The organism is Photobacterium aquae (assembly GCF_001029445.1).
GTDB lineage: Bacteria > Pseudomonadota > Gammaproteobacteria > Enterobacterales > Vibrionaceae > Photobacterium > Photobacterium aquae.
The window spans coordinates 1-57671 of the sequence record NZ_LDOT01000032.1; the positions used below are offsets into that span (position 1 = coordinate 1).

Below are 57671 nucleotides of genomic sequence, written 5' to 3' on the forward strand. Positions count from 1 at the left end.
GAGGTGGTTGCCGGGGCCGAAGCGGTACAGTCTGGGAACGCGGTAGACGAGGTGGCCAATGAAATAGCATTTACTTCTGAACGAGTAAAATCAGTTTATATGTATCTATTGAGTAAATATCCAGTTAATGCTCAACAAGCAATAGTTATTAACTATCGAGATACAGGATTACTAAGTGATTTGGCTTCTGAGTTAGAAATGAACACTTTTGAGTTAAGTAAAATTCTAATGAGTGAAAAGAAATTATTTACAGGGAATGAAAATGAGTGATCCAAAGAAATATGAATACCCATATAGAACAAACCATGAATGCCATTTGGTTTTTATATGGTTCTTTCTAGGTTTGACATCGCTATATATACAATTTATTGATGATAAGTTACCCCAGAGGCCATATCAAATATTTTCATTATTCTGCTTTGGCATTGGAGTTTGGTTTTCATTTAAAGCAATAGAATTGTTTATTAGCAAAAAAAGGTTAAAAGGATATCCTTTATGCTTTCTTGAACCAAATTGCAAAGAAATTCTTAAAGCGAAAAAAAACAACATAAAGAATAAAGAAATTTGGCTAGGCTGGGGTAACGAGTGGACTCAAAAAGAAACCCAATTGATTTATGAGTTATCCAAAAGAAGTATGGTTGATATTCTTGGTGAATCTGACCTTGAGACAGAAAAGGGGCAAGGATTCATTCATGGCGTTTTAGAAAGAGAAAAAGAGATTAAGTTTCCAATTAGTTTGATGAATGGGCATACATTGATAACAGGTGCTTCTGGTAGTGGAAAAACGCGTATATTTGACCTAATAATTAGTCAATTAATTGAGCGTGGTGAAACGTGTATATTGTATGATCCTAAAAATGACCATGATATTAAAGAACTATGTAAAAAAACATTGGAATCATTAGGCCGAAGTGAAGATTTTTTGTTTTTAAATCCATCGTACCCAAGAGAATCAATTAGAATCAATCCGCTTAAAACATTCGGAAAGTCTTCTGAAATATCTAATCGTGTGGTTGCCAATATTGATTCAGGGGGAGATAGATATTATGTCGATTTATGTTTTACAGTTGTGCAAAGTATTGTTGATGCAATGCATATTATCGGAGAGCAAGTATCTCTCGTTCGTATAAAATATTATTTTAGTAATTATGAAACATTGATTGAGAAAACAATCTGCGAATGGATGACACTTAAGAGAGTTGATTGGCGTAAAGATTTTATTTCAACTTTAGAAAAGTTAAAAGATCCAGCATTACGTGCGGCTTGCTGTATTAGCTATTATGAGAAAAAGGTAGAAAAAAAACATCCATCATCTGAAATACAACTACTAATAGATTTTCTAACTACAAAAAGAAAAGCATTTGAAAACAGTACGGGGTCATTAACTGCTGCTCTAACTAAATTAACAATTGGTGAAATGGCAGAGTTATTATCACCAAGTGATCTTAATGATCATAGACCGATGTATGATATTGAGACAATTATTACTAATAAAAAGGTATTGTTTGTTGGTAGTGCAAGTTTGGCAGATAGAATTACATCGAGTGCAATAACAAAAATGTTCTTAGCAGAATTAGCTTGTATTGCATCTAATCGATATGACTACAAAATTATGAAAGAGGAACTTGGGTATATAAATATTTTTGTCGATGAAGCGAGTGAGGTTGTATGTGAATCGTTGTTGCAACTAGTCAATAAATCTCGCGGGGCAAAATTTCGAATTTTTATTGCAACACAAGGTATATCAGACTTTATAGCTGAAATGGGTGATGAGGCAATGTCTAATCAATTTCTTTCATCGTTGAATAATGTTATATCGACACGTAGTTTTGATAAACCTTCTCAAGAAAAAATTGTAGCCGGGCAACCTACAACAAGAGTTAAATATATTGCACCTGCCCAAGTGAATACATCATCAGCAGCTGATCCGACAGCAATGGGGGGAAATGTTAGTGAAAGGATGGTTGAAGAAGAAGTTGAATTATTTTCAATTAAACTTATGGCAAAGCTACCTGATTGTGAATATGTTGCTCAATTTGCCGATGGAAAATTGATTAAGGGGAGAGTCCCAATACAAGCTAAAAAGAGAGAAGCATGATGTTAAAAAATCAAAAAAATGTAATTTTAATTATGATCATTTTGGCTTTTCAGGTTATAACATTGCTAACGTTTGTTGATGAAGAACTCATGGCGAAGATCATCGCTGATGAAGTTTCTTATATGGATGAGTATTACACGGAAGATTTAACAAATAAAATCCTAAACGATGGGAATGATCTATACACACGATTGATTGTAGAAACAGGTGTTGAGTTTGAAATATATAATGCTCTAATTCCAGATGAATATTTGAGAACGGGCCAAATTCAAGATGACCAATTAGCAACGAATATTTTTGGATACTCATATGATCGAATTTCATCTTTTTTTGAATCTATACGGTTTTCAATGATCCGAATGTATTCAATAGCTTCATGGGGAAAATTAATGATAATGATGATAATCGGATTTGTTTTAACTGGTTATAAACTTAGGCAGATAAAAAAGACGAATTTCGACTATACATCACCTCTAAGACAAGAATATGCCCAACGGTTAACAGTGTTCATGCCTGTGATAGTTTGGTTGGTGATTTGGTGTCCATTAGCGATATCGCCATTTTTTTATCCATTAATGGGATTTATTCTTGCGTTATCTTTAAGTTTGTTTATCTCTAATACTGCTAAAAAAGTCTAATATTAATTTTTAAAGTTTATATATTAAATATCAAGTGGTATATTAAGACATCCATATAGGCTTCTAGGTTTGCGCTTATCAATTAATGATAAGTGCAATTCCTTTTTTATTAATTATATCCGAGATTACTTATGAATGAAGATATTGATATACCAGATATGATTGAAGAACCAAGCCATATACTGTTTTGGCAGTGGGATGTGATTTTGCCAATAGGTGTGTTTGTTATGATCGGTATTTTATTTAATTTCGCTTTTACCGGGTTAATCATGGGAGTGTTGATGTCACGACAATACTGTAAGATTAGAGATAATAAGCCGAAGGGGTATTTTTCACATTGGATATATTCATTAGGTTTTATGACTGAATCTGAGAAAATGAAATCGGTTGTAAATCCTAACATTAATAGGTTTGACTAATAATTTTAATGGATGAAAAATGAACATAAACATGTTTAATTTTGACCTCAAAAAACTGAGGTTAACTACAATAATTCAACTTTCGATAATTTCTGTTCTTTGTATTAGTAATATAATGTTGGTTTCGTCAGTGGTAAGTAAGAGGGAAACGATCCTTCAATCACCTCTTTCATTATGTAAAGGTGCAAAATTTACAGATTTTAGTATGGATGAAGGATCTCATAAATTATTTGGTTATACATTGGCTACAGTTTTGGGAAATGTTAATCCATCAAATGTTGATTACGTCAGAAACTCTATACTTTCATATGCAAATTCAAGTGTTTATAATAAAGTCAATGAAATCATATCATTACAGCTTGATAAGATAAAAACTGATGAAGTTGTTATGACATATCATCCAGATAATATTATTTTTGAGGATGGAAAAGTGTTTATAACGGGCCTTCAAACGATAGAGGGTTTAACAGGTAAAAAACGTCGAGAGTTACGAACCTATGAATTTATTTTCAAGGTTAATAATTATCAAACATCTTTTGTGTATATCAATACCTATCAAGGGAAAGCACATACTATTAAATGGAATGAAGCATATGAACAAAAAAATAAGTAAATTAACAGTGGCAGCTTTTGCTATATTATTGATTGCTCCCGCATCAGGTACTAAATTGGCTAGTGCCAGTTTTGATTCTTCATCGAATGAAAAAGCTGTCTATTCAAAACAAATAAAACAAGTAGTGAGAGGGGAAACCGTTCGTGCTTATATATCAGATCGACACATAAATAGAATTATTACGCCTTTTAAATCACCTAGTGTTAAAGGTGATAGCATCAAGGGAGTAACAATAAATAAAATAGATAATGTCTTATATGTAAGCACAAATCAAAAACAACCAATAGGCATGTTTATTACAGAGAATGGTGATGAATTATCAGCTGTAAAACTGCTTTTAGTTCCAGAAGAAATGTCGTCCCAAGAAATAAATCTTAATGGCTTACCACAAATTTACTCATCAGTAGCAGCAAAACAGTTCGAAAAATCTCATCCACATATTGATCTTATTAAGTTAGTTAATAAATCACTAGCATTAGGTGAGGTGCCAAAAGGGTATGTGCAATCGTCACCAAATGCCTATTATTTCCCTACATGTTATCAGGAAGGACTGTCATTTGATTTTTCAAGAGGCCAGTTTTTTGAAGGGGGGGATATGGTTGTTTCCATTGGGGTTATTAGTAACAAATCTCCAATCAATATTGAGTTTAAGGAGAACTCTTGTAGCTATAACAATAATGGAACAATAAATAAAAATATTGTATCTGTTAGTGCGTTCCCGAATGTTTATTTGCGACCTAGCCAAAAGACAGAAGTTTTTGTTATGCAATTAAAACATGAATTTAGGGAAAAATCCCGGCAGCGAGAGAAATTGGTGAATTAAATGTTTAAAATCAAAGAGCAATTATATTCTAGATTATCACCCAAACAAATATCATGGCTAACTTGTGGGGGATTTGTATTTGGTCTTTTTATTATAATTCTGATCACTACACCAGAAGATAAAGCCAAAGAAGATAATCATTCAAAGTATGGTGAAATTGAAAATATCCTCATCAATGAAAACACCAGAAAATATTCACTTCAAGCCATGCAAGATAACTATCGCTCTATGCAAAGGAGTCAATTAGAGTTAGAGAAAGAGAATGAAAAACTAAGAAATGAATATAATGGGATGAAGGAGAAAATAATATCCTCAGCTGTTCTTACAGATGAGGTCAAAAGATTGAAAAAGGAACTTAGTGAACTTACGGCCAGTGTTAATAAAAGTGATAATGAGGAAGCACTGCGCATAGCAAAAAGTGTAGGCCATATTTTAAATGAGGCTAATATAGCAAGCGAGCTTGATATCTCATCAATTTTACCTGTTGAAAGCCATGTTGAGCGTGAGGTTTCAGAATTAAAGAAAACACCTCCTGCACCCAAAGTAAGTAATCAAAATGAAAATAAAACTTTCATTTACACAAGGCCAACAAAAATTGCCAACAACACCGATGATACCTTAATAAAGCCATCGGAAAATGATCCTGTGTATGAGATCAAAAGTAATTCAGAATTACCATCTATCAGTCGTTCATATAGAGGGACTATTACTGATGCACGGACAGAGCAGATGATGATAGTAATTGAGGACGAGAAGGTAAAATCACCGCCATATTCGTTAACACTGCCAACAGGAACAATAATGAGTGGCGTGTTATTAACGGGGGTGAATGTGCCGACTTCGCAATCTGCGTTTGATAATCCGATGCCCGTTTTATTCAGAATAAAAAATGAGGCAATTATGCCTAATTTTAATTCTGAAACTCGTATTGAAGAATGTTTTGGTACTCTTGGTGGTTATGGTGATCTGTCGTCAAGACGTGCGTATTTTAGGGGGAATACGTTGTCTTGTATTACCGAGGACAAAATTGCTATCGATCTACCATTAGAAGGATATGTGGTTGGTGAAGATGGAAAAGCGGGGTTGCATGGTCGTCTAGTTTCCAAAAGCCAAGAGGTCTTAATTAACTCGATGCTATCTGGGGCAGGAAGCGGTTTAGCCAGTGCGTTTAACGTTTCTCCTGTGCCAGTAATTTCAACGGACTCCACAGGCAAACAACAATACGATTCAGTGTTTAGCCCTGATGCGTTACAAGGTGGAGCAGCTAAGGGCGCTAGTCAAGCATTTGAGAAATTGGCTGATTATTGGATGAAACTCGCAGATGCACAACATCCTGTCATTGAAATTGGTGCAATGCGTGAAATCGATTTTGTCTTAACTCGTGGGATTTCAACAAATGATGCTAAATAAGTATTTTATACATTCAGTTCTATTATTATCTTTAAGTGGTTGTAGTTCTTTTGGTGAGAGTAACTTTACGTGTGGTGACTCATCAGAATCAGGAGCTTGTGGTTCAACAAGAGATATTTATTATGCGACACAAGGAAGTATCGAAAGTAAGGGGAAAGTTACAGTTTTTAAAAATGGTGAACCATATATTTATGATGTTAAAACGGGACATTTGACTGATGGCGAATTAAACCCTATTCATGAGAATAATGACGATGGCTTAATTCTTGAAAAGAAAGAAAATAATCTGGAGATTAAGTATCCTACATTATATACTTATTCTGCTGATGGTATTCCTATTCGCACCCCTACTGTTGTTCAAAGAATTTGGTACGCGCCTTGGCGCGATAAAGACGATGATTTACATATGAGTGGTTTAATTTATACGGAGATTGTTTCTAGTAAGTGGGAACTAACGAATGTTAATGAACACAAAAGAAAAAACATTACCTTAATCAAACCATTAAAATCACCATCTAAGATCAAAAAGAAACAGTAATAAATATTATTTGGAGATAAACAATGACATTTTTAGTTTGTAAAATTCCTCAGTTTAAATTTACTGAGAAACAAATAGACATTCTATATAAAACTTTTTTCTTTATTTCGTTGTGCCTAGTTTTTGTATTACTTAATGATGCTTGGGCAACAGGGGGAGCTGGCGGTGGTTCTGGTGCAGGGACAGAAGGTGCAGGAATCCTGAACCATGTTAAAGGTTGGATGCAGGGTAACTATGGTAAGGCAATAGCTCTTGCGTTCGTGGTTGTTGGCCTTCTAGCGTCTATTAAAAGTTTTACTCTTTGGGCGTTTGTTATTGGATTGGGGGCTGCATTAGGTATTGTTTATACACCTGATATGATTGACGAAGTATTTACAGCCACTTTGCCTTTATTGTGATGTTATAAGGACACCTAATGTTAAAATTTGCATTTGGTGTCCTTGCTCTTTGTTTTACATGGAGCAATGACGCCTTAGCCAGCGAAGATGCTGGCATTTTTTTTAATCAAATAAAAAATACCAAAAATACATTTTCTTTACCTGATTCAAAGGTGCTAGTTTCAACAGTTAAAAATGAGCAAGTTGTAATACTGGATAACCAAAGATATGTTGTTAAAGGGAAGCTATATGATTTATGGAGTAAGTCAGAAGTAAATTCAAAGGATGACATAGATAAAAACAAAGACTTTTTCCCTTTTTCACAATTAAAACTAAACGCAGCAAAATTACTAGATAATAAAGTCAAAAATGCTGATTATGCGGTATTTATTGACCCCTTAAATAATCCTAATGAAACATATAAAAAGGTTAAAAATAAATTATTGGGCCAAAAAAAAATTCAACTAATTTACACTGTTGATGTAAAATCTCTTAATGATGAAAAGTTGAAACGTTTTTTTGGTTTTTCTTGTTTAATTGATAAGTTGGATTTCACTCTTGAAAATCCATTTCCAGATAATGTAATTCCCCACGATAGTCCGTGTGATGATCGTATCTATAACACGACTGGAATATCGATGTTATTGAATATAACTCCACCACTGATTATAGATCTATCGAAGGACAAAATTATTAATTTATAAGGATGAGATTATTATGATTTATAAATTCAAAAAAAATCATTCTAGTTCGGCAATGCTCTTTCGTCCAATAGCTTATGATGAAAATCACCATTTGTTTATCTGTGATGATAACACCGCAGCAATGTCATTTATTTGTACACCACTCTGTGGGCGGAATGTTGATGTTGTTGAGAGTCTTGGGATGATGATGAACGATTATTACCCTGAAAATACAATGCTCTCATTTTCATTAGTTCCTAGTACCGATATAAAACAAGCACTTACTGCTTACGATAATATTAGACGTTTCCAAGAAGATTCTCTATCAAAACGCGTACATGACTCTGTGCTAGGATTTTATTGGGATGGGACTAATAAATATATTGAAGACGATCAATTTACTAGAGTTAAGGATTATGTGGTAGTTGTCACTGCAAAAATTCCAGTGTCAAACATGGAACTAAGTTCTGATGAAATAGAAACATTTAAAAAAATACAGCGAACTATTTTATCAAGGTTGAATAGAGCAACGCTAAATCCAGTTAAAATGACTAGCAAGATGCTAGTTAATTTGATGAATATGTTGTTACAAAAAAAATTCGATGCAGAATGGCGAACTCTACCTCAAATCGAACCTGATGATAGTCGTGAACTTAATACGCAATTTCTACAGTACAATGTTCCAGTTATACCAAAAGATGACGGCCTTCTTCTTGGTGAGCCAGATGATAATCCAATACATGTTAAAATGTTGACAGCGAGAAATCTTCCTAAAAAATCACATGTCGGTAAATCTTGGCTATGGTATGGCGATCCATTTGAAGGGCATGGACATATAACGACTCCATTCTTAATAACTTTAAATATTCAATTTCCCAATAATCAAAAGAAAAAAGATGAGGCTGATACAAAATACAAATACTACACTCAACTAGTTCAAAAGAGAGTCCATAATTTCGCACCTAAAGTAGAAACAATCAAAAAAGATCTCGATGCATACATACGAGAGCTGGTTAAATATCGGGCCATAAAAATTTCTCTATCTGCTGCTATATTTGGTAGTACAGAAGATGAAGCAGAATCTGCAATAGGCCATTTAGATTCATACATGAAAGTACAGGGTGTGATTATGAGTCGTGAAACTCGATATTCGATCCCAAGCTTTGTTAACATGTTACCGATGGGGGCTGATTCTGGTGCTGTAATATTTTCACAACGTTATTTCACAATGGCATCTAGGCAAGTATTGCCTTTGCTTCCAATTTTTGCAGACTGGAAGGGAACAGGAACGCCAGCTCTGTTTTTTGTGTCTCGAACAGGGCAACTGATGACGTTCAGTTTGTTTGATAATCCAACAAACTATAATACGGTGATATATGCTGAATCAGGAGCGGGTAAATCAGTTCTCGGTAATGAGTTAATACGTTCATATTTAACGATGGGGGCTAAAATATGGGCCGTTGATGCTGGTGAGAGTTATAAAAAGCAATCCTTAGCATTTAACGGGAATTTTGTATCCTTTGATAGTGATACCGATTTTTCTCTTAATCCTTTTACAATGATCGATCCTGATGATCCCAACGCATTTGATGAGTCAGTTGAGACACTAACTAAGTTATTAACGATCATGGCATTCAAAAATGGAAATATCACTGATTATCAGGAGGAAAGTTTAACTAAGATTCTATATGAACTTTGGACAGAAAAATCTACGTCCATGACTATTGATGATGTGGCAGAACTATGTAAAGAGAATGATGACAAACAAATTAGAGAGCTAGGGCATCAGTTATTTAGATTCACATCAGGCGGGCCATTTGGTAAGTATTTTAATAAGCCGCATAACGTTTCATTTAAAGGTAATTTCAACGTTCTTGAACTTGATGGGTTATCTAAGAATGAATCATTACAGTCAGTAGTTCTTTATCTTCTCGTTGTACAAATTCAGCAAGAAATGTATGTAGAATACAAAAAAAATCGTGATATACCACGAATAGTTTTGATTGATGAAGCATGGCAATTACTCGGTAGTAGTGAAACTGTTACTAAATTCATGGAGCTAACAGCTCGTAGGGCGAGAAAATACAATGGTGCTTTGGTTATCATTACGCAATCAATTAACGATTTACAAAAGACAGAGTCTGGCCGGGCTATTGCTGAAAACGCAGCTAATAGTCTCATATTAAAACAAAAGATATCCACTTTGCAGGAGGCTGAGGAAAAGAATACAATGTCATTACCTGAATCTGGTTATCAATTATTACGTAAAGTAGTAACTGTTACTGGAAAATATTCTGAAGTATTCTTTAATACAGGTGCAGGTATGGGGATAGGAAGATTGATTCTCGATCCTGCTAGGCTTTTGATGTATTCAACTCATTCGAAAGATAACTCAGCAATAGATAAATATTTACGAAAAAATTATGATATCCCAACGTCATTGATTAAGGTAATGGAAGAAAGAGGTATTAATGAACAATACACTCGGCCTTCATTTATGGATTTTTTACCTAACAAAACTCGTTCTGATTTCAATTTTAATTTGTGTTTTGATAAAGGTAACTTTGATGATAATGCAGATGATATCGATTCGCTGATCTTCGATGGTGTTCGTGAAGAATATCAATCACATAATTCTATTTAATCAGTATAGGCTGTTCTATTTGTTTAGCTGCTAAATAATTTTAATGTGGCCTCATTGGAGGCCATTTTTGTGGTTAAAAGGTATTTATGAAACATCAGCATCCATTATTATTTCCAATCAAACTTATATGGGTTGGTATATTTATTTTTGCATTGTTGCATTATATTTTAGAATCGGTTTCTTTTGTCTTCGATTTTCAAGAAGATAAATGCATACCTGAATATTCAGTTTATCTTGTTTTAAAAAAACAACGTAATGTAAAAAAAGGTGGAATATATTCATTTTATTTTTCAGGTAATAAATTCTATGGAAAGAATACAATATTTGGCAAGTATGTCATTGGTGTTGAAGGGGATAAGGTTTCCATTAGAAAAAACGGATTATTTATAAATGATGAACTTTATTCTAAATCTGAAAAGTATAAAGAAATTCATTTCGACAACCCTAGTGATATGTATAAAGATTTCATAATTAAAAAAGGGAGTTACTTTTTTGGGGCGAAATCTCAAAACTCATATGATTCAAGGTATTACGGAACAGTTGATAAAACACAAATTATAGGAAGGATGATCCCATTATGGTGAGAATAATAATATTTAGTATTTTGTTTGTTTTTAATACACAAGCTTTTGCTGACGATGATTTGTTTAAATCTTTATCAAAAGAATCAGACAATTATGTTTTGGATCATGATTTGTTACAGCAACTAAAAAAACCCATGCAGCACGGACAATTTGAAGAAGCTAAGTCATTTGGTCGTTCATTGGCATTTAGTCAGCAACAAAATTTTTCACCAATAAAGGATGAGTTAGAAATAAACAGTGATATTCATTATGAAGTGTTAATTTCTGATGAAATGGGACTGGAAAATATACGGGCAATATTGAGCCAGATAGCATCGTCAGGGTATCCAGTTACTTTTTATATCAAAGGTATGTTACCGACAGAAAAAACGCTTAATGATGTATTCAAGCGTTCTTTTTCCTATGTCCAAGGCATTGAACCTATACCTTCATTACAATTAGACCCTAATCGATTTGAAAACGTTTCATCTGTTCCTTTTACTCGGATGATAAAGGGAGATAATTTGCTCTTATCCGTGCATGGCGTGATTAATCCTCGCTGGTTGAATGAGCAGTATGATTCTGGGAAACGTGGTTATCAAGAGAAGCAAGGTGAAACCTTCCCTGTTACTGAAATTTCACCAACTGTTGTTGCAATGGAACGAGCGAAGTCACTTGATGCTGAGTCGATAATAGCCCGCGCGAAGGACAATTACTGGCGGAAAATTGAATTTGAGTATGTACCAAATGCTTATAAGACACAGCAACGCACATTTATACCTGAAATTATTATACCTAGTAGTATTACCACACCTGACGGCAAAGTTGTTGCCGCTGCTGGAAAAACACTAAATTTGTTAGAAACTATTCCGTTTACTCGACAATTGATAGTGTTTGATGCAACAGACCCTCGGCAAATTGAATTTGTGAAAAACATCGAAGATCACCGTTCTGCCAATACTGTATTGATTAGTACCAAATTCAATCGTGAGCGGAAATGGGAGGCTATTAATGATGTTGAAGCTGAACTGCAAAACTCTGTTTATCAACTGAATAACGATCTTATTAAAGGTTTTGATATACAGGTCGTCCCATGCATCATAACGGCAGATAATGACAATAAATTCTTTTCGATTCAAGAGTTTGATGTGAGGGACTTAAATGAACATCATAAATAAAATAGCTGTAATAGCATGTTCGATCATGTTGATTTTAGCATTTTCGACAGTCAGAGCTAATGAGGGGGTTGAAAATGGAGGGGGAAGCGAAACATCACCAATTGGTTCTTGCCAAACGGGCAATCTACTGTCAGCTAACCTAATAAACGATGTTCCTTGGTCTGCAATGTATCCGATTAAGTTAGCTGGAATTCAAATTAGTCCAAATGGAGATAAACCGGACTATGCCAGTAATAAACGAGCATGTGCTTGCCAAGATGACTTAGGCATTTATGTGCCCGGGCTTGTTCAGAGTATGTGGGAGCCTGCGAGACTTGTCGAACTAGTTAGGCAGCCGAACTGTTTTATTTCAATGAATGGGGCTGAAATAGAGCTAACGAGTGGGCGTAAAAGAGGAAAGGTTGGGCATTCTTCACATGGCCGCGAAGATAAGCGAAATCAAACGGGTTTTTGGCATTACCACTATTATTCATATCCGCTATTGCTCATGCTGGAAATGATAGTTCCTAATCGATGTTCTGACGGGCAAATGGGTATGGATCTTCTATATTTATCAGAATTAGATGCAACGTGGAACGATCCCGAGTTATCATTTTTTACTACACCAGAAGCTGCCATTTTTTCAAATCCTATCGCTCTGGCGGCTTGCATTACCGATGCTGCATCCTCGACAGCAGGAAATCCGATGGAGTCATTGTATTGGTGTGCTGGAGCGTGGGGATCTCTATATCCATTCACAGGATATACGACTAATAATGGTTCTATAGCAACTAAAACATCTTTGTTAGCAACTCGTGCTGTTGCGGCCCTACACCGAAGAATGCTGGCATTTAAAACAGCAGGCAATGAGGCTCTATGTGATAGCGAACTGTATCCGACTATTCCAAAGCAACAATACAAAATGAATATGATGTATCCGGTTGCTGAATCACAAGGAACACACAATATTGGAGAATCCACGTTTACTTGGGGGGAATGGCGTAACATTCCATCTCGTGAAGATTCTGTCTATATGTTGTGGCGATGGAATGATTGTTGTATGACTTATTATTGATGATAGGGATGTTTTAGATGAAAATTTTCACACAACGTTTGATTAGTTATCTATTGATCATTACCACTCAATCAATGTATTCAACTTATGCTTTTAGTTTTCAGGCGAGTGTTTCAGAGGATGAGTCAGAAGTATTCGATCATTATGTGAATGAAGCTAGTAAATATGCTAAGGAATTGCGTTCGAAAGTATCCATACCTATTGTAGATAATGAAGGTAATATTTCAGTAAATGGTGAACAGTTAATGACTGTTGATGAAATTACTGGCGTGAAAGATAGTGACTCAATGCCTGTTGATATAGATGGAACATATGGAAATGATGCGGCAATAATAAAGGCTGGGGAAGATGCCAATCGCTATTATCAGCATGGTATTGATGGAGATGGCAATAAAATTAATAATCCATCATATGATGCGTATAATTTTTTGCATGATTCATTTGGGAAACAAAAACCTAATTTAGATAACGATCCTATCTGGGATGTGACGGATAATGTATTTAATAATTTGGAAGAAATATCAGAGAGTTTTTCAAAATGTAAAATTAGCACTGAATTTCTACCAAATGGAGACAAGCCGATCCATGTGCCCAAACTGGAATATTGTGAAAGAGTATTAGCGATTGAAGACAGTTTTACTGTTTCACATGACTATGATGTTGGAGTGTTAAGGCATCATAGTGGGCCTGTTAATATGTTATCGTGTGGAGAGGGGTGTGTTAAAGCGTGGATAGGAACAGTTGGTGATGACTATTTTGGTGGAAGGTGCAAGATTTATGAAGAAGAAATGTCTATTGAAGTTTTACGGCCAGATGCAATAAGTAAAGTTACACTAGAATACTCAAAATTCGATGATTATCATCAAGTATGGATAAATGATAGCCGGGTCTATAATGGCCCTAATGAAAATTTTCCACCTGAAACCGATGGGCCATGTGAGTTGGGAACATCATGGCAAAAAAGACCCAATATTGATCTAACTAGATTTTTTAGAGATTCCAAACCTAACAGTCAAATTCCTATAAAAACCAGAACATCTGTTACTGGGGGGGGAGAAGGGTATTCTCGCTTACAAATAAATTTTGATCCAAAATCTATTGTTGCCAATGATGTATGGTTGCCAAAAAGTGATATGGATAAAGCACTAGATATTATACAGCAATCAGATGATGGAATATGTAAAGCATCGATTCAATGTTTAGATATGCCTGCATTGGATGTGAATGGTTGTACAACGATTAATGGACATCAAGTATGTGAATCAAACTTTAAGCCATCCCCATTTCCAAATATCAGTCCGATGTGTCGAAAGATGTCTGTGACATCTAGTTGTAAATCACCTGATACTGAAATTTGTTGGGAGAACCTATCTGGTGAAACTGTATGTTATGACAATGACAATGTTGCCGAACAGAATACTTGCCAGCCATATGAATCGAATGTGTTTCCGAATAAGCCTGACAAAAAATGTTCATTTGTAAAGAGTGAATGTATGGATGGTGGAATGTCAAATTCTGGTACATGTTACATATACGAAGATACTTATGACTGTGGTTTTACTGTTGGAGATACAGGTGGTGATAATGTTGAAATTATTGACTGTGATGGTGAATTACGCTGCGTTGGTGAGGATTGTATAACCGCTGAAAAAGACGGAGCTAATAAAGATTTTGGGCAAGTTGTCGGTTATCTAGAAATGCTCAAATATGCTAAGGCAGATATGCAGTGTGAAAATGTACCTGAATCTCCATATCAACCTGAGTCACCGCCTGATGAATATTATCCTATTCCTGTATGTAAAGATGGTTTTCTTTATGATGTATTGACAGATAAGTGTTTACAAAAAAAATCATGTGAATTTGATAATAGTAACTTTTATTCTGTTGACTTACGTTCTGGTATCGAAGTGAAAGCAAGAGGCAATGTTATAGCTGATAGTGATGATGTAAGAGAATGTTCGCCCATAGAAAATGGTGATGTGATTTATACTTGTGGTACAGAAAAAAAACGAGAATCAACAAAAATAGATCATGAAATATGTACGAATATCTATGATCACAAAACAGAAATAGGCTGTCCAGATAAGGGTCATGCTGTTCATCCGGCTAACGGATTATGTAATGTACTACCTGTGTATCAATGTGAGTCTGGTTCGGCATTGGTAGATAAAGGTGGGAACAAATTTGATGACAGTAATTATACGTGTGAAAAAATAACAGAGAAACCCGCAAATGGATTTTGCCCGAATGGAACACAGCTCGTGGGAGACAGTTGTATTGGATTTGTCGAACCTTTGAAAGTATGCAAAGAAGGTGTGATAAATAATGATGGTGTTTGTGAGGTTTCTAAAAATCAATGTAAATTTGATAGAGATTCTTCCTATTTTTCAACAACCACAGACTCTGTTTTTACCAATGGTGATGTGTGGAAGATCAATAATAAATGCCTAGAGGTTGCAGGTGAAAGCCCAGAGCATGAAATTTATATGGGCTACTTTTGTGGGAATAATGGTGTAGATCTCAGACCTCAATATGGTGTTGTTGGGAAAGGTAAATTACGACGTCACAAAAAAACAGATAGATGCAACAATATTATATTTGATAAGTATTATGAGAATGGAAAAGAGAGTAATGTTTTTTCAGGATTAAAAAGTGAAGTTATCCCAAAAATTTGTCTTGGAGGGGAGGACACTAAGTTCTATGAGATATGCACAAAAGAACTTTCTTATATACCTGCAATTAGTGAATGCCCTGATGGCTCTGTTTTAGAAGGCGATAAGTGTAAAATAATTTCAGAACCTAATTTTGGTTGTGATAATGGAACATATAATCCAGAGAATCAGACTTGTGAGGAAAAAGCATATTCAGATCCAATAAAGAAATGCCCGGCTACTTATCCTAAATGGGATAAAGTGACAAATACCTGTAAAAAGGCTGATTTGTCGCTAGATGAATATTTCCCCAAACCGAGTAACTTTTTATCTCTACCTAAACGTATGAGGATGTTTGATCAGTCATGGGCCAAAGATGGATTAGATGATAATGCTTCTAATAAAGAGAAAGAGGATTTAACTGCTAAAGAAAAAATTTATGCTCATGCATTATTAAAGATTGATGGTTTAAATAGTTTATCTGGTGAGCTGTCTGAAAATGAAAAAATGGAATTTAATAATATAAAGCGGCACATGGTAAATGATTTCTTAGTCAATTCGAATCCTAATGTATATAAGCATTCCGTTTCTGATAAGTCTGGAGGGACTGGAGACGTAAATTGCCAGATATTTGGGGCAGAAGCTGCGTATTGTAAAAAAGCAATGGGTGGCGTACAGGATTGCTGTACTAGCCCATCATCAATATCGTTGGGTGATTATATTAAAATGACTAATACAATGATTCAACTGGATGGTATGACGGCAGAGCTTGAGTTAATAGGTGACTATACGGGGGTATGGAAACCTGCTCAAGAGTACGCTGGTGAGGTGATGGATAATGTGCTATCGACGATTAATGAGACATTGTTTAGCTCATCTAAAGATGTTGCTGTTGGAACGGCCACTGACACTATTTCAATGGAGGTTTTCAAAGAGAAAGCAATGCAAGCAACGTTTGATTTTATGACTGATATGTTTGGTGAGCAGGTTGCAGGCTTATTTTTTAATAATGCAGGTGGAAGCCTTGAGTTATCGAGCGGTATGCAATCAGCGGCTACCGTTATGATGTATGTATATTATGCTTATCTGGTGTACGTCATTGTTAATCTCCTTATCGATATAATATGGGAGTGTTCGGAAGATGAATTTAGTTTAGCAATGAAGCGAGATCTTCTATCAACGCATAGTATTGGCTCTTATTGTGCTAATGAAGCATTAGGGCTATGTATTGAAAAACGTGAGGTTCATTGTGTATTTAATTCACCAGTATCTCGAATCATGATGGAGCAAATTTACCGTCAACCTCAAATGCAAGCAAGAGGTTATTCATGGGGCACACCTGAAAATCCAGTATGTAGAGGGATATGGACGGAAGATTTACAGTATGTTGATTTTGATAAAATAAACATGGATGAGTGGGTGGCAATACTGAAAGAAACAGATAACTTTCCAGACAAAAGTAACATTAATACTGAATCACTTACGGGGATTGATAACTTCTTAAATGTAAATAAAGATGATCCACGATTAAATATCGAAGAAAGAACGCGTGAAAAAATGACAAAAGAAGACGGTAGTATGATGGACGGAGATAAATTATTACGGGATTCATATGAGCATAAATGGCAAAGTTTACAATAATTGACAACTCAACCCCCGTTATACGGGGGTTTTTTTTACATTTAATTCAAATCCACAAATAGGACACAAGAAAACACTACGGCCCTGTTTGATATTTTTTTTAGAAAGGCTTGCTCCACATGGACATATTTTTTTATCACTTAAAGTGAATGACGTATTTATACTTTCCAATTTAAAAATCCTAGTTATATTCTAACAATATATCTTGAATATTAATAATAAACGATTAATATAGCAATAACCACATTTGTTCCTCCAAAATCATATAGCAGGTAATGAAATGAAAAGGCACGGGCTAATTTTGTCTGTTTTATGCGTATCTATTATCAGTGGGTGTGCAAACAATAATAGTCAGAGTAAAGATTTAACAGAAAAACCAAAGGTTGAAGTAAAATCACTTGAAAATATTCATTCGGTTATTTTATCTGTTAAAAAGAATGAGCGTTTTTTGGATGGTTTGTATAACAGCTTATCTAAGCGGGGTATTGATCAAATTGCTTGGATGCTGCCAGAAAAAGACATGATTCGATTTCGTTCTCATGCAATAAATAATGTAGATTTCAGTGGTCTATCTCTTAATGATGCCTTTAGCAAAATGGCTGATAATCTTGGTGTTAGAGCCAATCTCCATTATCACTTGAGCGATAACGTAGCAGCAGTTGTATCATGGGATGGTGAAACAGAGATCTCCATAGTTGAGGGTGAACATTTAAAAGAAGCATTAAAGAATATATCGAAAGATTATAGCTGGAATTGGATCGAGGATGGAAAGCAGGGCCAGAGTTATTTAGCGACAAGTAATTATAATTTTCCATATAAATATCCTCTAGCGACAAAGAAAGGTGATTTTGGTCAAGCTATATCTTCAATTATATCTGCATATCCCGTTAGAGCTGAGTTAAATGAAAACAATAGAACTGTAACAATATTGGATGCGAAATAATGAATACTAAGATTAAAACGTTAATTATTGTACTAGCTGTGCTCTCAAATGGTTGTGTCTCTGATAGATACAGAACAGCAGTAGTTGATAATAATCAACTGAAGAAAGAAATTGATAGCTATACCGTTCAACAAGACAGCCCAAAAGTTAGTTTTGTTACAACATCCTATATTGATGCATCACCATATAAACAAGTAGTTCCGTCTCCTAAATGGCTTGAAACGCCAGTATCAATCGATGTGACAAATCAGCCAGTATCTTCTTTGCTTACTTATATTCTAAAAGATACTGATGTTGAGGTTGTCTATGATGAGGGTGTTAAGCTAAATAAGCCCATAACAGTAACATCATCGGGATCGCGAGAAACAGTTTTGAATGCTATTGCAAAACAAGCTGATTATGGGGTTAATTTTACTGATAGTCGATTGACTATGACTGCATTTGTCAGCGATACATTCAACATAAATTTACCATCAGGTGTTTATTCTGGGCAGCTTGGGACATCTGAAAGTGAAAATAAAAGCGATGGCGATACTGGTGGGGAGCCTAAAATTGATGGGCAATTCCTAAGTGTTGCTTATCGTGCAGTTGATGTATTTAATGAGATTCAAAAAGGTATTGAATCGATCATTTCAACTAATAAAGAAAGTTCTGTTCAATCGGTTCCTTCATTATCCTTAATCAATGTAAGGACTACACCAAGCCGAATGGCAGAAGTTCGAAACTTTGTGAACATCTATCAGGAAAAACTTGGCAAACAAGCTGTATTTGATGTGAGGGTTATTGAGTTCAGCAGTAACTTAGGTCAAGAGCAAGGAATTGATTGGAATATTGTTCGTGAAATTGGTGATGGGACATTACAGTTCTTTATTCCATCCACATCAACCATATCAGATGGTGCTGGATATGGATTATCTTTTATGGGGAAAGGTAAGTGGGATGGTACTACAGCCTTTATTAAAGCTCTTGAGTCTCAAGGAAGCGTTACTACATCAACGCCTATTACCGGACTAGTGCTTAACCATCAGCCTGCCAAAATATCTCAAACTAATACGACACCATTTACTTCTGAAATAAATACAGATGTATCAGAAGGTGTTGTTTCTACTGAAATAAAACGAGATAAAGTTAGTGTAGGAGTTGATTTGATGTTAACTCCTAACATTATGGATGATTATGTATGGCTACGTATTTCAGGTAAGCTATCAAAGATCACGAAAGATAAAACAGAAACCTATGGCGATAACAGTATTAGGTTTATTGATACGCAAGAGAGTGAAATAAACTTCACTAATAAACTACGTTACGGACAAACTTATGTTATAGCATCTGTTAAACAAAAACGAATTTTAAATGATAAATTGGCATCCTTCGGTTTCGATTTCCTTGGTGGGCATAGTTCATTAAATGAAGTAACCGAAACACTGGTTCTATTGACGCCAAGGAGAGCTGATTAATGCAAAATTTTAAGTTGGCTGAATATGCTATATTTGAATCAGAAAAAGATCTTAAAATTCACAGGCGTTTAAACCGCTTTGATTATGAATATGTCTTTCAGTGTAATGAAAAATTCATTAGATATTTTGGGGATACTGATCTTTTCTGTGTTTCAAAATATGTCATTGATTCGATTGATTCATTAGAGAAAACATATGTTTATTTAGAGTCGGTTGATGATAATAATCTATATGGCCTCTATGTTGAAAATGGTATCGTAGCAAACGAAATTATAGATACTAAAGAAGTAGTGTTAGATCTATTTTCTTATTTTCTATTAAATTCACGACTATATACAAGTGAGAATGAGTACAAGGATAAATCTAATTCATTTATTTTAACTGATAAAATTGATGTCTTAAATATCCCAAGAAAGTACAAACTCGTATCATTATATGTAAGTCTAAGTAGTTCTGATAGGTTTAAAAAAACCATCTTGGGTGTTCTTTTTGCTGCTTGTTTAGTATTTGTCGGTAATAGTGTATTTAATCTCTTAAATCCGCCACCGCCACCACCAAAAAAGCCGTTACCGCCAGAAGTTGTATGGAAGAACAGCCTAAAAAATAAAGTATCAATTGTATCAGTCATTAATATGACGACAGCAATTAATGCGTATGCTTCATTGTTACCAACTGATTGGAGAGTTGGAAATATACTCTATAGTGACGGATCTTTAACAATGAAGATTGAAGCATTAAATACACAATCATTTGATTATACATTGCGACAATGGCTAAATGAAAATGATGAATTAAAAAATTATTATGATCACGAAACTAAATCGCTAATAATACCAGTGAAAGCTAACTATGAGAGGGCCATTTATAAATTAAATGATTTTGAGAAAAACTTATCTGATTTATTAAAGTATTATGGCGCAATATCAGTTGACTATTTTTCTATTGCTCCAATTGGTAACGTTGAACAGTTTCAGTATACTGCTAAGTTTAAAAATGTAGATGTGGCAGTTCTTTTTATACTTTCAGATTTTTTTAAAAACAAACCTGTGTCAATTGATTATCTAAATATGTCATTTGTTGATGGTATTAGTTTAATAGATTTAGACATTACCATGACTTTAGAAGGATTAAGAAATGAGTGATAAAGTCTTATTGAAAAATAATAAAGCACCGCTGGCATTATTATTTTTGTTTTCTACCTTAACAATCACATCTGGAATTGTTGGATGCTATCTATATGATGAAACACAGTCTATTGATAATAAGGTTGATAAATTGTTTCGTTCCCAGTCACAATATGCGACAGTAGATCAGATTTCCGAAATTATAAAAATGGAAATTAGTAAATCGGTGAATCAAAATATTGAAGTTGATTCTGATTCTATCGAGAAAAAATCCGTTGAATATATTCCTTTATCTGCTGATGCAAAGCTTGTTTTACAAAAAAGCAAAGATATTTACTTGAATAAGCTAAGAAATATTGAGCTACAAGCTCTTGTTGAAAACAGTAAATTATCATTTAAATCAGATGATAAAGTAGTAAGCAACATACTATTGCCGCCTGATTATAATAATGGTGTCGTTCAACCAGAAAACCTATCGCTATCTGAGTTTTCAATTTCAGATCAAATGAGTGTCCAATCTCTGATCACAGTCAATGGGGAAACAGAAGCAATAGTCAAATTTGGGAATGAACATGTACCATTAAAAAAGGGAATGAATTTTAATGGTGTTAAAGTTGTGGATATTTCCTCTCAGAATGTAACACTTTTTGAAAATGGTAAACAAATTATCCGTTCATTAGAACATCAGCAAGAAGTTGAACAGATTGAAAAAGTGGAATCTTAACTTATGAATGTTGTAATTGATGAATATTTAAAAACGATATACTTGGAAGATTCTTCAAGTCTTTTCTTTGATAATGGCCATATATGGACAGTTAATTTACAAGCTCCTCGTTTACAGAACATAATTGATCATGTAAAAGAATCACGAGATCTTTTAGATGGAAAATATTTTGGAAAAAGTCCATTTGTTAGAAAAGTAAAAAACTCAGTTCTTGATGCTTATCGCACTGACCTGAAAAAGAAACAGGAAGTTAGGGACGAAATTGATTTTGATATATCGAATACCTCGGATGTTAAAGATCGTCTGTGGTTCATTATGCAGGAATCAATTAAAAGGGGAGCATCTGATGTTCATATTGAAGTTTTAAAATCATCAACGCGGCTTTTGTGTCGAGTGGATGGTGTGCGAGTTCAAATTGGTGATGAGATCCCTGATCCTAATTATGGGCGTTCAATTTTTTCTGTAATATTCCTTGATGTTGCTATTGATAAGCTATCCGATTTCTCGGAGGCTGCGACAAATGCAGGTAGAATTGAAGTGCCATTATTAGTTAAGGGAAAGCTACGCAATACTATCTGGCGGGCATCGTACATGCCAGCTAAAGATCATGGTGGTAAGGTTTCATTGCGTTGGTTAAATAAGAATGATTCTATTCCTGAATTAGAGGATTTAGGTTATACAGATGGTCAGCTAGCTCAATTTTACAAATTTATTAGACGTTCAAAAGGTGTTTTCCTTTTATCTGGTGTAACTAACTCTGGGAAAACAACATTAATATCTTCTTTAATAAAAAAGAGTAAGGAGCAATACTCAGGTCGTTCACATCATACGCTAGAAGATCCACCTGAGTTCGATTTAGGCGTAGTACAAACTCATGTCCAACCACATCAAAAAGTAGCTGAAGATCTAGACGAGTATAAAGATTATGGATATTACACAAAGGTTCTATTGAGGCAAGATCCCGACTTTATATCAATTGGTGAGATTCGAGATCATAATGTTGCTATGGAGACTTGTCGCCTCGGCGATACCGGGCAATTGGTTGTGGCAACACTGCATACGTCTTCTGCAATAGGTATTGGTGAAACATTAATATCTCAGTACAAGGTTGAACCAGCAATTTTGGCAACGCCTGATCTGATGGTTATTTGGGCGACTCAGACACTTGTTAGTACGTTATGCCCACATTGTAAAGTCAGCCATAATGAGGTTAAAGAATACTATCAATCTCTTAATTTGGAATCTGAATACAACCGTGGGATGGAAATTTTTTCATTGAATAAGGTTGATGAAGATTTAAAGGATGTATATTGGAAGAATCCAAAAGGTTGTTCAGAATGCAATAATGGCCAAAAAGGTCTTACATCGCTTCTTGAAATGATTGTTTTTGATAATGATGACTTGAAATATCTTTCAAATCAGGATTATTTAGGATGGCATAAATCTTTAATATCTAAAGGATATAAAGAGTTAAAAGATCACGCTATTCTTAAAATTAAATATGGAATGCTAGATGTTAATACAGCTGCGGATCGTGTTCCGACACTTATTCCACAGGAGTCACATTCTGTATATTTAAAGATGTTGAATTAATGAGGATATCATGAAAGGAATGAGGCCGCGTAAAATAAGAAGGTTATCTCAAAAAAAACAAATTTTATTGCTAAAAAACCTTCGTACACTTGTTAGTTCAAATTTAACACAAAAGGAAATAGCTCAAAGACTTGTAGAGTTTGGCACTAAAGAAGAACAGTCTTTAGGTCATGCTGTACTAGCTAGCTTAAATGTCGGCGGTACTTTTGCTATGGCTGCTAAACCGTGGTTTTCACCTATGGCTTGGGAAGCCTTAATTGCTGGCGAAAAAACGGGGGTTTTAGAAAAGGGGATCAAAAATGCTTTAAAGATTCTGGAAATCGGTAACGTTACTGGCATGGGTTTCTTTTGGGGACTATTAAAACCAATTGGTACTGTTATTGTAATGTTCGCTGCTTTGATCGGAGCAAGAGAAGCCTTCTTTCCTAAGATAATGGATCTGTATTCGATTAGCCGGTGGGGGGATGTTTCAATAGCGGCCTATAATTTTGGTGGTTTTCTATCTGATTGGTGGAAACTTATCTTATGTATCATACTGTCACTAATTGCGATTGTTATTTTTACAATTAAATATTCCGTTGGTATGTTCAGGAACAAGTTGGATAAGTTTCCAGTCTATCGTCATTATAGGCTAATTCTTTCAGCAAACTTTTTGAGATCTATAGGCAATTTAATATTAGCTGGTTTTTCATTAAAGGAATCATTATCCAGTACAAAAGAACAATCAAATTTATATTTGTCATACCATATTGATATAGTTATGAAAAATATTGGACGTGGGTATTTAAATATAGGTGAGATATTGGATACAGGTTTATTAGATCGTTCTGAGCAAAGCGCTCTAAAAGTTTTAGGTGGTAGAGGTGGGAATTTATCTCAAACATTATTGAATTGTTCTGAAATCACACAAGATAAAGTTGTAAATGAATTAAGTAATTTACAAAAGATATTATATAACATACTAATGCCAATTGGCGGTTTATTAAGTTTTTTGTTAATGGGTGGGGTTGGAATGTTGATGTTTGACTTATCGACAAATATTGGGTGATAGTTTAAATTGAATTTTAAAAACATTATGAAAGTTGTTTTAATTTTAATTTAATCTGATATATTAATATCAAATTTCGAATTAGTTTAATTTGAAATCTTCTTTTTAAAAAAATTAATTTACCAGAAACAAATGGAGATTTTTCTATGCTTACTCAAGAGCGTGATATGAATAAGTTTTTCAAGAATAAACAACGCGGCGCAATGTTAATGGATAATATGATTGCTGTTGGTTTTATTTCTATGTTGCTTATCGGTATCGTTGCAGCAATCCCAACAATCACACATAAATTGAATGTCTCCAATTTCCAAAAACAAGCAACAGACATTTCAACTGCTGCTGTTCAATGGAAAAAGGCCCGGCCTAACTTTACAGGGCTTTCAATGGACGAGTTATGTAAATATGAGTTGATTTCTAAATCACACTGTTCAGGAGCATCAGCCGTATCAGGTTCAAATCCATTTGGCGGTGATTGGACACTTACTCCAACTCAAGGTACTTTCACCCTAACTGCAACCTTGCCAAACCTAACAGGTGAAACTGGTCGCCAATTAGATCTTGCCGACACTATGGCTCCGATGACTAAAGGCCAATGTGCATCATCAACAGGCTGTTCAACTATCGATGCGTCTTCTGCTGACTCCCTTATTATGAAGTTTTAACTGTTAATTCAGCACATCAAAAGTTCAGCACATCATAAGGGCGCACTCAATGCGCCCTTTTTTATTACGGTGATGATATGAAATACCAGAAAGGTATCATGGTCGCAGAATTGGCGATTTATTATTCTGTTAGTGTTACATTAGTCGTAATGTTTATATCTAGCATTATCAATTTTGGATCGAATTATGTCAAAGCAACAGAAATAAAGGAAACATCTATTGCCATTAAAGACGGTATTGAGCTGTTTTATAATACGTACCCAAAAATTGCCGAAAATAAGCCTTGCTATTCAATAGATAAAATCCCTGTAAAGAATGTTAATCAGTTAGTCAGTGAGGGGTATATTACATCCAAAAAAAATTATTTGGGTTATGATTTAACAGTTAAAACATATGAAATGAATGGAATTAAATATGCTGCTGGGGCGATGATAAATGTAAATTTAGACAGCTTAAAAGAAGCAAGGAATATGAGTGATTTAATTCCAAATTCAAAAGTAAAAGATGATAAGTCAATTAGCATTTATTATCCATTTACGTTGCCAGATATCGATCAGAGACATTTTGATTTCAACACAGGATGCTATATACAATGAAAAATCAAAAAGGATTCTTTTTGTTGGGCCTAATCATAGCTTTTGGTTTTGCTACTGCTGCCTTTACGATGATGGCTGACCGTATTTATTTATCGCAAGTAAAATCTCAACAGGTTGTTCCATTTTTAAATAGATTGTCTTCTTTACAGGAGTCCATAAAGCGTTATCAATTAATAAAAATCAAATCTGGCTTAAAAGATTCAGATGTTGGTATTTTTCCACCCAAAGCTAGTTTAGAGAATGAACTTGTTAAAAAAGGTCTATGGGAAAGCTGTACTAACGCGGATAAAAATAATGGGCTATGTACTGATTTGCTTAATACACCTTACAATTCAAAGATTGATTATAATTTAAGTCCGACATCTGGTACACCCCCTGTGGCCGTACCTATTGCAACGTTTGAAATACCGCTGCCCAACATAAATTCAGAAAAGAGGTTGTACAATTTGTATCTTTCAGAGCTATCGAAACTTGCTAATTCAAATTTAAGTTCAGATCGTACTAAATTGATATTGCGTTTATATCCAGTCACTAATTATCCATCGTTAGATACTGAAAAATTTATAACTTCTGACGGAAATACTATACTCAAAGATACTTGGGATGTTGGTAATAAGGCTGTTCTTAATGCTAGCCAAATTAGTGTTAAAACTTCCAATGGTTCTCAATTGGATATATCGAGAGGTACTATTTCAGAAATGGTTGTTCCATCAGGCACAACTATTTATAAAACAGCTTGGTCTTGTCCTGTTGGTTTAGAGCCAAAGTTGAATGTTAACGTGCATTCGGTGTTGAATCAAAATACATATATTCAATATATAGGGATTAATGGTTTTACACCGATAGTAGAAGATCATGGAAATAGGTATATAGTAAAGTTACGTTACAATGCAAAAAGGAAAAGTGATAGTAAATGGCATCAACATGAGAATGGATATTTAAATGTGCGTTTAGGTTGTTATTAATATTAAAGGGTAAGTTATGAATAAAAAAATACTAATAGTATCATTATCAATGATGATAAGTTTTAGTGTATTAGCAAAAGTAACCGTTAATGATGTCAATCGTTACTCGGTTCATTTAAATGCTAGTGTTCAAGATACACCAAGCAATACAATCGCTAACCAATGGTGGAATATGAACAGAGCGCCTAATGAAAATTCTAGTAGCAGTTCACTATATCTTTATGGTGGAAGCTATCGACATTATAATGGCCGATGTGTGGAGAATAATTTTTTTACTGGTGCATGTTCTTGCCCTAGTGGTTACACGGGGGCTAGCCAAGAGACTTGGGGAGGGAATACTTTATATTTTTGCGAAAAATGGGGATGATACTATTTTAAATACGTGAAATTTACAATAATTTAATGATTGCGTTGCTTTATTTGCCACTTTAGTCACAAAAATATTAGTTGGTAAATGGCAACGCTTTTTTTTTCTGAAAAATTGTTTTTTTTATCTTATGTCTATCTGTAAGTCAGGTTATGATCTATATAAGATTTCAACAAATTAACTTGCAGGGATATAAAATGAAAAAATTGATATTGAATGTTGCATTGACAGCGGCTTTAGCTTCTTCTTCTGTATGGGCTGTGGAGGGTGGGGACGCTCTAAGCTGGTCAGATTATCCATACTTAGTAGAATCAAATTGTACTGGTACAATTCTAGCAGGTCGTTTTGTTTTGCTCGCTGGTCATTGTGGTGCATGGGAAAGTAACCCGTTTCCTCGTGCAATTAAGCTATCTAATGGTAAGTCAATCATGCCAAGTAAGCGTCACGCCGAGCTATATTACGAGGGGACAGATGATGTTGCGTTGTGGGAGCTTAATGATACTATTCCTACGAATAAAGTCATTTACTTAAATGCTTCGGATGCCCCTGTCATTAGTGATTCTGTTTATCTAATGGGATTTGGTCGCGATAATGGTATAGCAGATTTACATGGTGGTTTTAATACAGTATCTAATGTTGTTGAAACAAATGTTATGTATGTCGATAGCATTGTGCATAGTGTTGAAGGTGATAGTGGTGCTCCTGTATTAAATGCTAATGGTGAGATTATTGCGGTAAATGCTGGGTCGAATACGGTTGAGGGGTCAGGTGAATATGCTCAATCAGGATCTATGATTTCAGCACCAGTTGTGAAAAATTGGATTCTTGATACTATCAATGGTTGGCACAGTGAGACTAATTTTGAATTGGTAGGTCAGCGTACAGTAGAACTTCAATCACTGCATTCACAACCAACTGATCTGAATGAGTTAATTAATTCTGGTACATTCACATCAGGTGATGTACAGGTGTTGGGCGGGTCGTGTGTCACTGATGGGGTGGTAGATGCGTTCCAACGCTGTACGTTAGATTTGAGCAGTAATGGTCAAGAGGGTTTTGTCGATTTGGGTAATTACAAAATTACTGTTAACCCTCATGTTGAACCAGAGCCAGAGCCAGAACCTGATGGTGGAAATAATAACGGTGGTGAATCAGGCGGTGGTTCAATGGGATTATTTGGTATGATTCTTCTTGGTTTCTTAGCGGCTTTCCGTAAAAAGATCTAACTACTTTCATCTTTAAATAAAGCATCATCTATCATTAATGGATGATGCTTTTTTGGTGTTTACCATGATTGAAATATATTTTCAGTTTTTTTTGTTTGTTATATTAACATTCGCATTTCCTTTTTTATGTTTAAAAATAAAATTTCTAAATCCATTTAAAACATCACTTGTTACGTTTTCGAATACAAAGAGAGAGTTTAGGAAAGAAACGATAGTATTTGTATTAAAAAAATCAATTAAGATGGTGGCAATTCTAATTTCTTCACTTTTTCCGTATTTCTTTATTCTGAGTGAATTATCGGCATTAGATCTTATTGTTATTTTCGCAATTACTTTTTTATTTTCTTGTTCGATAGTAAAACCTGTGATTAGAGATTCTAAAGCAAAAGGGATTACAATAGAACTAAACACCGCTTGCTCACAATCGGCCACTATTCATCTTAGTAAGATTGATGAACAATTTTCTAGAAGAATATATAAAGATCTTGAAGTCGCAATAAGTGAGAGCAAGAGGGTAGGTATAACTAAAATGGTTATGATTTCACCTATTTTTTCAATAAAAAAAGAGCTTAGAAATTTTAAAGTATTTGAGCGAATGGTAACGAGGAATGGTTTTATTTTGGTTAGCCGAAGAATGAAATGGTACGAAGGAATACCTACTCGTGTAATGTTTAGTGTATTGCGCGGCGTTCGAGATTCACACGCTTTGGATTCTTTAGGTGGGATGTGGGTAAGAGTTGAACTCAGAGCCATTACTGACACCAATTAGATTGCTTTAGGCCAGCTATAATGCTGGCCTTTTTATTTGATTATGTTTGAAGATTTAACTGTAGTGTTATTATATGTATATATTATTATGGAGGTTATCATGAAAAAAATGTTATTTTTTGTTTGTTTATCTTCACTTATGATTGGATGTTCGGCTAATCATAACGGTGGGATTGATAGAACTGAAAAACTAAATCCAGCTTATAGTGAAGCATATAACATAGCTAACCAGACATTTTTAACACGTAAAACATTTGCTAATGGTTCGTCTCCATTAAGAGATATAAAAAAAACTGACATTGAAATTGATAAAATTGCCGAAATGACGAAATCGGGAATGGGCAGTGCATCATTTTTTAGTGCTGGTATATCATTATTGGCAGGGGATTTCACATCAGCAATAATTGATTCTTTCGGAGGAATTATTACCAATATTTCTGCATCTAATCACCCTAGTTCTGTTCCTCAATGGATCATTGTTGACAATAATAATTTAACGGATAAAGAATTATTCGATAAAATTAATTTGTCAATTATGAGGTCATTGATAAAAATGAACCCTGCTATTAAATATGACGTTAGATCTTTTGCAGATAGATATGGTGAAGTACAAAGTTTTATTATTGGCGGCGGCTGCAAAGAACCTAACTTTATAAATGATGATTTTTACTGGATGGGGTTGATGATTGATGGGGCTGTCGGTAAGAATACTTGTATGACTCATATTAGATATAGACGTGACAAAATATCAAAAGCTATAGTAGCTAAGACTAATTTAAGTGATAAGATCACATCAAATCATGGCTTTGATGAACGTTCTATATTTGGTATGGTATCATACTCATCAGTTTCTCATGCGTTACAGCAACCTTTATCTCCTGAATTATATGATAGTTTCCTAAAAACAGTCACTGCGGAATTAGGTGGTAGTTTTTATTATTATACTCCAAACTTCCCAAGGGAATATGATTCTTACTCTGATAAGAATGTAAAGTTTGCCACGTTTATTTTACCAAAAATCTATCATAATGGATTTATGTTAGATTTCTTTGACCCACTGAAAAATGATTAATTTTATCAAGTTAACAATGATTATTTTTGCGTTAGTTTTATCTAAACCTATTTTTGCAAAAAATACATATTATAATTGCTTTAATAATGCAGGGGAAAAGTATAATATAAACATTGATATTTTAATGGCAGTTGCATATACAGAAAGTTCATTTGACCCTCATGCAATCAATTGTTCTAATCGTGACGAAAGCTGTGATTATGGACTTATGCAGATAAATAGTTGGTGGTTAAACGAATTAAAGCAATATGACTTAGACATAGATGACCTATTAAAACCATGCCTTAATATACATATCGGAGCTTGGATCTTGGCCAGTAATTTTCAGTCATTCGGCTACAGTTGGGACACGATTGGGAAATATAATGTTGGCAATAAAAGTTCAAAAGCTGCAATAGATGCAAAGATGAAATATATTAAGAAGGTAAAGGAAAACTATGTTTATTTTATAAATAAGGAAGACGTTTAATGTGAAGAAAATTTTTTTTATAATTCTGACATTAAGTATCGTAGGATGTTCGGCCAAACAAGATCCAAAGCCTTGTAATGCTGGAACATTTATACACCGTATTTTGGAGAGTCAAAACTATCATACGGTGGTTACGGCACAAAACAATCCCAAATCAATTGGTGGTGCATCGTATATTTCATCACACCAATCTCATGTTTTAAAAGTAGAAAAAAAACAACCAATTAAGGATGACACATTATGGCTGAAAATAAATCACAATCTGTTAGAAAAATGAAATACTCAAAACCATACTTATTGCATGATTTAACTGTTTATACCGATGGTGCAATTCGTCTAACCAATTTTTATGTTCCAAAAGTTCTTAACTCTCTTTTCCAATTAGATGTCGTTCTGTACTACATTGCAAATGAAGAAATGGCAAAAAAGGCAAATGAAAAGGCAAATGAATTACTTGATCGCGAAACAGATCGTGTGATGAAATTGCTTGACGGTGCTAATGATATGGTTAAGAAAAAATCGCTAACTGACAATATTGAATATTCAATGTCTTTTGCGAAAAAATACAAGCTGCAAACGCCCCTTGCCGGAAAGTTTATCAAGCTAATACAATCAGTTGACCAATTCAATCGGGCATTAGATGTGATGTGGCTTAATGGTGAGTTAGATTCTCAGAGTCGTGTCAAACGTCTTAAGCGGCTAAATGCTAGTCTGCTAAATCTTTCCGGTACACTCTATAATATAGGTATTAATGCGTTAAAAGTAGCTCAAGAACAAGGCCACGGAGAAGATATTGAATCAACGTTGAAAGAAAACAATGTTGTTGTTGATAAAAAGCAGATGACAGAAGAAGATTTAGAGGCTGACTCGGCAGTTGATTTACAGCCTAACTCGGAATCGGAGGTGGCAGCAATTCAGCCTAAATCATCAGAAACTGAAGCTCTTGTAATTGAGACTGAGGGTGTATCGTTTACTGCTGGTTTCGATTTGACTAAGTGATTTAATGTAGGTTAGAAGATCTGGGCCCATGATAAAGGCTGGCATAGTGCTGGCCTTTTGATTTATGAGATTTGTGATTTTTCGGTTAAAGCGAAAGCCTTACTTTGGTCAGAAAACGGTGACTGTATACGAATAAACAGATATGAAAAAAGGGAGCCTAAGCTCCCCTTTTGTCGAACTATAAATTTATCACTGCTACATGAACTGTCATATACGAACGACAAGGTAAAAATACATCATATGCTAGACATATTCAAGTGTTGCTTTACTTAAGTGGGCAATAAGTAAGCATAATTTACTTAACGAGCATAACTGTTTTGATGCAGGTATAAATGTCTAATGATGACAGTTCTACTTTTTTATAATCAAGCCAAATTGCCCTCATTGAGAAAAAGGCACAAATAACGATACCAACATGGACTATATATGCGTGTAAGCCCAAAAACTGCATAATATTGAACGTTAAAAACATACACGCAATCATCAGTAATTGTACAATTGCGAAAACTTTCATCATCATTCCTTAGTAATTGAATGTTTCTATCAGGTTAACATGAGCTTTGCTTAGTTCAAACATTAAGCAGACACGAAAAGTTAAGGTTTCTCTATAAAATGAGGGGCGTTTTGCTTACTCGTTATCTTTCATCTTCTCCGGCTTTATGTATGATAGCTACATCACAAGGAGGCCGAACTGATGACACGAAAACAACACTACCAACTATACAAGCCGAGTAATATCCATTGGGGTGAGTCAATGGAGCAATACGTTACAGGAAAGAAAGCCAAGCAGAATAAGATAAAGCAATTTGAACTATTAAAGAAACACATGACACCCGAACTTTTTGATTTCCTTGCTAGTTCGATAGAAATCCATGTGATGGCTGATGAGTTTTCACTGTTTAGAAATAACAATATCATTTACCCTTGTGATTCAACTCTGTTAGATAAGTTGTTCAATGCTAAGTATGATATTTCGAATATCACCATTCTGACGTACCCGGCAGAATCTTTCGTGATGGCAATGCCAAGCGGCTATCAATTCAATGGCGTTCATCTTCCATCATTTATGGTCAATGTGTGTGATAATAAAATGGCTGATGAGTTGATTTATCAACCATTTTGTAAAGCACTTATGGGTGACAGTCATGTATTGCAGTCTCCACCCCGAGACATTGATGACATTAAGATTTCACTGTGCTTTAAAGACCGTCATTCTGATGGTTATGTCAGAGTGCAATTTTATCAGCACGAAATTCCTGATTTGTTGGCGATAGATAACATCGAACAATTCAAGTCTTACATGGATAAGGTTAATCAGAAGCATCATGACTTGTATCGTCGTAAGCAACGAGAAGCAAACGATATAGACATGGAGATAGAAATTCGCCTGATCAAGTTAGTCGCATCTTTGTTTGTTTATCACACGGCAAGTGAAGGGAGGTTCCTTCGAATGGGCTTACCAAAATCAACGGCCAAATTTGAGCAGTGTCAGGCTGTTAAAAACACACCGGCTACTTTTATGGAACTGGGTTTGTACCGTGATACCGAAAATGCCAATGGAACGCGGCCAGATACGCATGAACGGACGTTTTATTTCCGTCAATTAATGAGTGAACGTTATTATCAAGGCAAGCATTCCAATCGAGTTCGTGGTAGCCGCTGGGTGTTTGTACCTGCAACAGTGGTCAACCAAGGCTTGACCAAGACAATTTTGACGCAAGAGTAGAGTGGAAAACTGATAGTTACTGGGATCAGGCTTGATTGCGTCAAATCAATATCGCCAATGAGGCTTATAAGGCCAGCCATTGGCGTGAACCTATTTCGGAAGGACTATGTGGCCAAAGTGAGAAAGCGGCTAGGAGAGGCCGCGTAGAGGGGCTGGTCTAATGCAAAATCAATTACCAAGATGGGCAAAAAATTTTACCTGTTAATTATTAAACTATCTTTTTTGTTGGGTTTTAACAAACAAAATAACCACTACAAAAACAATTGCCCAATACGCATAATGCGTTAGTTAAATAAAGTAATAATTACAATGCTGGCATTTCATGTCATAATTTTTTGGTTTAGGTGTTACATCATCACATTATGGCTATTATTACTACCGAACAGTAACGATAATGGGGAAACAATCAGGAGTGCATGGGAAAATGAGCGATAAAGTTTTTTGTCAATGTGACAAGTGCCGACGGGATATTTTGGTTGGTGAAACGATGGTTACACTATCCGCTCAAAAGGAGCGAATTGATAGTGAATCGGCTGTTCAGCCTTTAAATGTAAATATTATCGGTACATGGTGTGAGTCATGTGCTGGAACAGTCCAAACTAAGCATTAAACCGGATGGGAATATGGCAAAATTTCAGCAAATTAAAGGCTTTGAGGGGCTGTCAGTCGTGCTTGTTGTTACAGGCCGTGAGTCTCTATCCGAATTAAACGAAGCAGCTCTTAATTACGCCGACGAGACAATGGCGAACAGTGCTAATCACGTAGCTTCTCAGTGGCCTGTAATTGAAAAAAATGAAATTAGAACAGAGCAAATCGGGTGGATCGAAATTGGTGTTGTAGATACTGAATACACAATCAGTCACCTGAACTTAGATAGAAAGCCATTAGATTCAAGCTGGAATGCTCGTGAGTTTTACCTCGGCAAATACGAATAGGAATGGGGAAAATGTCGCTCGAAGTTAAAACTCTCTGCTGGTTCCAAAGTGAAGATTGGATAATGACGGCTATAGCCTTCCGTGGGTCGTATGTCGTGACTCAGTACGGCAATCTATTTAGCGTCGATTGGTGTTTGGGTAACTCAGTGGTCAACATTAAAGCTGGCATAGATTCACTGGCAAGCGCACAAGAGTTAGCACAGGCCGATTATCACCAAGAGGTTCAACGAGCAATTTTGTAAGGAGTGGAATATGAGCGAATTAATGAAAGAGCTGGAAGCATTACCACAATTTATTAGTGCCAAGCTGAACGCTGGGTCAAACTTGGCAAATAAATTATCGACTTAGGAGACATGGAATATGGAAGTGTATTCTTCTCTAAAAATCTTCTCCATACGAGTAGAAGTAATAAAAATTTCACAGGATATTTTCAAGTGGCAGATAGTTGAACTCGAAACAGAAACGGTTTCATATTTGCACAAACGGCGCTACACGAACCCCTCTGTAGCTATGAGAGACTGCCTTTTTATCGTTTGCGGTGAGCCAGATGAATATCGAAAAAAAGAGCTAGAAGAAGCAGCAAAGAATGTTAATTAGAAGGATTGGAAATGAACATAATAGGTTTAGATAGGATCAATGCCTTAATTACAAAACATGGTTTCGGTTTAAGGTCTTGGGATGACAGGTACTCAAAAGGTGTATGGGTTTGCATTGCAAGAAGCTCCTATTTATTGGAAGAAGTTGAAGATGCTTCAGAAGCTGGCGACTTAGATATGATTCCTGCAACCGACTTTTTGTTGTCTCAAGATTGGCTCCCTTTCGCAATTGGAGATAACTTTTCAGATGGGTTAATTGAGCTAGAAAAGCGGTTAGCAAACTTACCATATTCAGAGCTAGATCGTATGTCTCAGTGGTCAAATGCTGTAGACGCCGTGCTTGAGCATCTAAGAGATGTAACGAACTCTAGTTCCGGTTACGGCGGTTCAGAAGGACAATTTAAAACTCTATCAAGTGACTTTAAAAAACTGTGGGAGTGATGGGAATATGGAAAATCAAGTATATGAGTGCAAACTTTGCCATGAAATTTTAGTATCCGATGCCCAGCATCATTATGCATTTATGGTTTGTGAGGCTTGTACTACTGAGCACGAACAAGGTATTGATCAATAGCAATAAGGATTGAATATGAGTGAGGAACAAAAATATTGCGCAAGATGCAGTGAAACTGCATCAGTAAAGCTTTGTGCTGAGTCGAGACTTTTGCACATTAAAGATGAATGTCAGGCTGGTGATGTCTGGGATGCTGAACGTGGTTATCTACTTTGCGATGACTGTTCAAATCAATTATTAAAAATCCTTATCCCAGCATTTCTCGGAGTTCAAGAGGCCAATATGCCTCTATATGTCAACCGTATGAGTCAAGATGATTATCGAGCTTTACAGATAGCTATGAACAGTCAATTGGCCAAGTGCCAGCCAATGTAACGGTGTTTAATATGGATGTTGAGAAACTAATAGCATCGCTGAGAGAAACGGACAGGTATATCGAAACAATCTTTATGCAAGGCTCTTGCTATCAGTTCCATTTGTTTCTTAAATCGCTTTATCCTAAGTCTCGGCCCCTAATCAGCAAACAGAAAGATCACATTATCACCATGATTGATGATCGGTGCTATGACATAACTGGCATTGTTAGCAGTCAGGGTTTTAGTGAGCTAACTGAAAGTGACTTGCAATTAGTAAAATCGTGGAGCTTTTCAAAGTACAAAATACTTTCTTTAGGCGAGTGCCCATGTTGTGAAGAACCTATAATTGTTTAATCAGGAGGATAGGAAAATGCAGTATAACAAAATAAATGCAGGTAAATGGTTAATCGATTTTTTCAGCACTAATGGTGGCAAGGCTATTGCCTTATTTTATATCACTGTTAGCCTGCTGGTTTCAGGGCTCGTAATTTTTAGTTGGTTCAATACTGGCTCAATCACTATTGAGGAAGCCCGTCCAGTTGTCATTATCATTTTACCTATTATTATTTGTCTTTTTTTGATGAAATCAGAACTGAACAGCAAGTAACGAAAGTGAGCCGTGGTGGGAAAATGATGAACCGGAATGACGGATTAGTGTTAATAGGAATATTAGGATCTTTCGCCGCATTAACTATTCCTGTTGTAATCTACTTACAATCAGAAGGTTATTTTATGTTTTCTGTACTTTATCTGCTATGGATTATAGTCGGTAACGGTGTGCTATTTTCGTATGATCAACTTGTAGATTTGAATACTGTCAAACACGCAAAAAATGGACACGGCGCTCTTGTGGGTGGATCAATTGCAATCAAAGCTTTGTTGTGGCCATTGTTTTGGAAACGTAGTATTGAATAGGGACGAATGGAAAATGCGCGAATCAATAAAAGGGTTAATTGGATCTTGTCGAAGCGTAGTGAAGCATTTCGTCTGCGGGTCACGCCCGATAGTTGCCCATATAATGAAGGGGATTGGCGGTACGATGAATGGATGTTCGGCTGGGATAGCAGTGAACAAGCTGAACCAGACTTATTTGACCATGTAACAGGAAAATTTAAAATTAAAGAGTCAGCGAAACTATAGGAACCAGAAAGCGCAGTACCGACACACTGATAATGGACATTCGTTGCTAAGTGGGCATTAAAGCTTGAGTAGTCTCCTGTCCCGAATAATGTCAGGACAGGAATGCAGGTCTGTTTGGACGGGGAATTTACATTTCCTAGTAAGGACTATTTAATTACTCGGCCTTAGTTTCATTATCTGATACGATCAACCGCTTATATTCAGATTCAATATGTCGTAGATGCGCAAGTTCTTCTAGCTGTCGGCCCTGTTCTTCTAGCTTGTTTTTTTGCTGTTCATGTTCAACTCGCAAAATATTTAGTTCACCTTGTGCTTGGTGATATAAGCCTTCCGTTTTACGTAATCCGTTGATTGACTCTTTCAATTCAGACATGTGATTGAGTTCCGTTTTCAGTGTGTTAATTTCACCCTGTAATTCGGTTTTATGGATTAATGCCTCATTAAGCTCTTGCGCTTTGATATTCAATTGTTTAATTGATGCTTTGTATTCTTCACACTCGACATCTAATGTTCTTTTCTCTGATTTTAATTGTTGAATTTCGTCTTGAACAGCGGCGTTATTAGTATTGGCCTCCAACAGCTTGGCATTCAGTTCGTCAAGCTGGCCTTTGAGTTCGTCATTGCGACTTGTTAACTCATCGTTTGTATTTGACAACTCATCAATACTCATATTCAAATCTGATATTGATTCACTAATAGCATTCTGATTGTTGATCAGTTCTTCAATGGCCTTTTGATGTTCATCATCTTTAATGGCCAAAGAGGCAATCATCTTTTCTTCTTGTTCGGATTCAACTTGCTTTCTGACTGCTGCAATAATGCCGTTAAAAATCCCTTCAACGCTTGAGAACGAGTGTTCCAATACATCATTGATATCTATCTGTTCGCTGCTTTCTGTGTCCACAATGGATTGTGAATCCAATGGATTATTGTTTTGGTCAGCTAAATAGCTTTGCCAAACACCAATAAGGCGAGTAGGCGTACCTTTACCAATTTTCTGACGCAAGGCATAGCCTGTGATTTTGTTTAGCTGTGTACCTTCATCAATCAGGATATGACCTGCTTCAATGATGCTCTGGTCGGTAACTTCGGTTGGACGCATTATCATTCCTCTTGCTGCTAGTGCCTGACAAGTTATAGGGCAACATTCTATCAAGAATGTGCCCCTTATACTTCTGCTGTCGATTTTTAATTACTGATTGATCGCAGTAATTTTTCTCTTTTCTGTTATCCATGATGATAGTGCAGTGATGCGACTTTTCGCCCGTCTGTAATTGCTGAATGACGTTGGATTAAAGCCATTTAACGTCAATGAACGGTACAGTTTCGTGGTTAATACCATATATCTAACACGGCGTTTGTGTAGCTGTTCGGCGGTCATTTCAGAATATCGGTAGATATTCCCTCGTAATACGATTTCATCCGGTCGGTTTTTCATTGTTATATCTCCATATCCAAATCAGATAGCCATGCGTGATCCACGAATAATTGCTGCTGCTGTACGCTGATAGCGAACCGCTCAACCATATTCTGTAGCCGTAACCTCAAGTTGGTTGGGTAAGTATCGAGTTTGCTGATCCCTTCGATGCAAGCGATCTGGCATCGAGAAAGGCTTGAGATATCGTTACCGGATAACGTGAATAACCGTTCCGGCGTGTGTACAACTAACGCGGTGTCATTAACTAGATATCCGACCGCATTCAGTGAGCCAGTTTTCGAATGAGATTGGGTTAGTTGAATAAGCCACTGTTGCTGTTGCTCTGGTGAGAGGCCAGTGAAATTGGCCGGATGGCTGCAAAACACACGGTCATATTCACTCGCTGTCGGTTTTCGGAGAAAGAACATTGAACGAGGGATGCGTGTTGAACCGTCACACTCAAAATCGCCGGCGCATTTTGTACCTTTGCTCTTAACAATGACGGCTGAAATATCATAGCCAGCCAGTAGTTTTGGCTTTAGTGCGAAAACGTCAAGAAGCTGAGTTAGCGACTGATCGGCCAATTCGTCAATGCTCATCGTCTGGTCGATTAGTTCTGCAAATGAAAATCTTTGGGCGATTTCAATCCATTCGGCCTGTTGGGACAGGGTAATGTTGAGTCCATTTTTGCATTGAACCCAATAAACCACGGGCAACCCAATACCAAGGGTAAAGCCGTTTCTAGTGATAGTTTCCGTGTTGCAAACCAACATAAGAAAATTTTGCGGCTTGGAATTAGCGACTAGAGACGCGGCCATATCAATGATGGTCTTTTGCTCGGTGTGCTGCTGCATGATCTGCTTGATGGCCAAATCCAACTGAGCGGCTTGCTGGTTAATTTGCCCAGCAATACCCGCAGAGTTGAGATAAATCTTATGCATTAGTGCATTCATCTTAATAACTCCATGTCACGATTTGACGCATGTTAGGACGATTTTTTGCCGTGTTAATCACCTTAAAAACATCGCCGTTCTCAGTGTCGAGGTAGAACAGGAAACGCTCTGTCGGTTGCGAGATCAGTGTTAGCGACTTGAGCGGTAGGTCATCAGACAGTCCGGTTTGCCATTCCGCGATCTTGATTGTGCGGGGCGAAATGGTGTCCTGAATTTCCCGCACCTTGGCTGGCGGCCACTGCCTGAAAAATCTATCTAAAAGGCTCTCAATATCTGCGATCTCACTATCTAGCAACGAGTAGTATTCCGTATCAGGTACGGCAGACCTACGCTGGATGATACGTAAATTGAGATCTTTGCGTACCAAAGGGACGAGCGATCTATGCCAGTTCTTGGCTACCGCAGCATCATTGGTTCCCGTTCTTAATAAATCGCATCGAGCGGCAAAATTCATCGGAGCTATCCTTTTTTGTGTTCTATACACAAAAAATAGCATTAGTTTTGATTAAAGGAACATTAACGAAAGAAATTAATGACGAAAGAAATAAAGAAAGAAATAAAGAAAGTTAGAAATAAATAAAGTAATGGAGCGGGGTAACGTGACAGCGTAACGATAAGTGGTGCTGAGATACCACCGTTACAGTGTCACACGGTAAATTATTGAATGTTTTTGAGGTGTTACCTTGGTGATTTTGATAAAATAGCCACCTATGCGTAAAAATGCCTTTTTTTACGCATAGGGTGGGGTGGTCGCACACCGGATGATTTAAGGAAAAAGCCTTATAAATCAATGTGTTATGTTTTATTGCAGCATGGGTTTGGGAGGGCAGCAAAATGGCCTTTTCTGGTAAGCCAGTGAGCTACAAAACAGTGTATTAAACGCTAATTGATTACTCGGTATTTTTTTGCTGTTTTTATATTACATCGTTGAATACTAGGTGATAGCCTGTCTGTGTGCATATTTGTATTAAAATATCATTATTGTGTTCGGTACAATTTATTTGTGTCTTTTGCTTGTTTTGCTGTACGGCTGATTTTTAGCCGCTTTGAACGATAAAGTAAGCGATCCGAATCCAATTTTATTTAACGGTAAAAAGGTGGGAATGTGAGAAAAATATCACGTATCGACGTAAAGCGGGTTGGCCGGGATATTGTCAAAACAACGTCGAAAAAAGTACCAGTACAACCGCCAGAATCAAGGGAACAGCTAATGACGATCATTGATACTGTTTACGATAAAAACCCGGTACTGGCGAAATTGTTATATATGCAAGCATTAACAGGGCTGAGATATAGTGACTGCTCTTGGCTACGCTATGATGATTTCTATGATGAGAAAGGGAAGTTTGTTGCCGAGTTCGATGTGATACAGCAAAAGGTCTATCACAAGGTCTTGACTCATTTAATTCAAAAGAAGCCTGAAACACCTCTCCATGAATTAGAAGCCAAGGCCAAGAAAAAAGCCCGGCACACAATCCATGTCATGCCAGCAATGAAAGAGATCGTTCAAGAACAACACGAAATATATCCGAATGATGAGTTTCTATTTGCGAACCGACATCATAAAAGTGAAGGATTGCCAATGAACATTCGCTCTGCAAATAAGATTTTGAATGCTGTAAAACAAGAGTTAAATATAAACTTTGCTTTAGGTACTCACTCATTCAGAAAATGGTTTGCTACTGCACTTGCTGAAACGCAGCCGTGGTATGTCGTTAAAGATGCGCTCGGACAGTCATCAATTAATTCAACGATCCCTTATGTCGTCAGCAAAGATGCTGATATTAAAAATGCTATTTCAGACCTCAATATGAAATATTGATTATTCTGTGTTGTCGGTACTCATTGCCATAATGAGTACCGAGGACGTAGTATTTATTTGAGTAAACTAATAACCTTTTTTGGCGTTCGCCTTTTGTGTGGATAATTTAATTTGGCTATTCAGGAAAAGAATGAGCATTGCTAATTTTTTGTTGTGTGCATTACGCACAATTATCAAGCATTATCACTAATGAGCGAGTGACTAGAAAACAGGCCATGCAGCCTGTTTAGTTAACGTCTGGTTATATCAGCTACATGATTTTTAGCGTCCATTTCCATTTTCTTTATTTTTTGACTTCTAATAGTAGTTTCTTTTAAGGTAGGTTGAGTATTTTTTGGCTTTGCCCCGTTCATTCTGTCCCAGAATATTTCTTCAGGAATGACTTGTCGTAGCAACCTTTCAATAGCAATCTTTGAATTAACAGAGTGTTTTTCTGCGGCTTTGTTAACCGCATTTTTAAAGTTCCAATGTTTGTCTAAATAGAGCCATAACGCTAAATCCACAGCTTTATACAGTGCTTTATCTTCAATGAAAGGCAAGTCTTTCATTGCTTCTTTCTTAGTAAATAGAATCGCCATGATTGTTCCTCAGTTGGCTTGGATGGATTAGCTGATTCCTATCTTAGAAACTAGCATGGTCAATTGTTTTGTAACACCAGATAGATCATCATCATCAAACCCAACATCCGAACCAAGAATGTGTTCACGGATATCAGGCGTGATCGCACTTTCTTGCGTCTCAGCTAACAACATACGGCCTTCATATTTCAATGCTATCGCCTTAGCTAAATCACGCGCTGCGCTTGGTTCTATTGTCGTAATCACCGCATAGTGGTGATCAGACTCCGCAAATATCGCCAGCCCCTTCAATAACTTCTGAGCTACGTCAGGGCAGCGATATCCAAGTAGATCAAGGTTGATGTAGTCCATGATTAGATCTCCATGCTCGGCATGATATTGAGCTGATTACACAGCACACGGGCGATCTTCTTGTCACAGCCACGGATGATCTTTACTTTGCCGTTCTCATTACTGCATACGCCGTATTTCACCCACAGGTCATTGCTCATATCAACGATTGGCAATTCTGACATCCTATCGAGTTTCGACCATTCAATACTGCCGGAATAGGCGGATTGCTCAATAAGACTAAGGCCAACCAACGCCACGCCATTTGCAAACAGTGCTTTTGTGAATAAGGCTTCTTCATGAAACTTTCGCCAATCCTGACCAAACAAGAGTTCAACAGGAAGATTATTCAGAATGTTCAATACGAACTTTTTACCAATATCCACAAACTGACAATATGTATCAGGATCGGCCAGTGACTTATTCAAACTCGCTTCTGACTCATTAAATACTGTACAAAAGAATTTACTAAATTGTTTGTACGTCCATAGCTTACCGACCGAAATATTACCCTGCTTAGACAAAATATCTGATAGCAGTTTGGTTTCTGAGCCAATCGTTATTTCAGCCTGAATGATTTCATTCAATAGACGGGAGAATGGTTTTGATGAATCAAAATATAAAGACAGCGAAGTGCTTGGTTTTTTCGTCTTACCATTGATGTCACTAAATAATTGCTTAATTACGACTTCCGCATCATAAATAGAATCAGTGTTAGTTACGAACATCATAAAACCTAAGCCATGTTCTTTTAGTGCTTTCAGTACCTTTATCATTGTTTTGATCGTGTAGGTACGACCTTGCCCATCAACAATAAAACGGTGACTAGTTGCCTCTAATGTTGCCTCAACCATTTTTCCGGCATTGAACGAATGCTCAACGACATTAGACAGCCGATTAACAAAAAAGATGACCGGAGGTAGCGCGTAGTCTTTCCGCTCTTTTAAATAGCTTGTCAGGGCTTTTACTCGGGCTGTATCAACATCACGTTGCATTTTCAAAGACTCATCAATCGTATCGCTATTTGCCTCAACATCGAAATGCTTGTCTAAATTACACAGTGAAATTTCACCATAAAAAACATCGAAGTTATGAACATCGCCTAAACCATTCCGTGAAGGGAATAGTAGTAAGTCGATATTTTCAATTGATGTAATTGGTTGTAGGTTAAAATCTTTTAATGCAGTCATGATGATGCTCCAAATTTCAAATATATGATCATCGTACTACAGCTTCTTTTTTTTCAAACATAAACCGTAAAAAATTTTACGGTTTACGTTGTGTGATTATGTTTATGTGTTTTAATAAAAGAGTAGGAAATATAACAGGACAATAATCATGCTGAACGATATCTTAAAAAACGGAAACGCTATATCGATCAATAATGCGCTTTGCACACAAGAGTACCAAGAGCAAAAGGCGGTCTTCGATTTGTATCATGCGACCATTGACGATATCTCTGCGATTATTGAGTCAGATAAAAAGCCAATCGGACACATTCCCTGTTCATTCGGTAAAGATAGCCTGACGGTACTCATTGCCTCTATTCACGCCTATGCGAAATCTATTAAGGCTGGCCGCGTAGAAAAAGAACGTCCGTTGGTTGTTACAACCGTCAATACGCTTGTTGAAGCTGTACCTATGGTTATGGCTGTCCATTACCTGTCACCTCGCGTCCAACAGTATGCAGCCCGGTTAGGCGTAAACTTGCATTTCTCATTGCTTACACCGCGATTAGTTGATGAGTATTTCATTCGGTGGGGTTCTGCACAAAAGATGCTTCCGAACCCAACCAAGTCAGGCGATTGCAGCGTTATTTTGAAAATTGATACGGCTACGCGTCACCTGAGAACATTGGCCGTTTCTTTGGCAAACCAAGGATATAAGGATTCGCCTATCATTAGTCTACTTGGTAGTCGTGATCAGGAGTCTGCCCGGAGAAGTGCCAATATCGACAAAGCCAATTTGCGCCAAAATCCCTTAGCATTGATGACCGCTGTGGAAATTTCACGCGGTAATACTATCTATCAATATGCACCAATCAATCACTGGACTGACGAACAAGTTTTCCTCTTTCATGAACTGTCAGGTTCCGCTCCAATGATCCGCTCTATGTTGGGCAATACAGACGCGCTTTTCCCGAGTTTCTTACCAAATCACGGACTCATCCTCGCTATCTACGGCAACGGCAAAAATGAAAGCTGTCAGGTCGTTATTGGTCAGCAAAAACAAGCCTCTTGTGGTGGAAAATCCGCACGCTTCGGTTGCTATATTTGTCCGATGGTAGGGGTCTTTGACAAGAGTTCTGAGGCTTTGAATGAGTATCCTCGCTGGCAAGCACTTGGTAGTGATAAAGCACTTGCTGTGCGCGATTGGATGTTCCGTCTTTCTACCCGCATGTCAGCCCGGGCGTTTCATGCAAAGGCCGTCGATTCCGTGGGTTTTAACCGGATCGCGCTACAACCGAACGTACTAAAAGCTCGCCACTTAGAAAAACTGGTTTGGTACGCATCTATTTTGAGTGTGGAATCTGAACAAGCAGCTGGTGCGTTTAAAAAGCTGGTCGAACAGGGGCGTGAAATGGAACATGCAGGTATGCGTGACATTGCTAACGATGACTCTCTAACCCCGAGTGTGAAAAAGCAATTTTTGGAAATGTACGCCGAAGTGGCACAACGTCCACTGTATGAATGCTTCTCTCACAAACATGCGCTAATGCTATCGTTCCGCTGGCTCATTGATGGCGTGGCGACCACCTCTTACAAACCAATTTCGATCTATCAACGTGTACTGGACGGTGAACGCATCGCTATGCCGATCACCAATCGTGAATATGAGCAGCGTTACGGTAAAATCAAAATGGCAAATAAACTGCCTGACGCAGTAATGATGCCTTTACATACAGCCAATTTCGAACAGCAATTTCACCCACTGAAATCACCACATTTCCTTGAGTATTGGCAGCGTCCCGCAGGTGTCCTTGATCTATTCGACAAAGAGTACAATTGCAGCATTGAAGACGTTCCGGTTAATACATTGCCTGTTGATGTTCGCTCAACCTGCACACTGGCTGAAAATGGTCAGTTAATACCGCACATCCAAAAGATCAAAGTCGATGGCCGCAGCGTAGCTAAAAACGTGGAAACGCTGATTTTGCCGTTCATTAGTGAGTACCTAACGAACACATATCGTCGCTTAATTGAAATGATGGTCGGACAAACACGTACCGACATACTTTCAATGTTAAACATGAGCAGGGGAACATCATTACAAGTGCCATTCTTGAGTCATGCTTTTCTTGGTCTGCAAAAAACCCGCAGCAATACACAGCCTGTGCCGTATAACGAGAAAACTGAACGCGTGATCCGACGCGGAGCCAATGGCAAGATCACACGAACAACAACTCGCATGAAATTTTATCCGGCCAAATCCATGCCAGCTCTACATGCAAACACGTTGATCCCGGTAACATCGATCGCGTTGAATTTTGACCAAGAAGAACGCTCATGCCTGAGTGTGCATGACAGTATTGATATTGAGGCCGATGCACAAGTAGCCATTGATAATCTGACCATCAATGACAAGACGTTTAAGCAGTGGATGATGATCGACGGTTGGCAAAAAGCACTGAATGCCCATGACCGCGAACTCGATGCCCGAATCCGTACAGTGAAGCATTTTCAAGGCAAAGGCTGGCTACATCGACAAGTCCGGGTGTACGGCGGTTCCGGCCATGCTCATGACCTATTGCGTACCGCTGGAATTGAGATTGCACCAAAGTACGTCAAACAGCTCGTGAATACGCTCAAGCGTACAGATATCTTTGATGAAATCGGTGTTTATGACTATGCCGCTCTAACACAAGCACAATTACATGCACTCGATAACGTGATTACGATGCAACAGCATCGCAGCGATAAGTGCCGTGCGGTACAGTGTATTAGGCAATACCGCAACAATATTCGTCGTCTCAGTAAGGCTATTTCAGTATGCCACTACTCACCGCTGATCGAACGCCACTTTGATAATCTCGCTGTGGCACTGGATGAGATTCAAAAGGGACTGCATTTTACCTTGGGTGGGCATATTGATACGTCTGAACTTCGCACACCGCAGCGCATCGCGTCAGCACGAATGGCACTCGCTATCAACAGTGCCAGCTTGACGGATCTTGATAGCTGCTTAAAAGCGCTATTTTCAAACCATGCCGTTGCGGAAATTGACACAAAACCAAGTGCCAAGTTGCAACTGATGAAAACCTATATTCAACAGTTAAAGAAAATGGCCGAATCCATCAATATAATGCAGTCGCAATGGAATAATAAAGCCTGCACTCTATCAGTGTTATTATCAAACATTGAAAACGAACCCGATGCGGATCACAATCAGCTCTGGCTCGATTACCAGACGCAGCATAATGATTACGCTCAGTGCCAAACTACGTACTATCCGATTTGGAAAGCATCGCGGAATGTGAAGATTAAGCAAATCGCTGAAAAAATTGCCTTCATCAACAAAGTCATGGCCGAATTAGCAAACATAGCCGCCATCATCGAGTCCAGCGTGATCAGTTCCGGTTCCAAAAGCGTCAAACGAATGTCAACAAAAAACAAATTAAACTTCCTCGCTTCGGTAGCATAATGAACGACAAAATTCACTCTCTAATCGGCGTTCCTGTCAACACGTACAGGACATGGAAACATTCACGGCCTGAGTACGCGAGATATTTGGAGCAGGGCGTAATTCTGCTTGAGCAACTACCAGATGAAACAGTTGAGGCTCTTTTTTCCAGTGTGAAAACAAAAACCATTAATCAGATTATGGGTGTGGAGGGTACGTTCGCTAAGTCCGAAATGAACATTACCGCAAGTACGATTTCAGATTGGATGAAGAAGGGTAAGAGTGCGCTGTATGTAGGTCTTCTTGCCGGAGCGATTTTAGAGAAGCTGGAACCCGTGTTACATGAACACGGTAAAAACGTCGATATGCTGTTTCAATCAGATCTTGATATTTTGGATCTAATTTTTGTGTGGCGTAATCGGCCGATGATTATACCTCGACTACTAAAAACACTTTAGTTATGGTGCAAACAGCAGAATATGATGTTCTGACAATTTAGAAATTGTTGACAGAAAATAATCTGCATGGATGTCTGGAAGACAGGCCCAATTCGACTTTATCCAATTTTACCCTCTACCTCAAACAGCCCTAAAATGAGTCGTTTTTGACAGATGACAAACAAATTAGAAGTCATATGTTCGTATAAGATCAAAGATAACCTACTTAAAGCTCCTTCCCCCTAAAATCACACATACTCCACCATACCCACGATGATATTTTTTAATCATCACGATTAAAAATACAAATCGAACAAAAGATAAAATTAGACTTTCGATCTGTTTAATAGCTTTTTATTGTTTTTAATAAGTAAATTATAGAAATAAAAACATAATAAAAAAAACACCAAAACAATAAAGTAAAAAAAAACAACATCCATCATAACAGCACATAACATTATTAAACTGTTAAATTGGTTTGGTTTTGGTGTCATGCTTTGCTCACCTGTACCTTTTTATAAATATAATGTTCCTTTTGTTTTTAATAAAAAAAATAAAACACGCTTCGTTTATTTTACATTTTATACAGCACCTCACACACAGAATATTTGGTGCAATTTTTTATCATAATAAATTCTATCAATTAACTGTTAAAAAAACAGGTTGAACCATAACATGAAATATCTATAATAATTTACCGAGAAATAAACCACTCATAATAACGATATAAATAACAACATTATCTGTTGAAAAATAACTCAGCAGTAAAGCTCTTGAACATAATATTTATTAGGATATAAAAAATGGCAAGTATGGCAGAAAACCCACTGGCTGCTCTCGTATTAGAACTTGGTGATTTCACTTTAAGAAATATGTTTGGATTAACTGGAGTATTTGACGATGGTGATTGTATTTCTATCATTGATGAAAATCAGATATATCTAAATGCTCAAGGCAATATAGTTGATATGTGTAATAAGATGAAATTTGAACAATACGAACCAGACAAAGATTACCGAAAACGATTTTCACATTATTTTTGTATAACAACACTAACAGATGACCCTGTTATTTTGGCCAGATACCTTTATCTGACAAAAAAAGCTATTGTAAAAATCAAGGAAGAACAAATTTTCGCAGATAGCCATATCCTAACAAAACTCCCAAATTTAACTCATAAACATTCTAAGATGTTAGCTGATATTGATGTATACACAACGGAACAACTGGAGACTATCGGCGCTCTAGAATCATATTTAAGAATTAAAAATATGCATAAAGGTATTAATAAAGAATTACTACTGAAACTTCATGGAGCTATTGAGAGGAAACACTGGAAAGTATTTACACCAAGAGAACAAAAAGAAATATTTTCACAACTTCAATTACTCCAGTGATAAAAAAAACGCAATATCTATCGATATTGCGCCGCAAAATTGAGTGTCATAAAAATTATTATGCTTATAGATGTAAGTCTATGCTATTTCTCATGAAATTAAAATATAAAAATCAATTTATTAAATAAAAAATGAGTGTGGACTATTTAATTTCAAGTCGTCTGGTATGAACACATTTTGTTTTTCGAGATTTATTATTAGATACTCAACCAATCTTGGATTATTTTCTATTTTTAATATCCTCATCTGATCAAATAACAAATCCATTGCTTTTTGTGTATTTATTATTGCAACACCTTTCGAATAGCTAATTCCTTTTCTATTTAGTAAACCAATATAAGCCATGTTACCATCAGATAATGGAAGCATGGCTTTTTTAAATGGCCTTGCTTTTATTGAACTAGATAGAGTAATTAATTTTATTTTTTTATCTTCAGAAAGGGCGCTACGCTTTAAATAACCATCAAAATTTTCTTTACATGACTTCGGTAATCGTATCGATAACATTGATATTATTTTTTCACGCGGTGTACTATCTATAGCATCTGCAATTTGTGATAAAAAAACTTCAAGCGACATGGTTCATCAATCTCCCCGAGCACAAATCCAACAAAATTAATCATCTTTATCTAACATATAATGCCAGATTATGAAAAATCTAAACTTGTTGATTTTGATACTATAAACGTATTCTCGCAATACTCACACTCAATCATTTTCCCTCGCGGATCTTCATAATAACCTAGTGTTATTTTCCCACAATAAGGGCAATGAATTTGTATCTCTCTAACAAAAATCACCTGTACTTCTTTCATTGATATTTCCACATATTTTAATGACTGTAAATTCTCTGTTGCGTTTTAACTACAAAACTTGACAGTAGCAAAAAACAGCTCTACTTTTGTATTGTACAATACAATAAGAGATTAGCAAATGTTAGCACCAACAACTGACACCTATGAAAACCTACTATTTATATACAATTATTTTAATAAGAATTTATTTGACGAAAAACTGCCACATTGCTTAATCACACTCCAGCGACAACCGAACAGCTCTGGATATTTGTGTACCAATAGATTTATAAACAATAAGGGGGAAACCGTTGCAGAATTAGCAGTCAATCCAGAATGTATCCCTCTTGTACCATTAATCAGCACTCTTTCTGTTATTGTCCATGAGCAAGTGCATTTATGGCAGCATCATTTCGGAAAACCAAGCAGAAATGGTTATCATAACAAGGAATGGGCCGCAAAAATGCAAGAGATAGGACTGATGCCTAGTCATGATGGAAATGTCGGGGGCAAGCGCACAGGGCAAAATATGTCAGACTATCCTATAATTGGTGGTAAATTTATGTCTCTATCCGAGAAACTAGTAGAACTACGCCCCCATTTAATTAAATGGTATGACATGACCGCCATGCAATCAGAAACAATTGCAAACAATGATATGATCACTAAACAAGACACTCCTAATTTACAAACAATCCCGTATCAAAGTAAAGATTCCACAAAATCAACTAATAAAAAAAATACCCGTTCAAAGTTTGTTTGCCAAAAATGCGGGGACGCACTCTGGGGAAAATCAAGTCTTAAAGTTCTTTGCATCAACTGTAATACACAGTATGAAATAATAGGTTAGTAGCTAAAATCATTGAAAATGATTAGTTCATAGTCTTTTAATTAATAGCCATTACCATTTAATGGCTATACGAATTTTTGAATGCATTAATGATTACAAAGTTATACAAGTATCATATTATGCCATACCTATTTTTTTATGTTGAAAACTGAAATTCCACTTGAACGCCCAATTAATTCAAGGGATGATTTTCTATCTCGTTTTCTTGGCGATTCAAACCTCACTTCTGGATGAACGAAAGCGAACATAACTCGGGCAGGGCTATCAACCCAAGAATTGTCACCATTAGAAAAAAACAGCTTCGTTGCTTTACCTGAGTTCATCCTAATCACCAAATTCTCAGAACCATATTTAATAACTATTTTTTGTAAAAACGCTAAAGACATGGCTAAATCGCTTAAACGTTCTTGTGTTATTTTTACTCTTGAATATTGATGATTATTAATGCTGTTTTCTATAGCATGTTCTGCTTTTATTATACGTTTCTTAATGATATCCAATGCATCATGAGAGTTAAAACGCCCTCCACGATACGCATCTTGAGTTCGAATGCGAACAGAAAGTATAGATTTATCTGGAACCCCATCAAATACACTGACGCGGCCCATAGGTGTTGTCCAGCATGGAGTAAGAGTTGAACGATCTCCAATGGTTAAAAACTTACCCTGTTTTAATGCTAGCTGATGTAATGCTTTTTTATATTGACTTTGTAATGAAACAAAGTGCGAGATAACATCCATTTTTAAACCTGTTTCAGTTACAAACACAACCGAACCCAAATTTGTAGAGAACACTTTCAACGGATAGTGAGATTGAATTAGATTATTATGTGCATTTTTGTATCGTTTAAGTAATACCTTTTGCTCATTACCTAACGACACGACAAACTGTGAAATATCTAATGGATTATATGTTTTCATAGTTAATTTTAAACATTGTTTACAACCGTATAGTCTTGTTTTATATTGATGTTTCTATTTAACACTTACTTCAACGATAGCAGATAAGCAATAAAAAGGTAAACAATGGATACATATAAGGAAAAGATCCTAACACTTCTCAGTAACACTCGAACATTGGAACAGATCTTAAATGGGTTGGATAATGATTCATTAGATAAATTATCATCCCGATTTAATATCACAATTGAAAAATTAAAAAAAACCAATACCTCACGCACAGAAGCATCAAGACGCATCCTAATTGAGAACATAAGAAATGAAATAATGGGCCAAGGCTTTACTCCGCAAGAAGTAATCATGCAATTCAGGAATAAGGATCAGTGAACACTTTTTATAACTTGCGGATTCGTTTTCATTATAATTTTTAACAATTCTATTTGAGTCATTTTTCTTTTTTTTTCGCCCGCTTGAGTGTCATATTTTGAGTTATAACTTAGACGTATATCTTCATCATCTATTCCTACATCCACATTAAGTGTGATACCACACTCATTACACCTCCTTACCAATTCTTCCAACACAGGAATCACCTGTGAATGTAGCTCATCTATCTTCTTGTTATTCATCATTTATTTTCTCTTTCATTATTGATGATAATGTTTCACATCATACTCTACATCAAATCACTCAAAAATGTGTCAAAATCCATGTTTTTTTTGAACGAGGGTAGTGACCTTTACTTATAATGAGTGTATTATCATAGGACTTTAATAAAACTCTTATGAGTTTTGAAGTCCTCTTATGAGGTTAGCTACAAAATTGGGAAGTTATCGAAAGAGAACTACGAGCTAGGAAACAACATTAAAATGTTGGTATGTGAGGCCACCCAGAGTCACATATTTGTAACACTATACTTTATTTGCACTTCTGCAATCATCGGTTTTAACAGCTAAAATTTTAAAAATGCTGTTCTAATCTTTGCTATATCTTTTAGCCAATGACACTGATTTTTAATGCTTAAACTTAGCATTGAAACGGTGGTTTTTTTATACGTGTTTATAAGGAAATCAATTATGTATGCTGAAAAACATGCCATGAATCGTGTAATTGAATTTAATGGTTTTTATCTTGATATGGGCGCAGTAACAATAGAACAGATGATTATCCTATTTGTAGGATTTTCTATTATTTTCTTCGCCTCATATAAACTAATCGTTCTTATATATCGGTTAGGTTCAATCATTCTTAATGCAATTGAAATACCCGCCAATAGTGTTGGTAATGCTTTAAAGAATATCTTAACAACTTTTTCTATTTCTCTTATTCGTATTATGAAATTTTTCAAAACCATGAATCAGAAAAAGAAAAAAGTTAAAGCTAAACAAGTAAAAACCAATACAGCTATGGCTACGGCCAAAGCAATAACCCTAAAATCATCACCTGATAAAAAAACATCAGATATCGATGAAAAATTAATGCTTATTCCAGCTTACGCACGTAAAGAAGTAAATAAGCATTACCCAATCTACAATTAATTTTTAATCATAGATTATGCCGAGGGCATTTACCCTCGGGTGAATACCCTCTGTAAAATTTTAAAAGATGAGGATTCACCATGAACGCAGTAACAGATCAAACCGCGCTATCTACAACAAAAGAGGAAAAACCTTCTCTAATCCGGGCCTTTGCGAGTCGGTATGAAATCGATCCCGCCAAGGTTCTTGATACTTTGAAAAAAGTTATTTTCAAACCCAAGAATGGTGATCCAGAAATTGAAGATGTCACATTGATGTCCTTCCTTCTGGTTTGCCAACGCTATGATCTCGATCCGTTCAGGAAAGAAATCATTCCAATGCAAGATAAACGCGGTGGCTTTATACCCGTTGTTACCATTGATGGTTGGTTGAAAGTAATCACCACTCACCCTGATTGTGATGGGTTTGAGTTTATTTATTCTTCTGAAAAAATCTCGGTGCCTGATTTGAATAGGCAAGTGCCAGCTTCCTGCACATGCATTATGTACAGGAAAAATTGGTCACATCCCGTAAAGATTGAAGAACTGACCGTTAACTGTTACCGCCCAAAGTTAACCTTGCGCGATAACAGAGGCGGTACATATCAAATTGATACGCCTTGGCAAACGCATTTTGAAAGATTGCTACGCCACAAAGCGACCATCCAAACTGCACGTTATACGTTCGGCATGTCAGATATCTATGACCAAGATGAATACGAAAGAATCATTGAAAGTCAGGAAAAGATGTCAGGCAATATTGCGGGGCGTAGTATGCAACCTTTGGATATCACACCTACACAAACCGTACCCGTTCTTGAACATAAACAAGATCAATCTCTCTTAAACTACTTTGAAGATGAGGTCAACTTGGTTCAAGAAAATGCGGAATGTATTCATGTCAATGACACGCCCGTAACATCAAACGTACAGGAAGTCATTAAACAGGCACAAGCACAAATGGCCGTCGATGACGGTGATTATCCTTTCAACCTCAATAACATTCATCCAACTGACAAAAATCGGATTGATCAAATGGTGTTATTTGCGGCGGAAAAAGGAGCTTGGGAAGCAACTTGTGATCGATTCTGTGAATCGTACCACGGTGACACGTTAAACTATGCGCTCTCTGAATTAAGAGACTCACAGCGAAACGCGTAAATAATTTACTTACCTTGGGGTAAAAAACACCCCTTGGGCTGTTTTTGCCCCTCCTTTTTGGAGTGTTAAAAATGGCTATCGTAAATTTAAAACAACGAACTGAAGCATGGAAAATCTGGCGAAACACCGGAATCACCGCTTCAATGATCCCAGTTATTTTGGGTATCAGTCCGTACCAGACACGTTACCAGTTGTGGGCAGAACTGTGTGGCTATAAAACACCCGATGACTTGTCTAATAATTGGCACGTTAATCGCGGTATTGAGCAAGAACCGGAAGCACTGACAGCCGTTGAAAAACTGTTTGATGTGCCGTTTGTTCCAGTTTGTGTTGAATACGATCATAACTCACTGTTCAAAGCGTCTCTAGATGGACTTGCTATCATTGGTAATGAGGGTGTGGAAATCAAATGTCCTTGTCGCTCAGTGTATCAAAACATTCGGGAACAAAAGGCCAACTCAATACAATATCAATTGTATTTTGCTCAAATTCAATGGCAAATCATGTGTGCGAACCTAGAGCAGAATCGGTTATTTGTATATCTGCGAGGTTTTCAACCCATTCAGGCTCTTATCAAACCTGATCTTGCGTTCATTGAACATGCAAAAAAAGAAGCGTTAGCTTTTTGGCAGTTGGTCGAAACCCGCACACCGCCCGAACGTACCGCCGAAGACACCGTTACCTACGAACCAACTTCTACATTCAATGCCGTTGAATGGAAAGAGAAGGTAGCAGAGTATCGGAAAGTCGAATCACAGATCAATCGTATCAAAGAAGTATTGCAACCAATTGAAAATAAACTCAACCAGTTAAAAGGTGAACTTGCAGATTTTATTCCTGAACAAGATCGCCTGATCTATCGAGACGGTTGCAAGGTGCAAAAGATAGAACGTATCGGCAACATTAATATTAAGAAACTATCTGAGTACCTGATCACTCAAGGGATAAAAATCAACCTTGATGATTTTAGGGGCAAAACGAAGACCTCTCACCTTGTTTCATTGGATAAGCTAGGTCAACCCTTAGATGAACCAAATGAATCAATCGAGATACACGAAGAACCCGCTCAGATTGCATCAGAGCAGCCAAATGATACAACGGAGACGGATACATTACCTGTAAACGAAAACGTTGTAGATGAGCCGCTACAGCCGCAATCCTATGCGTTTGAACCCGAACAAACTGACAACACGTTACCGCAGCAAAAAACGGTATCTGTTGAACAGGTTGAACCCGAAGTCATTGCAAAGCCGAACGCTTATAACTTTGATAATATGGAAGACGAAGCCGACCAAGAGGAACGCCGAGATTCCCGTTACACTGCATATGCGAGTAAAGCCGCTGCGCAAAGCTTCTTCTAACAACACTCCCACTGGGTAACTATTACCCTTGGGGATAGTTGCCCGTTAAATTTTAACAATTAAATTGGTGACTATTATGATTAACAAAACATTGTCAAAAACTGCGCAATCTATTGAAGAAATGGTTGAGCTAATGAAACAAGCTACCGAAGAAGTTTCATTACCTAAGTATTACAAATGGGATTTAGACATCGACTACGAAAAAATTAAAAAGTATGCGACTGATAAATTCACTTGTATTTGGTTAGTTCGTGAATGTGGCTCTCAACTTGTACCTATTCGAGCTGGAGTTAACCCCATTCATATTACGTTCTGGCTAAATAATGCACCTGAATGTCGAGTATTTACTATCGATACTCAATCTTTAGTTTTAAATGAAATTTCTCATGAAAAAGCTAAAGAACTCGTTGAAGTTATGCCTTACCATGACCGCATTCGTTCTGTCTCTTTTGATAAACGAATCGCATTGGTAAAGATAGTTATCAGTTATGGTGAAAAACACAATTTCTGGAATACTATGGGGTATGAATTCAGCAGTAAAGGAAAGACACTTTGTGATTTACTGATGTACTTTCAGCACAATAACAATAAAGCAATGGTTAATTTTTTGTCAGCGGCACTAACAGGCCAAAACGAAAAAGATGCATTGTTCAAATTTTAATTTTTAAAACCATTCTTGTGAATCGGTAACTTTAAACTTTAAATATTCAAACCTCTTGGGGGTCAATTATCCCCTCGGGGGTGATTGATCCCTTTCATATATTTTGTAAGGAATTAATCATATGAAAACTTATCCTCTCGTAGAAAAGAAATTTCCGCTATCTCTGTTTGGCTTTAACGCTCCAATAGAAGTTAATGGATATGAACCAACTAATAACCCATTAGTACCAGCCATCAACCCTAACTATGTATTCAACAAAGAAGTCTTGCGTGATGTATTAGACTTTATGGATGAATCATTCGGTGATGGTTTGATGTTATCTGGTGATACTGGGTGCGGTAAAACATCTGTCATTGAACAAATTGCCGGGCGTTTAAATATTCCTGTCTATTCGCACACTTGCGGTGAGAATGATCGGTTTGAAACGTTTGTTGGCCGTTGGGATTTAGTTAACGGAAACACAGTGTGGATTGATGGCATTTTGACAAAAGCAATGAAAGAAGGGGTCATTTGTTTATTGAATGAATCTGACTTACTTTTACCGCCTGAATTTTCACAATTTAATGGAATATTGGAAGGTGCTCCTTTGATTATCGAACAGCTCGGTGGTCAGGTAATTTATCCAGAAAAAGGATTTCGGTTAGTGTGTACAGCAAACTCTTGCGGTTCTGGCGACCATACCGGGTTCTACCAAGGTGTGAATACTCAAAACATGGCTACAATGGATCGGTTTCTTGTAGTTCTATGTAACTATCCACCAATGGAGATTGAAACAGATATTGTTTCAAAATATGTACCAAGTTTACCAAGCGATATCGTTAAAAACATGGTTCGGGTGGCAAACATAGTGCGCTCTGTTTATGCCAATAAGGAACCCGAGGATGATGCAGTAAAAGCTGATATCAACTCGGATATTTCACTGTCAATTACGTTTTCAACACGTACATTGATCCGTTGGGCAACACGTACTGTGCGAATGCATAGCCCGTTAAACCCAGCACCCGTGAAATATGCATTAGAACGCTCTCTGCTAAACCGTTGCGCTGATAAGTCTCAAGTTGAGGCCATAGAAGCATTTGCAGAAGCCGTATTTGGTGATATTTACAATCCACAAAATACGAATTAATAAACTTAAACCTTCGGGGATCAATTATCCCAGAAGGAATGATTGATCCCTTTGTTTAATTTTAACAAGGGTTCAATCATGAAACTAAAACCATATACAGTCACAATTCCAGCACAATTAGAAATAATTGATGCATTAAAGGAAATCGAAAGTTTATTACTAACTTCGAGTGATTGTTCAATTCATGTTAGTAAAGATTCAATATTCATTACTAACCTTCACAAATTACAATTCTTAATTGAAGAAAAAACTAAACAATCTCAGACACATATTATTTGTGATGATGAAATTGTTATTAACACCACAATAGAAGAATGCTTTTATCTTGCGTTTGTCAATATGCGACACAAGGAAATTAGCATTGTCGATGCACTGGGATCTGACCTCTCGAAAAATCTTTCGCAGTTAGTTGAATCTCTGGCCCATGAATTGAACCATCCATCATTTGAAATATTTATTAATCATTTGACGATAAAGTTTAAGCCTACGGCATTTGCATTAAACGAAAACATTAGTAATAACAAATCAATGTTTTTCTAAACTTTCATAAAACGGAAATACCAACATGAAAACTAAACAATACGATATGATTGAAAAAACTGTTTTTATTGCCCTTCATTTTAAAAAAACGACTGGTAATAAAAAAATGAATCCTAGTGACCTTGGTATCGATGCGTCTCAATTACCACCTGAACAAGTTGCTAAATTGGGCCATGTATATACCATCAATCCTGAAGATCTTCGTCCATTTACAAAGATTGCTCGTCGGGCTGAACGTTTATGCGACACTTCTGGTTTGAAATTAGGTGGGAACTCATGGGCTATCCCAATGAGTAACATGGACTCTTTTTGTCAAAAGCTGAATGACATCATTATTGAATACAACCAAGAAGTGGATAATTTCTTGAGTACATTTGATGTGAAAGCAAAAAATTGGCAAAACAGCATTTCTGACCAGAAATGGGCTAGTGTAATTCGGAATGCGTGTCCTACGCGTGAACAATTACAAACTAAATTCCGAGCTGATTACGATATTTATCAATTAAATTGTGAACCGCTCAATGGAATGCAAGAAAAATCGCTTGATAAGCAAGGTGATCGCTTACGAAATGGGCTATTTAGTGACATTATTGATAACT

At 36.5% G+C, this 57671-nt stretch carries 64 protein-coding genes (1 of these 64 running past the window's edge); 54 read left to right on the forward strand and 10 right to left on the reverse strand.

Features of this window, described 5'->3' with window-relative positions; genetic code table 11:
• The 41 genes from ABT56_RS24260 to ABT56_RS18915 all read left to right on the forward strand — a co-directional run.
• A partial coding sequence (locus ABT56_RS24260; RefSeq protein WP_047880441.1) for a hypothetical protein occupies positions 1–270 on the forward strand: 270 nt, incomplete at its 5' end.
• Entirely contained in the window at positions 263–2098 is a 1836-nt protein-coding gene (traD, locus tag ABT56_RS18725) for a conjugative transfer system coupling protein TraD (RefSeq protein ID WP_169753947.1), read from the forward strand. The genes ABT56_RS24260 and traD, both read left to right, overlap by 8 nt.
• The gene (locus ABT56_RS18730) at positions 2095–2736 is read left to right on the forward strand and encodes an IncC plasmid conjugative DNA transfer DtrJ family protein (protein WP_047880443.1); all 642 of its coding nucleotides are present in this window, start codon (positions 2095–2097) and stop codon (positions 2734–2736) included. Before traD ends, ABT56_RS18730 begins: the two co-directional genes overlap by 4 nt.
• A 131-nt stretch (positions 2737–2867) precedes the next feature.
• Positions 2868–3155 carry a type IV conjugative transfer system protein TraL gene (gene traL, locus ABT56_RS18735; RefSeq protein WP_047880444.1) on the forward strand — a complete coding sequence of 96 codons (288 nt, stop codon included), beginning with the start codon at positions 2868–2870 and terminating at the stop codon, positions 3153–3155.
• Positions 3156–3186: 31 nt separating this feature from the next.
• On the forward strand, positions 3187–3768 hold the full coding sequence (locus ABT56_RS18740; RefSeq protein WP_169753948.1) for a TraE/TraK family type IV conjugative transfer system protein: 582 nt from the start codon (positions 3187–3189) through the stop codon (positions 3766–3768).
• The gene (locus ABT56_RS18745) at positions 3749–4591 is read left to right on the forward strand and encodes a TraK domain-containing protein (protein WP_047880446.1); all 843 of its coding nucleotides are present in this window, start codon (positions 3749–3751) and stop codon (positions 4589–4591) included. The genes ABT56_RS18740 and ABT56_RS18745 overlap by 20 nt, the downstream gene beginning before the upstream one ends.
• Positions 4592–6001, forward strand: a complete 1410-nt coding sequence (locus ABT56_RS23365) for a TraB/VirB10 family protein (protein ID WP_053062562.1) — start codon at positions 4592–4594, stop codon at positions 5999–6001.
• Positions 5988–6539: a type IV conjugative transfer system lipoprotein TraV gene (traV, locus tag ABT56_RS18755; protein WP_047880447.1), complete on the forward strand. Its 552-nt coding sequence runs from the start codon at positions 5988–5990 to the stop codon at positions 6537–6539. Before ABT56_RS23365 ends, traV begins: the two co-directional genes overlap by 14 nt.
• 23 nt (positions 6540–6562) lie before the next feature.
• Positions 6563–6937 (forward strand): TraA family conjugative transfer protein, encoded by a 375-nt coding sequence (traA, locus tag ABT56_RS18760; protein WP_053062563.1) that lies wholly within the window; start codon positions 6563–6565, stop codon positions 6935–6937.
• Positions 6938–6954: 17 nt separating this feature from the next.
• Entirely contained in the window at positions 6955–7620 is a 666-nt protein-coding gene (locus ABT56_RS18765; RefSeq protein WP_047880448.1) for a hypothetical protein, read from the forward strand.
• Between the two features lie 13 nt (positions 7621–7633).
• Entirely contained in the window at positions 7634–10243 is a 2610-nt protein-coding gene (traC, locus tag ABT56_RS18770; RefSeq protein ID WP_047880449.1) for a type IV secretion system protein TraC, read from the forward strand.
• Between the two features lie 86 nt (positions 10244–10329).
• On the forward strand, positions 10330–10827 hold the full coding sequence (lepB, locus tag ABT56_RS18775) for a signal peptidase I (RefSeq protein ID WP_047880450.1): 498 nt from the start codon (positions 10330–10332) through the stop codon (positions 10825–10827).
• Positions 10821–11984: a hypothetical protein gene (locus ABT56_RS18780; RefSeq protein WP_047880451.1), complete on the forward strand. Its 1164-nt coding sequence runs from the start codon at positions 10821–10823 to the stop codon at positions 11982–11984. The genes lepB and ABT56_RS18780 overlap by 7 nt, the downstream gene beginning before the upstream one ends.
• Positions 11968–13038 (forward strand): TraU family protein, encoded by a 1071-nt coding sequence (locus ABT56_RS18785; protein WP_169753949.1) that lies wholly within the window; start codon positions 11968–11970, stop codon positions 13036–13038. Before ABT56_RS18780 ends, ABT56_RS18785 begins: the two co-directional genes overlap by 17 nt.
• 17 nt (positions 13039–13055) lie before the next feature.
• The gene (gene traN, locus ABT56_RS18790) at positions 13056–17330 is read left to right on the forward strand and encodes a conjugal transfer protein TraN (RefSeq protein ID WP_047880452.1); all 4275 of its coding nucleotides are present in this window, start codon (positions 13056–13058) and stop codon (positions 17328–17330) included.
• Positions 17331–17610: 280 nt separating this feature from the next.
• A complete protein-coding gene (locus ABT56_RS18795) occupies positions 17611–18273 on the forward strand; it encodes a hypothetical protein (protein ID WP_047880453.1) in 663 nt (220 codons plus the stop codon).
• Entirely contained in the window at positions 18273–19730 is a 1458-nt protein-coding gene (locus ABT56_RS18800; RefSeq protein ID WP_047880454.1) for a type II secretion system protein GspD, read from the forward strand. The genes ABT56_RS18795 and ABT56_RS18800 overlap by 1 nt, the downstream gene beginning before the upstream one ends.
• Complete coding sequence (locus tag ABT56_RS18805; RefSeq protein ID WP_047880455.1) at positions 19730–20872, forward strand: hypothetical protein; 1143 nt, start codon at positions 19730–19732, stop codon at positions 20870–20872. Before ABT56_RS18800 ends, ABT56_RS18805 begins: the two co-directional genes overlap by 1 nt.
• Positions 20865–21578 carry a hypothetical protein gene (locus ABT56_RS18810; protein ID WP_047880456.1) on the forward strand — a complete coding sequence of 238 codons (714 nt, stop codon included), beginning with the start codon at positions 20865–20867 and terminating at the stop codon, positions 21576–21578. Before ABT56_RS18805 ends, ABT56_RS18810 begins: the two co-directional genes overlap by 8 nt.
• Before the next feature lie 3 nt (positions 21579–21581).
• Positions 21582–23171 carry a GspE/PulE family protein gene (locus tag ABT56_RS18815; RefSeq protein ID WP_047880457.1) on the forward strand — a complete coding sequence of 530 codons (1590 nt, stop codon included), beginning with the start codon at positions 21582–21584 and terminating at the stop codon, positions 23169–23171.
• 10 nt (positions 23172–23181) lie between these two features.
• Positions 23182–24219 (forward strand): type II secretion system F family protein, encoded by a 1038-nt coding sequence (locus tag ABT56_RS18820; RefSeq protein WP_047880458.1) that lies wholly within the window; start codon positions 23182–23184, stop codon positions 24217–24219.
• Positions 24220–24365: 146 nt separating this feature from the next.
• Positions 24366–24881 (forward strand): hypothetical protein, encoded by a 516-nt coding sequence (locus ABT56_RS18825; RefSeq protein ID WP_047880459.1) that lies wholly within the window; start codon positions 24366–24368, stop codon positions 24879–24881.
• 77 nt (positions 24882–24958) lie between these two features.
• Positions 24959–25477 carry a hypothetical protein gene (locus tag ABT56_RS18830; protein WP_047880460.1) on the forward strand — a complete coding sequence of 173 codons (519 nt, stop codon included), beginning with the start codon at positions 24959–24961 and terminating at the stop codon, positions 25475–25477.
• Positions 25474–26442, forward strand: coding sequence for a hypothetical protein (locus ABT56_RS23370; protein ID WP_053062564.1), 969 nt, complete (start codon positions 25474–25476; stop codon positions 26440–26442). Before ABT56_RS18830 ends, ABT56_RS23370 begins: the two co-directional genes overlap by 4 nt.
• Positions 26443–26458: 16 nt before the next feature.
• On the forward strand, positions 26459–26809 hold the full coding sequence (locus tag ABT56_RS24055) for a hypothetical protein (protein ID WP_157037911.1): 351 nt from the start codon (positions 26459–26461) through the stop codon (positions 26807–26809).
• Positions 26810–27006: 197 nt separating this feature from the next.
• Positions 27007–28035: a trypsin-like serine protease gene (locus ABT56_RS18845; protein ID WP_047880462.1), complete on the forward strand. Its 1029-nt coding sequence runs from the start codon at positions 27007–27009 to the stop codon at positions 28033–28035.
• Between the two features lie 64 nt (positions 28036–28099).
• On the forward strand, positions 28100–28804 hold the full coding sequence (locus ABT56_RS18850) for a hypothetical protein (RefSeq protein WP_157037912.1): 705 nt from the start codon (positions 28100–28102) through the stop codon (positions 28802–28804).
• 99 nt (positions 28805–28903) lie between these two features.
• Positions 28904–29875, forward strand: a complete 972-nt coding sequence (locus tag ABT56_RS18855; protein ID WP_047880464.1) for a hypothetical protein — start codon at positions 28904–28906, stop codon at positions 29873–29875.
• Between the two features lie 16 nt (positions 29876–29891).
• Positions 29892–30344, forward strand: a complete 453-nt coding sequence (locus ABT56_RS18860) for a lytic transglycosylase domain-containing protein (RefSeq protein WP_047880527.1) — start codon at positions 29892–29894, stop codon at positions 30342–30344.
• Position 30345: 1 nt separating this feature from the next.
• Positions 30346–30621 (forward strand): hypothetical protein, encoded by a 276-nt coding sequence (locus ABT56_RS24060; RefSeq protein WP_157037913.1) that lies wholly within the window; start codon positions 30346–30348, stop codon positions 30619–30621.
• Positions 30585–31343 carry a hypothetical protein gene (locus ABT56_RS18865; protein ID WP_047880465.1) on the forward strand — a complete coding sequence of 253 codons (759 nt, stop codon included), beginning with the start codon at positions 30585–30587 and terminating at the stop codon, positions 31341–31343. The genes ABT56_RS24060 and ABT56_RS18865 overlap by 37 nt, the downstream gene beginning before the upstream one ends.
• A 694-nt stretch (positions 31344–32037) precedes the next feature.
• Positions 32038–33069 carry a hypothetical protein gene (locus tag ABT56_RS18875; RefSeq protein ID WP_047880467.1) on the forward strand — a complete coding sequence of 344 codons (1032 nt, stop codon included), beginning with the start codon at positions 32038–32040 and terminating at the stop codon, positions 33067–33069.
• A gap of 623 nt (positions 33070–33692) precedes the next feature.
• On the forward strand, positions 33693–34004 hold the full coding sequence (locus ABT56_RS18880; RefSeq protein WP_157037914.1) for a hypothetical protein: 312 nt from the start codon (positions 33693–33695) through the stop codon (positions 34002–34004).
• 62 nt (positions 34005–34066) lie between these two features.
• Positions 34067–34246, forward strand: a complete 180-nt coding sequence (locus tag ABT56_RS18885; RefSeq protein ID WP_169753950.1) for a hypothetical protein — start codon at positions 34067–34069, stop codon at positions 34244–34246.
• 118 nt (positions 34247–34364) lie between these two features.
• The gene (locus tag ABT56_RS18890; protein WP_047880470.1) at positions 34365–34601 is read left to right on the forward strand and encodes a hypothetical protein; all 237 of its coding nucleotides are present in this window, start codon (positions 34365–34367) and stop codon (positions 34599–34601) included.
• Between the two features lie 11 nt (positions 34602–34612).
• Positions 34613–35041, forward strand: a complete 429-nt coding sequence (locus tag ABT56_RS18895) for a hypothetical protein (protein WP_047880471.1) — start codon at positions 34613–34615, stop codon at positions 35039–35041.
• A gap of 7 nt (positions 35042–35048) precedes the next feature.
• Positions 35049–35174, forward strand: coding sequence for a hypothetical protein (locus ABT56_RS24600; RefSeq protein WP_276203189.1), 126 nt, complete (start codon positions 35049–35051; stop codon positions 35172–35174).
• A 15-nt stretch (positions 35175–35189) separates the two neighbouring features.
• On the forward strand, positions 35190–35489 hold the full coding sequence (locus ABT56_RS18900) for a hypothetical protein (RefSeq protein ID WP_047880472.1): 300 nt from the start codon (positions 35190–35192) through the stop codon (positions 35487–35489).
• Between the two features lie 11 nt (positions 35490–35500).
• Positions 35501–35824: a hypothetical protein gene (locus ABT56_RS24680; RefSeq protein WP_053062566.1), complete on the forward strand. Its 324-nt coding sequence runs from the start codon at positions 35501–35503 to the stop codon at positions 35822–35824.
• A 16-nt stretch (positions 35825–35840) separates the two neighbouring features.
• Entirely contained in the window at positions 35841–36077 is a 237-nt protein-coding gene (locus tag ABT56_RS18910; RefSeq protein ID WP_047880473.1) for a hypothetical protein, read from the forward strand.
• 23 nt (positions 36078–36100) lie between these two features.
• Positions 36101–36385: a hypothetical protein gene (locus ABT56_RS18915; protein ID WP_157037915.1), complete on the forward strand. Its 285-nt coding sequence runs from the start codon at positions 36101–36103 to the stop codon at positions 36383–36385.
• A gap of 379 nt (positions 36386–36764) precedes the next feature.
• Here the strand turns inward: ABT56_RS18915 and ABT56_RS18925 are convergent, their stop codons facing one another.
• The 3 genes from ABT56_RS18925 to ABT56_RS18935 all read right to left on the reverse strand — a co-directional run bounded on the left by ABT56_RS18925 (position 36765) and on the right by ABT56_RS18935 (position 39434).
• A complete protein-coding gene (locus ABT56_RS18925; RefSeq protein WP_047880476.1) occupies positions 36765–37712 on the reverse strand; it encodes a coiled-coil domain-containing protein in 948 nt (315 codons plus the stop codon).
• 338 nt (positions 37713–38050) lie between these two features.
• On the reverse strand, positions 38051–38980 hold the full coding sequence (locus ABT56_RS18930; RefSeq protein WP_047880477.1) for a hypothetical protein: 930 nt from the start codon (positions 38978–38980) through the stop codon (positions 38051–38053).
• A gap of 1 nt (position 38981) precedes the next feature.
• Complete coding sequence (locus ABT56_RS18935; protein ID WP_047880478.1) at positions 38982–39434, reverse strand: hypothetical protein; 453 nt, start codon at positions 39432–39434, stop codon at positions 38982–38984.
• 651 nt (positions 39435–40085) lie between these two features.
• Here ABT56_RS18935 and ABT56_RS18940 point away from each other — a divergent pair.
• Entirely contained in the window at positions 40086–40802 is a 717-nt protein-coding gene (locus tag ABT56_RS18940) for a tyrosine-type recombinase/integrase (protein WP_157037916.1), read from the forward strand.
• A 230-nt stretch (positions 40803–41032) separates the two neighbouring features.
• Here the strand turns inward: ABT56_RS18940 and ABT56_RS18945 are convergent, their stop codons facing one another.
• Genes ABT56_RS18945 through ABT56_RS18955 form a run of 3 tightly spaced genes read right to left on the reverse strand, consistent with a single transcriptional unit; the run spans position 41033 to position 42900 of the window.
• Positions 41033–41380 carry a hypothetical protein gene (locus tag ABT56_RS18945; RefSeq protein ID WP_047880480.1) on the reverse strand — a complete coding sequence of 116 codons (348 nt, stop codon included), beginning with the start codon at positions 41378–41380 and terminating at the stop codon, positions 41033–41035.
• A 27-nt stretch (positions 41381–41407) separates the two neighbouring features.
• The gene (locus ABT56_RS18950; RefSeq protein WP_047880481.1) at positions 41408–41731 is read right to left on the reverse strand and encodes a hypothetical protein; all 324 of its coding nucleotides are present in this window, start codon (positions 41729–41731) and stop codon (positions 41408–41410) included.
• 2 nt (positions 41732–41733) lie between these two features.
• On the reverse strand, positions 41734–42900 hold the full coding sequence (locus ABT56_RS18955; protein ID WP_047880482.1) for a DGQHR domain-containing protein: 1167 nt from the start codon (positions 42898–42900) through the stop codon (positions 41734–41736).
• Positions 42901–43048: 148 nt separating this feature from the next.
• On the opposite strand from ABT56_RS18955, the gene ABT56_RS18960 reads away from it, so the two are divergent.
• From ABT56_RS18960 to ABT56_RS23380, 3 genes are all read left to right on the forward strand, one after another.
• Positions 43049–46351, forward strand: a complete 3303-nt coding sequence (locus ABT56_RS18960; RefSeq protein ID WP_047880483.1) for an adenine nucleotide alpha hydrolase family protein — start codon at positions 43049–43051, stop codon at positions 46349–46351.
• Positions 46351–46788 (forward strand): hypothetical protein, encoded by a 438-nt coding sequence (locus ABT56_RS18965; RefSeq protein ID WP_047880484.1) that lies wholly within the window; start codon positions 46351–46353, stop codon positions 46786–46788. Before ABT56_RS18960 ends, ABT56_RS18965 begins: the two co-directional genes overlap by 1 nt.
• Before the next feature lie 782 nt (positions 46789–47570).
• Entirely contained in the window at positions 47571–48164 is a 594-nt protein-coding gene (locus ABT56_RS23380; protein WP_053062567.1) for a TfoX/Sxy family DNA transformation protein, read from the forward strand.
• 120 nt (positions 48165–48284) lie between these two features.
• On the opposite strand, the gene ABT56_RS18975 is transcribed toward ABT56_RS23380, so the two are convergent.
• Both ABT56_RS18975 and ABT56_RS24065 read right to left on the reverse strand, forming a co-directional pair.
• Positions 48285–48743 carry a hypothetical protein gene (locus ABT56_RS18975; RefSeq protein WP_047880485.1) on the reverse strand — a complete coding sequence of 153 codons (459 nt, stop codon included), beginning with the start codon at positions 48741–48743 and terminating at the stop codon, positions 48285–48287.
• A 68-nt stretch (positions 48744–48811) separates the two neighbouring features.
• Positions 48812–48979, reverse strand: coding sequence for a hypothetical protein (locus ABT56_RS24065; protein ID WP_157037917.1), 168 nt, complete (start codon positions 48977–48979; stop codon positions 48812–48814).
• 118 nt (positions 48980–49097) lie between these two features.
• Here ABT56_RS24065 and ABT56_RS18980 point away from each other — a divergent pair, with 118 nt between their 5' ends.
• Complete coding sequence (locus tag ABT56_RS18980) at positions 49098–49808, forward strand: SprT-like domain-containing protein (protein WP_047880486.1); 711 nt, start codon at positions 49098–49100, stop codon at positions 49806–49808.
• Positions 49809–49936: 128 nt separating this feature from the next.
• Here the strand turns inward: ABT56_RS18980 and ABT56_RS18985 are convergent, their stop codons facing one another.
• Positions 49937–50728 carry a hypothetical protein gene (locus tag ABT56_RS18985; RefSeq protein WP_047880487.1) on the reverse strand — a complete coding sequence of 264 codons (792 nt, stop codon included), beginning with the start codon at positions 50726–50728 and terminating at the stop codon, positions 49937–49939.
• Positions 50729–50833: 105 nt separating this feature from the next.
• On the opposite strand from ABT56_RS18985, the gene ABT56_RS24685 reads away from it, so the two are divergent.
• A complete protein-coding gene (locus ABT56_RS24685) occupies positions 50834–51094 on the forward strand; it encodes an H-NS family histone-like protein (protein WP_047880488.1) in 261 nt (86 codons plus the stop codon).
• Here ABT56_RS24685 and ABT56_RS18995 read toward each other — a convergent pair.
• Positions 51088–51339 carry a hypothetical protein gene (locus ABT56_RS18995; RefSeq protein WP_047880489.1) on the reverse strand — a complete coding sequence of 84 codons (252 nt, stop codon included), beginning with the start codon at positions 51337–51339 and terminating at the stop codon, positions 51088–51090. The genes ABT56_RS24685 and ABT56_RS18995 overlap by 7 nt on opposite strands.
• A 444-nt stretch (positions 51340–51783) precedes the next feature.
• Between ABT56_RS18995 and ABT56_RS19000 the strand changes: the two genes are divergently transcribed.
• The 7 genes from ABT56_RS19000 to ABT56_RS23400 form a co-directional block, all read left to right on the forward strand.
• Positions 51784–52245, forward strand: coding sequence for a hypothetical protein (locus ABT56_RS19000; protein WP_047880490.1), 462 nt, complete (start codon positions 51784–51786; stop codon positions 52243–52245).
• Positions 52246–52325: 80 nt separating this feature from the next.
• Entirely contained in the window at positions 52326–53384 is a 1059-nt protein-coding gene (locus tag ABT56_RS23385) for a RecT family recombinase (RefSeq protein WP_053062568.1), read from the forward strand.
• A 71-nt stretch (positions 53385–53455) separates the two neighbouring features.
• A complete protein-coding gene (locus tag ABT56_RS23390; RefSeq protein ID WP_053062569.1) occupies positions 53456–54745 on the forward strand; it encodes a lambda-exonuclease family protein in 1290 nt (429 codons plus the stop codon).
• 76 nt (positions 54746–54821) lie between these two features.
• The gene (locus ABT56_RS23395) at positions 54822–55406 is read left to right on the forward strand and encodes a hypothetical protein (protein WP_053062570.1); all 585 of its coding nucleotides are present in this window, start codon (positions 54822–54824) and stop codon (positions 55404–55406) included.
• A 121-nt stretch (positions 55407–55527) separates the two neighbouring features.
• On the forward strand, positions 55528–56532 hold the full coding sequence (locus tag ABT56_RS19020) for an AAA family ATPase (RefSeq protein ID WP_053062571.1): 1005 nt from the start codon (positions 55528–55530) through the stop codon (positions 56530–56532).
• Between the two features lie 78 nt (positions 56533–56610).
• Entirely contained in the window at positions 56611–57072 is a 462-nt protein-coding gene (locus ABT56_RS19025) for a hypothetical protein (RefSeq protein ID WP_047880491.1), read from the forward strand.
• Positions 57073–57097: 25 nt separating this feature from the next.
• Positions 57098–57671 carry the 5' portion of a DUF3150 domain-containing protein gene (locus ABT56_RS23400; RefSeq protein ID WP_053062572.1) on the forward strand. It continues 515 nt past the right edge of the window, so only the first 574 of its 1089 coding nucleotides appear in the window; its start codon is at positions 57098–57100; its stop codon lies off the right edge, out of view.

Bases quoted from the DNA above. Each gene is read 5' to 3' on its own strand.
- traD (WP_169753947.1), top strand. From the start codon at position 263: ATGAGTGATCCAAAGAAATATGAATACCCATATAGAACAAACCATGAA.
- ABT56_RS18730 (WP_047880443.1), top strand. From the start codon at position 2,095: ATGATGTTAAAAAATCAAAAAAATGTAATTTTAATTATGATCATTTTG.
- traL (WP_047880444.1), top strand. From the start codon at position 2,868: ATGAATGAAGATATTGATATACCAGATATGATTGAAGAACCAAGCCAT.
- ABT56_RS18740 (WP_169753948.1), top strand. From the start codon at position 3,187: ATGTTTAATTTTGACCTCAAAAAACTGAGGTTAACTACAATAATTCAA.
- ABT56_RS18745 (WP_047880446.1), top strand. From the start codon at position 3,749: ATGAACAAAAAAATAAGTAAATTAACAGTGGCAGCTTTTGCTATATTA.
- ABT56_RS23365 (WP_053062562.1), top strand. From the start codon at position 4,592: ATGTTTAAAATCAAAGAGCAATTATATTCTAGATTATCACCCAAACAA.
- traV (WP_047880447.1), top strand. From the start codon at position 5,988: ATGATGCTAAATAAGTATTTTATACATTCAGTTCTATTATTATCTTTA.
- traA (WP_053062563.1), top strand. From the start codon at position 6,563: ATGACATTTTTAGTTTGTAAAATTCCTCAGTTTAAATTTACTGAGAAA.
- ABT56_RS18765 (WP_047880448.1), top strand. From the start codon at position 6,955: ATGTTAAAATTTGCATTTGGTGTCCTTGCTCTTTGTTTTACATGGAGC.
- traC (WP_047880449.1), top strand. From the start codon at position 7,634: ATGATTTATAAATTCAAAAAAAATCATTCTAGTTCGGCAATGCTCTTT.
- lepB (WP_047880450.1), top strand. From the start codon at position 10,330: ATGAAACATCAGCATCCATTATTATTTCCAATCAAACTTATATGGGTT.
- ABT56_RS18780 (WP_047880451.1), top strand. From the start codon at position 10,821: ATGGTGAGAATAATAATATTTAGTATTTTGTTTGTTTTTAATACACAA.
- ABT56_RS18785 (WP_169753949.1), top strand. From the start codon at position 11,968: ATGAACATCATAAATAAAATAGCTGTAATAGCATGTTCGATCATGTTG.
- traN (WP_047880452.1), top strand. From the start codon at position 13,056: ATGAAAATTTTCACACAACGTTTGATTAGTTATCTATTGATCATTACC.
- ABT56_RS18795 (WP_047880453.1), top strand. From the start codon at position 17,611: ATGAAAAGGCACGGGCTAATTTTGTCTGTTTTATGCGTATCTATTATC.
- ABT56_RS18800 (WP_047880454.1), top strand. From the start codon at position 18,273: ATGAATACTAAGATTAAAACGTTAATTATTGTACTAGCTGTGCTCTCA.
- ABT56_RS18805 (WP_047880455.1), top strand. From the start codon at position 19,730: ATGCAAAATTTTAAGTTGGCTGAATATGCTATATTTGAATCAGAAAAA.
- ABT56_RS18810 (WP_047880456.1), top strand. From the start codon at position 20,865: ATGAGTGATAAAGTCTTATTGAAAAATAATAAAGCACCGCTGGCATTA.
- ABT56_RS18815 (WP_047880457.1), top strand. From the start codon at position 21,582: ATGAATGTTGTAATTGATGAATATTTAAAAACGATATACTTGGAAGAT.
- ABT56_RS18820 (WP_047880458.1), top strand. From the start codon at position 23,182: ATGAAAGGAATGAGGCCGCGTAAAATAAGAAGGTTATCTCAAAAAAAA.
- ABT56_RS18825 (WP_047880459.1), top strand. From the start codon at position 24,366: ATGCTTACTCAAGAGCGTGATATGAATAAGTTTTTCAAGAATAAACAA.
- ABT56_RS18830 (WP_047880460.1), top strand. From the start codon at position 24,959: ATGAAATACCAGAAAGGTATCATGGTCGCAGAATTGGCGATTTATTAT.
- ABT56_RS23370 (WP_053062564.1), top strand. From the start codon at position 25,474: ATGAAAAATCAAAAAGGATTCTTTTTGTTGGGCCTAATCATAGCTTTT.
- ABT56_RS24055 (WP_157037911.1), top strand. From the start codon at position 26,459: ATGAATAAAAAAATACTAATAGTATCATTATCAATGATGATAAGTTTT.
- ABT56_RS18845 (WP_047880462.1), top strand. From the start codon at position 27,007: ATGAAAAAATTGATATTGAATGTTGCATTGACAGCGGCTTTAGCTTCT.
- ABT56_RS18850 (WP_157037912.1), top strand. From the start codon at position 28,100: ATGATTGAAATATATTTTCAGTTTTTTTTGTTTGTTATATTAACATTC.
- ABT56_RS18855 (WP_047880464.1), top strand. From the start codon at position 28,904: ATGAAAAAAATGTTATTTTTTGTTTGTTTATCTTCACTTATGATTGGA.
- ABT56_RS18860 (WP_047880527.1), top strand. From the start codon at position 29,892: ATGATTATTTTTGCGTTAGTTTTATCTAAACCTATTTTTGCAAAAAAT.
- ABT56_RS18865 (WP_047880465.1), top strand. From the start codon at position 30,585: ATGGCTGAAAATAAATCACAATCTGTTAGAAAAATGAAATACTCAAAA.
- ABT56_RS18875 (WP_047880467.1), top strand. From the start codon at position 32,038: ATGACACGAAAACAACACTACCAACTATACAAGCCGAGTAATATCCAT.
- ABT56_RS18880 (WP_157037914.1), top strand. From the start codon at position 33,693: ATGGCAAAATTTCAGCAAATTAAAGGCTTTGAGGGGCTGTCAGTCGTG.
- ABT56_RS18885 (WP_169753950.1), top strand. From the start codon at position 34,067: ATGACGGCTATAGCCTTCCGTGGGTCGTATGTCGTGACTCAGTACGGC.
- ABT56_RS18890 (WP_047880470.1), top strand. From the start codon at position 34,365: ATGGAAGTGTATTCTTCTCTAAAAATCTTCTCCATACGAGTAGAAGTA.
- ABT56_RS18895 (WP_047880471.1), top strand. From the start codon at position 34,613: ATGAACATAATAGGTTTAGATAGGATCAATGCCTTAATTACAAAACAT.
- ABT56_RS24600 (WP_276203189.1), top strand. From the start codon at position 35,049: ATGGAAAATCAAGTATATGAGTGCAAACTTTGCCATGAAATTTTAGTA.
- ABT56_RS18900 (WP_047880472.1), top strand. From the start codon at position 35,190: ATGAGTGAGGAACAAAAATATTGCGCAAGATGCAGTGAAACTGCATCA.
- ABT56_RS24680 (WP_053062566.1), top strand. From the start codon at position 35,501: ATGGATGTTGAGAAACTAATAGCATCGCTGAGAGAAACGGACAGGTAT.
- ABT56_RS18910 (WP_047880473.1), top strand. From the start codon at position 35,841: ATGCAGTATAACAAAATAAATGCAGGTAAATGGTTAATCGATTTTTTC.
- ABT56_RS18915 (WP_157037915.1), top strand. From the start codon at position 36,101: ATGATGAACCGGAATGACGGATTAGTGTTAATAGGAATATTAGGATCT.
- ABT56_RS18925 (WP_047880476.1), bottom strand. From the start codon at position 37,712: ATGCGTCCAACCGAAGTTACCGACCAGAGCATCATTGAAGCAGGTCAT.
- ABT56_RS18930 (WP_047880477.1), bottom strand. From the start codon at position 38,980: ATGAATGCACTAATGCATAAGATTTATCTCAACTCTGCGGGTATTGCT.
- ABT56_RS18935 (WP_047880478.1), bottom strand. From the start codon at position 39,434: ATGAATTTTGCCGCTCGATGCGATTTATTAAGAACGGGAACCAATGAT.
- ABT56_RS18945 (WP_047880480.1), bottom strand. From the start codon at position 41,380: ATGGCGATTCTATTTACTAAGAAAGAAGCAATGAAAGACTTGCCTTTC.
- ABT56_RS18950 (WP_047880481.1), bottom strand. From the start codon at position 41,731: ATGGACTACATCAACCTTGATCTACTTGGATATCGCTGCCCTGACGTA.
- ABT56_RS18955 (WP_047880482.1), bottom strand. From the start codon at position 42,900: ATGACTGCATTAAAAGATTTTAACCTACAACCAATTACATCAATTGAA.
- ABT56_RS18960 (WP_047880483.1), top strand. From the start codon at position 43,049: ATGCTGAACGATATCTTAAAAAACGGAAACGCTATATCGATCAATAAT.
- ABT56_RS18965 (WP_047880484.1), top strand. From the start codon at position 46,351: ATGAACGACAAAATTCACTCTCTAATCGGCGTTCCTGTCAACACGTAC.
- ABT56_RS23380 (WP_053062567.1), top strand. From the start codon at position 47,571: ATGGCAAGTATGGCAGAAAACCCACTGGCTGCTCTCGTATTAGAACTT.
- ABT56_RS18975 (WP_047880485.1), bottom strand. From the start codon at position 48,743: ATGTCGCTTGAAGTTTTTTTATCACAAATTGCAGATGCTATAGATAGT.
- ABT56_RS24065 (WP_157037917.1), bottom strand. From the start codon at position 48,979: ATGAAAGAAGTACAGGTGATTTTTGTTAGAGAGATACAAATTCATTGC.
- ABT56_RS18980 (WP_047880486.1), top strand. From the start codon at position 49,098: ATGTTAGCACCAACAACTGACACCTATGAAAACCTACTATTTATATAC.
- ABT56_RS18985 (WP_047880487.1), bottom strand. From the start codon at position 50,728: ATGAAAACATATAATCCATTAGATATTTCACAGTTTGTCGTGTCGTTA.
- ABT56_RS24685 (WP_047880488.1), top strand. From the start codon at position 50,834: ATGGATACATATAAGGAAAAGATCCTAACACTTCTCAGTAACACTCGA.
- ABT56_RS18995 (WP_047880489.1), bottom strand. From the start codon at position 51,339: ATGATGAATAACAAGAAGATAGATGAGCTACATTCACAGGTGATTCCT.
- ABT56_RS19000 (WP_047880490.1), top strand. From the start codon at position 51,784: ATGTATGCTGAAAAACATGCCATGAATCGTGTAATTGAATTTAATGGT.
- ABT56_RS23385 (WP_053062568.1), top strand. From the start codon at position 52,326: ATGAACGCAGTAACAGATCAAACCGCGCTATCTACAACAAAAGAGGAA.
- ABT56_RS23390 (WP_053062569.1), top strand. From the start codon at position 53,456: ATGGCTATCGTAAATTTAAAACAACGAACTGAAGCATGGAAAATCTGG.
- ABT56_RS23395 (WP_053062570.1), top strand. From the start codon at position 54,822: ATGATTAACAAAACATTGTCAAAAACTGCGCAATCTATTGAAGAAATG.
- ABT56_RS19020 (WP_053062571.1), top strand. From the start codon at position 55,528: ATGAAAACTTATCCTCTCGTAGAAAAGAAATTTCCGCTATCTCTGTTT.
- ABT56_RS19025 (WP_047880491.1), top strand. From the start codon at position 56,611: ATGAAACTAAAACCATATACAGTCACAATTCCAGCACAATTAGAAATA.